52 protein-coding genes, 1 tRNA gene and 1 pseudogene (2 of these 54 running past the window's edge) are annotated in these 55,290 nt (G+C 60.5%); 32 read left to right on the top strand and 22 right to left on the bottom strand.

The window, feature by feature from the left end; translation table 11 throughout:
- A protein-coding gene (locus AAGF34_RS24005) for a PHB depolymerase family esterase (RefSeq protein WP_342618225.1) crosses the window boundary here: on the top strand, window positions 1–435 show its 3' portion. Its footprint begins 408 nt before the window's first position; the window shows 435 of its 843 coding nt (coding positions 409–843); the start codon falls outside the window, past its left edge; it ends in the stop codon at window positions 433–435.
- Window position 436: 1 nt separating this feature from the next.
- On the opposite strand, the gene AAGF34_RS24000 is transcribed toward AAGF34_RS24005, so the two are convergent.
- Window positions 437–1,501, bottom strand: coding sequence for an alkene reductase (locus AAGF34_RS24000; protein ID WP_342618224.1), 1,065 nt, complete (start codon window positions 1,499–1,501; stop codon window positions 437–439).
- Window positions 1,502–1,626: 125 nt separating this feature from the next.
- Window positions 1,627–2,067, bottom strand: a complete 441-nt coding sequence (trxC, locus tag AAGF34_RS23995; protein ID WP_342618223.1) for a thioredoxin TrxC — start codon at window positions 2,065–2,067, stop codon at window positions 1,627–1,629.
- A 102-nt stretch (window positions 2,068–2,169) separates the two neighbouring features.
- Between trxC and AAGF34_RS23990 the strand changes: the two genes are divergently transcribed.
- Complete coding sequence (locus tag AAGF34_RS23990) at window positions 2,170–3,111, top strand: M14 family metallocarboxypeptidase (protein ID WP_342618222.1); 942 nt, start codon at window positions 2,170–2,172, stop codon at window positions 3,109–3,111.
- On the opposite strand, the gene AAGF34_RS23985 is transcribed toward AAGF34_RS23990, so the two are convergent.
- A complete protein-coding gene (locus AAGF34_RS23985; protein WP_342618221.1) occupies window positions 3,079–4,851 on the bottom strand; it encodes a phospholipase D-like domain-containing protein in 1,773 nt (590 codons plus the stop codon). The genes AAGF34_RS23990 and AAGF34_RS23985 overlap by 33 nt on opposite strands.
- 269 nt (window positions 4,852–5,120) lie before the next feature.
- Between AAGF34_RS23985 and AAGF34_RS23980 the strand changes: the two genes are divergently transcribed.
- The gene (locus tag AAGF34_RS23980) at window positions 5,121–5,831 is read left to right on the top strand and encodes a DnaJ domain-containing protein (RefSeq protein ID WP_342618220.1); all 711 of its coding nucleotides are present in this window, start codon (window positions 5,121–5,123) and stop codon (window positions 5,829–5,831) included.
- Between the two features lie 20 nt (window positions 5,832–5,851).
- Here the strand turns inward: AAGF34_RS23980 and udk are convergent, their stop codons facing one another.
- Both udk and AAGF34_RS23970 read right to left on the bottom strand, forming a co-directional pair.
- On the bottom strand, window positions 5,852–6,493 hold the full coding sequence (udk, locus tag AAGF34_RS23975) for a uridine kinase (RefSeq protein ID WP_342618219.1): 642 nt from the start codon (window positions 6,491–6,493) through the stop codon (window positions 5,852–5,854).
- 36 nt (window positions 6,494–6,529) lie between these two features.
- On the bottom strand, window positions 6,530–7,444 hold the full coding sequence (locus AAGF34_RS23970; RefSeq protein WP_342618218.1) for a LysR family transcriptional regulator: 915 nt from the start codon (window positions 7,442–7,444) through the stop codon (window positions 6,530–6,532).
- A gap of 120 nt (window positions 7,445–7,564) precedes the next feature.
- On the opposite strand from AAGF34_RS23970, the gene AAGF34_RS23965 reads away from it, so the two are divergent.
- A complete protein-coding gene (locus tag AAGF34_RS23965; RefSeq protein WP_342618217.1) occupies window positions 7,565–8,980 on the top strand; it encodes an aldehyde dehydrogenase family protein in 1,416 nt (471 codons plus the stop codon).
- Between the two features lie 194 nt (window positions 8,981–9,174).
- On the opposite strand, the gene AAGF34_RS23960 is transcribed toward AAGF34_RS23965, so the two are convergent.
- The 7 genes and pseudogenes from AAGF34_RS23960 to AAGF34_RS23930 form a co-directional block, all read right to left on the bottom strand.
- Complete coding sequence (locus AAGF34_RS23960) at window positions 9,175–9,483, bottom strand: nucleotidyltransferase domain-containing protein (protein WP_342618216.1); 309 nt, start codon at window positions 9,481–9,483, stop codon at window positions 9,175–9,177.
- Window positions 9,484–9,520: 37 nt separating this feature from the next.
- A pseudogene (locus AAGF34_RS23955) lies at window positions 9,521–9,769 on the bottom strand (DUF924 family protein); the annotation flags it as partial.
- A gap of 21 nt (window positions 9,770–9,790) precedes the next feature.
- Entirely contained in the window at window positions 9,791–10,138 is a 348-nt protein-coding gene (locus AAGF34_RS23950) for a DUF86 domain-containing protein (protein ID WP_342618215.1), read from the bottom strand.
- Complete coding sequence (locus AAGF34_RS23945) at window positions 10,135–10,425, bottom strand: nucleotidyltransferase family protein (RefSeq protein WP_342618214.1); 291 nt, start codon at window positions 10,423–10,425, stop codon at window positions 10,135–10,137. The genes AAGF34_RS23950 and AAGF34_RS23945 overlap by 4 nt, the downstream gene beginning before the upstream one ends.
- Window positions 10,426–10,462: 37 nt before the next feature.
- A complete protein-coding gene (locus AAGF34_RS23940) occupies window positions 10,463–11,008 on the bottom strand; it encodes a DUF924 family protein (RefSeq protein WP_342618213.1) in 546 nt (181 codons plus the stop codon).
- Window positions 11,009–11,038: 30 nt separating this feature from the next.
- Entirely contained in the window at window positions 11,039–13,165 is a 2,127-nt protein-coding gene (locus tag AAGF34_RS23935; RefSeq protein ID WP_342618212.1) for a PHD finger domain-containing protein, read from the bottom strand.
- A 36-nt stretch (window positions 13,166–13,201) separates the two neighbouring features.
- Complete coding sequence (locus AAGF34_RS23930) at window positions 13,202–15,055, bottom strand: glutamine--tRNA ligase/YqeY domain fusion protein (protein ID WP_342618211.1); 1,854 nt, start codon at window positions 15,053–15,055, stop codon at window positions 13,202–13,204.
- Between the two features lie 37 nt (window positions 15,056–15,092).
- Between AAGF34_RS23930 and AAGF34_RS23925 the strand changes: the two genes are divergently transcribed.
- Window positions 15,093–16,187: a DUF2157 domain-containing protein gene (locus AAGF34_RS23925; protein WP_342618210.1), complete on the top strand. Its 1,095-nt coding sequence runs from the start codon at window positions 15,093–15,095 to the stop codon at window positions 16,185–16,187.
- 48 nt (window positions 16,188–16,235) lie between these two features.
- Here AAGF34_RS23925 and AAGF34_RS23920 read toward each other — a convergent pair whose 3' ends face one another.
- Window positions 16,236–17,372, bottom strand: coding sequence for a branched-chain amino acid ABC transporter substrate-binding protein (locus AAGF34_RS23920; RefSeq protein WP_342618209.1), 1,137 nt, complete (start codon window positions 17,370–17,372; stop codon window positions 16,236–16,238).
- Between the two features lie 203 nt (window positions 17,373–17,575).
- Entirely contained in the window at window positions 17,576–18,169 is a 594-nt protein-coding gene (locus tag AAGF34_RS23915; protein ID WP_342618208.1) for a hypothetical protein, read from the bottom strand.
- Window positions 18,170–18,255: 86 nt separating this feature from the next.
- On the opposite strand from AAGF34_RS23915, the gene AAGF34_RS23910 reads away from it, so the two are divergent.
- From AAGF34_RS23910 to AAGF34_RS23895, 4 genes are all read left to right on the top strand, one after another.
- A complete protein-coding gene (locus AAGF34_RS23910) occupies window positions 18,256–19,557 on the top strand; it encodes an efflux RND transporter periplasmic adaptor subunit (protein WP_342618207.1) in 1,302 nt (433 codons plus the stop codon).
- 63 nt (window positions 19,558–19,620) lie between these two features.
- Window positions 19,621–20,298, top strand: coding sequence for an ABC transporter ATP-binding protein (locus tag AAGF34_RS23905; protein ID WP_342621172.1), 678 nt, complete (start codon window positions 19,621–19,623; stop codon window positions 20,296–20,298).
- A gap of 5 nt (window positions 20,299–20,303) precedes the next feature.
- A complete protein-coding gene (locus AAGF34_RS23900; protein WP_342621171.1) occupies window positions 20,304–21,530 on the top strand; it encodes an ABC transporter permease in 1,227 nt (408 codons plus the stop codon).
- 16 nt (window positions 21,531–21,546) lie between these two features.
- Entirely contained in the window at window positions 21,547–22,371 is an 825-nt protein-coding gene (locus AAGF34_RS23895) for an undecaprenyl-diphosphate phosphatase (RefSeq protein WP_342618206.1), read from the top strand.
- On the opposite strand, the gene AAGF34_RS23890 is transcribed toward AAGF34_RS23895, so the two are convergent.
- From AAGF34_RS23890 to AAGF34_RS23870, 5 genes are all read right to left on the bottom strand, one after another.
- Complete coding sequence (locus AAGF34_RS23890) at window positions 22,346–23,161, bottom strand: alpha/beta hydrolase (RefSeq protein WP_342618205.1); 816 nt, start codon at window positions 23,159–23,161, stop codon at window positions 22,346–22,348. The genes AAGF34_RS23895 and AAGF34_RS23890 overlap by 26 nt on opposite strands.
- 15 nt (window positions 23,162–23,176) lie before the next feature.
- Window positions 23,177–24,004: a proteasome-type protease gene (locus tag AAGF34_RS23885; protein WP_342618204.1), complete on the bottom strand. Its 828-nt coding sequence runs from the start codon at window positions 24,002–24,004 to the stop codon at window positions 23,177–23,179.
- A 57-nt stretch (window positions 24,005–24,061) separates the two neighbouring features.
- Complete coding sequence (locus tag AAGF34_RS23880; protein WP_342618203.1) at window positions 24,062–25,567, bottom strand: methyl-accepting chemotaxis protein; 1,506 nt, start codon at window positions 25,565–25,567, stop codon at window positions 24,062–24,064.
- Window positions 25,568–25,769: 202 nt separating this feature from the next.
- Window positions 25,770–28,373 (bottom strand): DNA mismatch repair protein MutS, encoded by a 2,604-nt coding sequence (gene mutS, locus AAGF34_RS23875; RefSeq protein ID WP_342618202.1) that lies wholly within the window; start codon window positions 28,371–28,373, stop codon window positions 25,770–25,772.
- 105 nt (window positions 28,374–28,478) lie between these two features.
- On the bottom strand, window positions 28,479–29,669 hold the full coding sequence (locus AAGF34_RS23870; RefSeq protein ID WP_342618201.1) for an MFS transporter: 1,191 nt from the start codon (window positions 29,667–29,669) through the stop codon (window positions 28,479–28,481).
- A 59-nt stretch (window positions 29,670–29,728) separates the two neighbouring features.
- Between AAGF34_RS23870 and AAGF34_RS23865 the strand changes: the two genes are divergently transcribed.
- The 7 genes from AAGF34_RS23865 to AAGF34_RS23835 all read left to right on the top strand — a co-directional run bounded on the left by AAGF34_RS23865 (window position 29,729) and on the right by AAGF34_RS23835 (window position 38,464).
- Complete coding sequence (locus AAGF34_RS23865; RefSeq protein WP_342618200.1) at window positions 29,729–30,745, top strand: helix-turn-helix domain-containing protein; 1,017 nt, start codon at window positions 29,729–29,731, stop codon at window positions 30,743–30,745.
- 79 nt (window positions 30,746–30,824) lie between these two features.
- Window positions 30,825–32,600 carry an alpha/beta fold hydrolase gene (locus AAGF34_RS23860; RefSeq protein WP_342618198.1) on the top strand — a complete coding sequence of 592 codons (1,776 nt, stop codon included), beginning with the start codon at window positions 30,825–30,827 and terminating at the stop codon, window positions 32,598–32,600.
- Window positions 32,601–32,613: 13 nt separating this feature from the next.
- Window positions 32,614–34,050 carry a bifunctional enoyl-CoA hydratase/phosphate acetyltransferase gene (locus tag AAGF34_RS23855; RefSeq protein ID WP_342618197.1) on the top strand — a complete coding sequence of 479 codons (1,437 nt, stop codon included), beginning with the start codon at window positions 32,614–32,616 and terminating at the stop codon, window positions 34,048–34,050.
- Complete coding sequence (locus AAGF34_RS23850) at window positions 34,047–35,270, top strand: acetate/propionate family kinase (RefSeq protein WP_342618196.1); 1,224 nt, start codon at window positions 34,047–34,049, stop codon at window positions 35,268–35,270. The genes AAGF34_RS23855 and AAGF34_RS23850 overlap by 4 nt, the downstream gene beginning before the upstream one ends.
- Before the next feature lie 51 nt (window positions 35,271–35,321).
- On the top strand, window positions 35,322–36,194 hold the full coding sequence (locus tag AAGF34_RS23845; protein ID WP_342618195.1) for an HDOD domain-containing protein: 873 nt from the start codon (window positions 35,322–35,324) through the stop codon (window positions 36,192–36,194).
- Window positions 36,195–36,341: 147 nt separating this feature from the next.
- A complete protein-coding gene (locus AAGF34_RS23840) occupies window positions 36,342–37,184 on the top strand; it encodes a creatininase family protein (RefSeq protein ID WP_342618194.1) in 843 nt (280 codons plus the stop codon).
- 29 nt (window positions 37,185–37,213) lie between these two features.
- A complete protein-coding gene (locus AAGF34_RS23835; RefSeq protein WP_342618193.1) occupies window positions 37,214–38,464 on the top strand; it encodes a YncE family protein in 1,251 nt (416 codons plus the stop codon).
- Here AAGF34_RS23835 and ybiB read toward each other — a convergent pair.
- A complete protein-coding gene (gene ybiB / locus AAGF34_RS23830; protein WP_342618192.1) occupies window positions 38,461–39,375 on the bottom strand; it encodes a DNA-binding protein YbiB in 915 nt (304 codons plus the stop codon). The genes AAGF34_RS23835 and ybiB overlap by 4 nt on opposite strands.
- A 168-nt stretch (window positions 39,376–39,543) precedes the next feature.
- On the opposite strand from ybiB, the gene AAGF34_RS23825 reads away from it, so the two are divergent.
- Window positions 39,544–39,939 carry a hypothetical protein gene (locus AAGF34_RS23825; protein WP_342618191.1) on the top strand — a complete coding sequence of 132 codons (396 nt, stop codon included), beginning with the start codon at window positions 39,544–39,546 and terminating at the stop codon, window positions 39,937–39,939.
- Between the two features lie 2 nt (window positions 39,940–39,941).
- On the opposite strand, the gene AAGF34_RS23820 is transcribed toward AAGF34_RS23825, so the two are convergent.
- Window positions 39,942–40,676 carry a GNAT family N-acetyltransferase gene (locus tag AAGF34_RS23820; RefSeq protein ID WP_342618190.1) on the bottom strand — a complete coding sequence of 245 codons (735 nt, stop codon included), beginning with the start codon at window positions 40,674–40,676 and terminating at the stop codon, window positions 39,942–39,944.
- 37 nt (window positions 40,677–40,713) lie between these two features.
- Between AAGF34_RS23820 and tsaD the strand changes: the two genes are divergently transcribed.
- Complete coding sequence (gene tsaD, locus AAGF34_RS23815) at window positions 40,714–41,781, top strand: tRNA (adenosine(37)-N6)-threonylcarbamoyltransferase complex transferase subunit TsaD (RefSeq protein ID WP_342621170.1); 1,068 nt, start codon at window positions 40,714–40,716, stop codon at window positions 41,779–41,781.
- A gap of 8 nt (window positions 41,782–41,789) precedes the next feature.
- Here tsaD and AAGF34_RS23810 read toward each other — a convergent pair whose 3' ends face one another.
- Window positions 41,790–42,167 (bottom strand): Hsp20/alpha crystallin family protein, encoded by a 378-nt coding sequence (locus AAGF34_RS23810; RefSeq protein ID WP_342618189.1) that lies wholly within the window; start codon window positions 42,165–42,167, stop codon window positions 41,790–41,792.
- Between the two features lie 322 nt (window positions 42,168–42,489).
- Between AAGF34_RS23810 and rpsO the strand changes: the two genes are divergently transcribed.
- From rpsO to nuoH, 14 genes are all read left to right on the top strand, one after another.
- Window positions 42,490–42,756: a 30S ribosomal protein S15 gene (gene rpsO / locus AAGF34_RS23805; RefSeq protein ID WP_342618188.1), complete on the top strand. Its 267-nt coding sequence runs from the start codon at window positions 42,490–42,492 to the stop codon at window positions 42,754–42,756.
- Window positions 42,757–42,972: 216 nt separating this feature from the next.
- Window positions 42,973–45,093 (top strand): polyribonucleotide nucleotidyltransferase, encoded by a 2,121-nt coding sequence (pnp, locus tag AAGF34_RS23800; protein ID WP_342618187.1) that lies wholly within the window; start codon window positions 42,973–42,975, stop codon window positions 45,091–45,093.
- Window positions 45,094–45,153: 60 nt separating this feature from the next.
- Window positions 45,154–46,173 (top strand): NAD(P)H-quinone oxidoreductase, encoded by a 1,020-nt coding sequence (locus tag AAGF34_RS23795; RefSeq protein ID WP_342618186.1) that lies wholly within the window; start codon window positions 45,154–45,156, stop codon window positions 46,171–46,173.
- On the top strand, window positions 46,170–46,913 hold the full coding sequence (gene tpiA / locus AAGF34_RS23790; RefSeq protein WP_342618185.1) for a triose-phosphate isomerase: 744 nt from the start codon (window positions 46,170–46,172) through the stop codon (window positions 46,911–46,913). Before AAGF34_RS23795 ends, tpiA begins: the two co-directional genes overlap by 4 nt.
- A 34-nt stretch (window positions 46,914–46,947) precedes the next feature.
- Window positions 46,948–47,304, top strand: a complete 357-nt coding sequence (gene secG / locus AAGF34_RS23785) for a preprotein translocase subunit SecG (protein WP_342618184.1) — start codon at window positions 46,948–46,950, stop codon at window positions 47,302–47,304.
- A gap of 106 nt (window positions 47,305–47,410) precedes the next feature.
- A tRNA-Leu gene (locus AAGF34_RS23780) sits at window positions 47,411–47,495 on the top strand.
- 63 nt (window positions 47,496–47,558) lie between these two features.
- Window positions 47,559–47,918 (top strand): NADH-quinone oxidoreductase subunit A, encoded by a 360-nt coding sequence (locus AAGF34_RS23775; protein WP_342618183.1) that lies wholly within the window; start codon window positions 47,559–47,561, stop codon window positions 47,916–47,918.
- A 4-nt stretch (window positions 47,919–47,922) separates the two neighbouring features.
- Window positions 47,923–48,402 carry an NADH-quinone oxidoreductase subunit B family protein gene (locus AAGF34_RS23770; RefSeq protein ID WP_342618182.1) on the top strand — a complete coding sequence of 160 codons (480 nt, stop codon included), beginning with the start codon at window positions 47,923–47,925 and terminating at the stop codon, window positions 48,400–48,402.
- Window positions 48,403–48,411: 9 nt separating this feature from the next.
- Window positions 48,412–49,020, top strand: a complete 609-nt coding sequence (locus tag AAGF34_RS23765) for an NADH-quinone oxidoreductase subunit C (protein ID WP_342618181.1) — start codon at window positions 48,412–48,414, stop codon at window positions 49,018–49,020.
- A gap of 12 nt (window positions 49,021–49,032) precedes the next feature.
- Window positions 49,033–50,286, top strand: a complete 1,254-nt coding sequence (locus AAGF34_RS23760) for an NADH-quinone oxidoreductase subunit D (protein WP_342618180.1) — start codon at window positions 49,033–49,035, stop codon at window positions 50,284–50,286.
- On the top strand, window positions 50,283–50,774 hold the full coding sequence (nuoE, locus tag AAGF34_RS23755; RefSeq protein ID WP_342618179.1) for an NADH-quinone oxidoreductase subunit NuoE: 492 nt from the start codon (window positions 50,283–50,285) through the stop codon (window positions 50,772–50,774). Before AAGF34_RS23760 ends, nuoE begins: the two co-directional genes overlap by 4 nt.
- Window positions 50,771–52,123 carry an NADH-quinone oxidoreductase subunit NuoF gene (gene nuoF, locus AAGF34_RS23750; protein ID WP_342618178.1) on the top strand — a complete coding sequence of 451 codons (1,353 nt, stop codon included), beginning with the start codon at window positions 50,771–50,773 and terminating at the stop codon, window positions 52,121–52,123. Before nuoE ends, nuoF begins: the two co-directional genes overlap by 4 nt.
- A gap of 93 nt (window positions 52,124–52,216) precedes the next feature.
- Entirely contained in the window at window positions 52,217–54,361 is a 2,145-nt protein-coding gene (gene nuoG, locus AAGF34_RS23745) for an NADH-quinone oxidoreductase subunit NuoG (RefSeq protein ID WP_342618177.1), read from the top strand.
- On the top strand, window positions 54,358–55,290 hold the 5' portion of the coding sequence (nuoH, locus tag AAGF34_RS23740) for an NADH-quinone oxidoreductase subunit NuoH (RefSeq protein WP_342618175.1). 144 nt of this gene lie beyond the right edge of the window; the window shows 933 of its 1,077 coding nt (coding positions 1–933); the start codon lies at window positions 54,358–54,360; its stop codon lies beyond the right edge, outside the window. The genes nuoG and nuoH overlap by 4 nt, the downstream gene beginning before the upstream one ends.

Here is a 55,290-nt window from a genome sequence, read left to right as displayed (position 1 = left end):
GCCATTGCAGAGCGCTACGGAGTGGACCGCAACCGCATCTATGGCCTGGGTCACTCCAACGGCGCCATGATGACCCAGCGCATGGTGTGCGAAACCACTCTATATGCTTCTGCCGTCTCCATCTCGGGCACTTTGGAAAACGGTGCCAGCACCTGTCCCGCGGCCCGTGGCAAGACGCTTCTGGCCCTGCACGGACGCGAAGACCAGAACGTGCCCATCAACGGTGGCAAGGGCAGCAAGGGCATTTCACGTGTGGCCTATGCCTCGCAGGCTTCCACTGCCCAAGTCTGGAAAAGCAGCGGCGCGGTCTACACCCTGCAAATAATTGAAGGGGCAGACCACGCCGTAGATGCCATCGATGCGCAGATCCGCAAGGCCGAAGGGCAGACCCTCGGTCAGAAGGTCGCCCGTTTTTTCGGTTTGCTTGCGCGCTGACTCAGGCTGCCTTGAGCGCCGGGTAATCGGTATAACCCTTGGCGCCTGGGGTGTAGAAGGTGTTGGAGTCAGGAGCGTTCAGGTCCGCCTTGGCCTTGATGCGCGCTGGCAGGTCGGGGTTGGCCAGGAAGGCCGTGCCAAACGCCACGGCATCGAGCTTGCCCGCGGCGATGGCGGCTTCGGCTTCATCGGCGCTGTAGCCCATATTGCCAACCAGCACGCCCTTGTACTTCTCGCGTGCAACGCTCATCACATCGGCCTTTTGCACACCAAAGAAGTCAGCCCGCATCACATGCAGATAGGCCAGCTTGAAGGCATTGAGCTTGTCCGTCAGGAAACCGATCAAGGCCAACGGGTCGCTGTCCTTCATACTGTTGTAGCTGTTGAGTGGCGACAGGCGCAGGCCCACGCGGTCGGAGCCGATGGCGGCGGTAACGGCAGTCAGCACTTCAAACAGGAAACGTGCGCGGTTTTCCAGGGAGCCACCGTAGGCATCGGTACGCTGGTTGGGTGTATCGCGCAGGAACTGGTCGATCAGGTAGCCATTGGCGCCGTGCACTTCCACACCGTCAAAGCCGGCTGCAATGGCATTGCGCGCACCTTGTGCAAACGCTGCCACGATGGCGGGAATTTCTTCTGCGGTCAGTGCGTGGGGCACGGCGTGCGGCACCATGCCGTTGGGTGTGCGGATATCGCCTTCAATGGCGGTGGCACTGCTGGACACAATCGGGGCGCCATTGGCGGCACCGGGATAGGCTGCGCGGCCCGGGTGCCAGATCTGCATGAAGATGCGTCCGCCCTTGGCGTGCACCGCTTCAGTCACTTGCTTCCACGCAGCAACTTGCGCTTCGTTGTAGATGCCGGGTTCGTTGATGAAGGCCGATGTGCCCGGGGACACCATGGTGCACTCGGTAATCAGCAGGCCGCCGGTGGCACGCTGGCTGTAGTACTCGGCCATCAGGGCATTGGGCATGTGGCCCGCGTCTGCGCGGGTGCGTGTGAGCGGAGCCAGCAGGATGCGGTTGGGAATGGAGAGGGCTCCGACTTGCAGGGGATTGAATAGCATGGTGATTCAGACTCGGGTTGGTGAAAGGGAATGGGGTGGAAGGTACCAGCCGATGAGAATTTGCTCGTCGGCAAGGTTATTCAAATTTGGTTTAGGCGTTTGCTTCGCAGCCTTGCCGTAACCGATCAGCGCGGCAGATGCTGCTGCACCCAGCGCACGATGTCGCTGGTGCCCATGGCACCGGCCTGGCGGACCACTTCGCGCCCGCCCACAAACAGGGCCAGCGTGGGAATGCTGCGGATCTGGTAACGCGCGCCCAGTATCTGGTGCGCCTCGGTATCGACCTTGGCCACGCGGATGCGCGGCTCCAGCTGGGCCGCAGCCTGCACATAGGCCGGCGCCATCTGGCGGCACGGCCCGCACCAGGGCGCCCAGAAGTCCACGAGCAAAGGAATCTGGTTGCGCTGCAGGTGCTTGTCAAAGGACGCTACATCCAGATCCACCGGCTTGCCGGTAAACAGGGGCTTTTTGCATTGCCCGCAATCAGGCGCGCTGCCGAGCTGCTCGGCGCGTACGCGGTTGGTGGTATGGCAATGGGGGCAGACGATGTGCAATGGCTCGGTCATTGCACCCAGGTGGTGGCGGGGCGGGAAATTGCAAGGGCATGCCATTGCCCACAACGATAATGCCCGGTCCTCGGCACACTTTTCTCCTGCACAAGACAACCCATGACTACCTCCCACTTCTACCCCATAGGCGCACCCGGCCAGCCCTGGGGTCCTGATGAGCTGACCCAGTGGCGCGCGCGCCAGGTACGCCAGCGCAGCTATGCGGACGACGTGCTGCAGGCGGTTGAGGCCTTGCGTGGGCGCTTTGATGTGCAGGCCTATGGCGAGGTAGTGTATGGCGAGGAGCGCTTTCCCTTGCAGGCCATTCGCACCCGCAATTGGCAGCCGAACCTGCCCACGGTGCTGGTGACCGGCGGTGTGCATGGCTACGAGACCAGCGGTGTGCATGGCGCGCTGCGTTTTGTGGATGCGCATGCGGCGGACTTCGCCAGCCGTGTGAACCTGCTGGTGGCGCCCTGCGTGAGCCCTTGGGCGTACGAGCGCATCCAGCGCTGGAACTTTGACGCGGTGGACCCCAACCGCTCGTTCCGCGAAGGCAGCCCGGCGCAGGAGTCCGCCGCCTTGATGCGGCTGATCGCGCCATTGCGCGGCCAGTTTGCCGCCCACATCGACCTGCACGAAACCACCGATACCGACGAGTCCGAGTACCGCCCGGCAGTGGCCGCGCGCGACGGCAAGCCCTTCGAGCCCGCCACCATCCCTGATGGCTTCTACTTGGTGGACGACGCACAGAACCCGCAGCCTGCGTTCCAGCAGGCCATCATCGAAGCGGTGGAGCGCGTCACGCACATCGCGCCAGCCGATGCGCAAGGCGGCATCATCGGCACGCCGCTGGAAGCGCATGGCGTCATCCAGTACGAGCTGCAGGCGCTGGGCCTGTGCACCTGCATCACCGGTGCACGCTTCACCACCACCACCGAGGTCTACCCCGACAGCCCGCGCGCCACGCCGGAGCAATGCATTGCCGCGCAAGTGGCTGCGGTGTGTGCGGGGCTGGAGTTTGTGGTGTCAAGCGCCAAGAAAGAAAAAACCGTCACGTGAGGCATCGCTGGCATGGTCAAAATATTTGTCCTGCCAGGTGTCTTTTTCGCTCAGGTCGCCCCAGGCCTGGTCCAGCTTGTTGTCGTGCTGCAGTTGCGACAGTTTGTAGCGCCATGAGAAGTGGTTGGTCACGTCCAGCACGTGGGCTGCATAGGCTTGGGCCAGGCGCTGGTGGCCGCGCACGATGACCAGTTTTTCATCGTTCTGGTAACTCGCCTTGAAGCCCAGGTTGTGGCTGCCGGTGACGACCACGCAGTCGGGGCTGAACGGGTCTATGACGATGATCTTGTCGTGGATCACGGCGTGGCCCAGCTTGTACATCTCCTTTTCCCAGTAGCCGAAGTCGTCCGGTATGCCACCCACGCCCGACACCAGCACGTCAGGTGCTACGGTGGCGCTGCGCTTGGTGATGAAAGTGGCAAACTGCCCCAGCGGCGCTGGGTCGGTCACGGCACCGCGCACATAGAAGGGCTTGCCATCGTTCTCCATCTGCACCGCCTTGTCATGCACCTGCTCAATGAAGCTGGGCGCGCCCGCGTTGAATGCCAGAAACAGAACCCCGTGTTGCGCACCCTGGATCAGCGCAAACACTTCGGCAAGGTCGGGCGGTGTCTGGTTGGCGTTCTTGGTTTTTGCCGCTGTGTTGGGTGAGAACCAGACATGCACTTCACCTTGTGACAGGGATGCATCCACGGAGCCGCCGCCACACCAGGCACGCAAGTCCTTGCCCTGCGCGGGCTGCAGGCTGGCGTCGTACACCAGCCAGTCCCAGTAGTCCTTGTAGCCCTGCGCCACGGCGCTGTTGCGGATGATCAGCGCGTTGTTGGTCTGCGAGCACAGGCCGGTAGGCGTCCAGTTGGTGCTGCCGGTCAGCACCTCTTGCGGCCCCTTGTCACTGGACCACACCACAAACTTGTTGTGGCCAATGGAGCTGGAGGGCACAAAGCGGTCTGTCACGTTCACGCCCGCCTTGTGCAACGCTTTGCGGGTGTCAGCGTTGGTGCCATCCTGCACCTTGCGCGTGTGCTTGACGCCTTGATCGTCCTTGTATTCTTCCGTGGTGTCTGCGTTGGAAAGACACAGGGCCAGGCGATCCTTGGCGGCCAGTGTCTTGATGGCCTTGATCAGTTCACTGTCGGTCAACTCGTAGAGCGCCAGATTGCAAAAGCCGCCCTTGGCCTTTGCCTTGGTCAAGAGCGACAGCAACCCTTTGTTCAGCACATCGCCACTGAGCAATTTGCGAACGGGGCTGTTCTGTTTGGCAATTTCGCCCTTCAGTGCGTCCGTGATATTTCCGTAAGTGCCGTTCGCAACCATCGAATGAATTTGCCGCGTCACTTCCTGGGTGGAGATCAGTCCCACATTGAAATACGCTGCCACATCGCCATAGTCCCCGCCGATGGTCGCCTGGTTGGACTCCAGGGCAATGGTAGGGTGTGCCACCAGCGCATGAACGTCCGGACCCATCATGGGCACCACGCGATAGCTGTAGGTCCCTGGCGCGGCAAACACATCCTTCCACTGGAAGCTCTGCACCGGCCACTCATCGGTTGTCTTGCGCTGGCGTGGCTGGCCGGGGACGCCCGGCTCAAAGCCTACAAAGGCCGGCAACGCGGTGCTGCTGCCATCGGCAGCTATGCGGTGCACCGCAAAGCCTAGGCAGCCGGGAATCTTTTGCTTGAGTTGCCAGAAGATATAGGCAATGTCATTGTTGGCTAATGCCAGGCACGCGTCAGACATGGTTTCCTCCCTTTGTCGTATCCCCTTATTGATAGGCAAAGGTTGGAGAAATTACATAGGTGAAAGCCCCTGCGATTTAGCTGCGGCTTGTCATCACGCTGCCATATCGCCGTGCGAACGGCGGTCCATTAATTACCTAGGTCTGGCTTTGCATATGTTGGATAAGGCCGTGCGAATGACTAACTTCGTTTTGTTTTGTGTGGAATACAATTTCCCACAAACAATGTGCCAGTGCGTTGGAAAAAAATAAATCAGGGAAGTGATCGCCAATGAAATCAGCGTATGTGACACTGGGTGTGCCGGGCAACGCCCGCCTCGAAGATATCCAAGAGGCCTATCAAAAAGCTTTGGGCTATTTCAGCAAGGAAAAACTGGCCGCCGACCCCTCCTTGTTTGCCCGCCTTGACGAAGTCAAGGATGCCTACAAGGTGTTGTCAGATCCCGACTCCCGACAGGCACACGACAGAAAAATAACGGGCTATGTCTCTCCCAAAGTCATTCGCGTTGTAGAGCCCGCAACGGCAGCTTCAACGGGTTCCAACTTTCTTCTCAAGTTCATGGTGCTGATGTGTATTGCCATCCTCATGACCTGGGGATTCGTGTCCCATCAACACGAGGAAGCGCGCAAGACCAGGGAAGCAAAAGAAGCGCAGGAACTTGCCCTGAAGAAGGAAGAGGCTGAGAAGGCAGCCAAGGCCGAACGCGACGCCGCCGATGCACAGGCCAAGAGAGATGCCGCCAACGCGCTGGCTGCCAGAAACGAACAGCAGCTGCGGACCGAGAGTTCCCAGGTCGCCCAGAGGGCTCAGATAGTGGAGGCCGCGCAGCAATATGTCAGGGATTCGCGCGATAGGCAGGATAAGGCCGCTGCTGCAAATGAAAGGCAGCAAGCCGCCAACGCTGCAGCCCAACGTGCCGCTGCAGATCAACGGGCGATCAGAAACCTGTGCATCATCAATACGGGAAGACCCAACTGCTGATCTCGTCCGCAGGCGCGTGATCAGCCGCGGTCCAGATCGCGAATCAGCGACACCACCTTGGTGGTGATGATGTCCACCGCAGGCCCGTTGGCGCCGTGCGGCAGGATCACATCGGCGTGGCGCTTGGTGGGCTCTATGAACTGCTTGTGCATGGGGCGCACGGTTTCCAGGTACTGCGTGATTACGTCCTCGGTGCTGCGGCCGCGCTCGGCAATGTCACGTTGCAGGCGGCGGATGAAGCGCACGTCGGCAGCGGTGTCCACAAAAATCTTGAGCGACATCATTTTGCGCAGATCGGCATTGAACAGCGCAAACAGGCCTTCGATCACGATCACGGGAGCGGGCTTGACTGTAATCGTCTTGACCGAACGGTTGTGCAGCGAGAAGTCGTACTCCGGCATTTCAATCGCTTCGCCGCGACGCAGCGCCTGCACCTGCTGCATCATCAGCGGCCAGTCGAAGGCGTCCGGGTGGTCGTAATTGGTCTTGCGCCGGACTTCCGGCGTCATGTGGGTCTGGTCGAGGTAGTAGTCGTCCTGCATCACCACCGCTGCCATCTCTGACCCGATGGAAGCCAGCACCTCGCGCGTGACCGTCGATTTGCCGCTGCCGCTGCCCCCGGCGACGCCGATCACGAAAGGTTTGGTAGGGGAGTGGGGCATATGGTTCTTGTATGTCGGCTGGCGAAGGCTCCAATTTTACAAGCCGGGGTGTTGGCGCTGAGGTGCTGCCTCATGGATCAGGTCAACAAACGCGCGCAGCGCCGCTGGCATTTGCCGCCTGCTGGGGTAATAGAGGCAAATGCCGGGGTAACTCGGCGTCCACTCATCCAGAAGCGCAACCAGACGACCGCTGGCCAGATCGTCGGCCACATGGAACATGCCCATGTAGGCAATCCCCACGCCTGCGCGCGCGGCCTCCAGCATCAGCAAGGGCTCGTCCAGGGTGATGGGGCCCGGCGGGTCCAGCGTCAAGGTCTCGCCGTGGCGCGCGAATTCCCATCGGTAGATGTTGCCGCTGGAAAAACGCCAGCGCACGCAGCGGTGTGCCATCAAATCGCCAGGCACCTGGGGCGCGGGGTTGGATTTCAGATACTCCGGCGCGGCAACCACCACCATCCGCTGCTCGCCGCCAAAGGGCACGGCCACCATGTCACGCGGCACCATCTCGGCCAGGCGAATGCCAGTGTCAAATCCTTCGGCCACGATGTCCACCAGCCGTCGCTCCGTCACGATGTCGACCTTCACGTCCGGATAGCGCTGCAAGTACTTCAGAACGATGGGCCCAAAAATCAATTGAGCGGCACCCACAGACGTGTTGATTCGCAGGTTTCCGCTGGGCGTGTCCCGCTGCGCGTTGACGGCCTCCATCGCAGCACCTATGTCAGCCACAGCGGGCGCAATGCGTGCGATGAACTGCTCGCCCGCCTCGGTGACAGACACGCTGCGTGTGGTGCGGTTGAACAGCCGCACGCCCAGCCTGGCCTCCAGCCCGGCCACCGTTGCGCTCAAGGCGGAGCGCGACATGCCCATGGTGGCTGCTGCCGCCCTGAAGCCGCCGTGTCTGGCCACCGCCAGCACCGCCTCCAGTTCCACAAGTCCGCTGCTGTTCATGTTCGATTGTCCTGAAATATGCGATGAATCATGATGATTTTGCCTACTTCTCAAGTCAATGGTCGCGTCCTACATTCCAAACCAGCTTGTTTTTACCCAACAACCCACAGGACACCCATCATGCGAAACATCGACATCATTTACATCAACGGCGCTTTCGTGACCCCGCACGGGCACGAAACGGCGGAACTCATCAACCCCGCAACCGAAGCTGTCATCGGCCATGTCCGCCTGGGCGACCGCGAAGACACGCTGCGTGCCATTGCCGCGGCCAAGCAGGCCTGGCCGGCCTACGCACGCACCAGCAAGGCCGAGCGCATTGCGCTGCTCCATCGCCTGCACGACGCGGTGCTGGCCCGCGCAGACGACATCAACGCGGCCACCACGGAGGAATACGGCGGCCCCGTATCCCGCGCTGCCTGGGTGGGCGCCTATGCCGCCAAGTCCTTCCTGCTGGCGGCGCAGACGCTGCAGGACTATTCATTGACCCGCCAAATCGGCAGCGCCCAAGTGGTGATGGAGCCCGTGGGCGTAGCGGGCCTCATCACTCCCTGGAACTCCAATGCGGGCTTCATCTGCAACAAACTGGCCACGGCACTTGCCGCCGGTTGCACCGTGGTCATCAAGCCCAGCGAGATGAGCGCCATCCAGACGCAGGTCGTGACCGAAGCCTTGCACAGCGCCGGCCTGCCACCAGGGTTGTTCAACATCGTCAATGGCCGGGGCGACGTGGTCGGCGCTGAACTCAGCCGCCACCCCGACATCGCCAAAATCTCTTTCACCGGGAGCACGGCCGTGGGCAAAACCATCCAGCGCGCCGGGGCCGATACGCTCAAGCGCGTCACGCTGGAGCTGGGTGGCAAGTCACCCACCGTGATCCTGGACGATGCCGACTTTGCCACCGCCTTGCCGCTGGCCGTCACCGCAGGCTTCCAGAACAGCGGGCAGGCCTGCATTGCCGGCACGCGCATTCTGGTGCCGGAGCATCGGCTGGATGAAGCCATCGCACTCGCCCGTGCGGCGGTGGAGCGCACCCAAGTGGGCGAACCCAAAGATCCCCAGACCCAGATTGGCCCCATGGTCAGCCGCAAACAGTGGGAGCGGGTGCAAAGCTACATCCGGGTCGGAGTTGCCGAAGGTGCTCAGCTGATCACCGGCGGCGAAGGCCTGCCTGCCGGCATCCACGCAGGCTTTTACGTGCGCCCCACGCTATTTGCCCACGTGCGCAACGACATGCGCATCGCACGCGAAGAAATCTTCGGGCCGGTGCTTTGCATCATTACCTACCGTAACGAGGAAGACGCCATCGCCATCGCCAACGACACCGACTACGGCCTTCAGGCCATCGTCCTATCGGGCAGCGACGAACATGCCCGTGCGGTGGGCGCACAACTGCGCGCAGGCCGCGTCCTGATCAACGGGCTGCACCACGAGCCATTGGCACCGTTCGGCGGGTTCAAACAGTCGGGTATTGGGCGCGAGTTCGGAGCGTTCGGCCTGGAGGCTTACCTGGAACCTAAGTCGGTGATCGCCTAGAACGAAGACCCCGGCCCGCTCAGAAACTCCAGCTCCTACGCGAGCTCGTCCAGCAACGACTGGACCGCTTCAAGCAGTGAAGGCAGTGCATTGCGGGCTATGTTCTACACGGTACTTACGTTTACCGTGGCATAGCCATGTATCAGCTGATTGCGAAACGCCACGATTTGGGGCAGGTCTGGAATGCGCGCGGGTCACGCTGCATAGATCGCTTCGCGGCTGCTATTGATACCAGCCAGTACGTAGGGGTTTCGTACGCAATCCGGTTCGACCAAGTCAACGCCACGGCCCAGCAGGGCTTCCAGGTCGGCTTTGGCACCGTAAATGGACTCAAGCCCAGGTTGCGCATCCGGTGCAAAAACCACCAGAAAGTCAGCATCACTGGTTGCAGGGTCAAAGTCATCTGCCCGAGCAGCCGAGCCAAACACCTCCAGGCGCTGGATACCGTAGCGCTGACAGATGGCGGAAATACCGGAGCGGTGTTGGGCGATGGTGGGGTGCATGGGCCGGAGTTTAACGGAGCATGCCCCAGACAGAAACCTAGAACGAAGACCCCGGCCCGCTCAGAAACTCCAGCTCCTCGGGGCCGGAGCTGCGCCCCAGAATGGCGTTGCGGTGCGGGTAGCGGCCAAAGCGCTCGATGATGGACTTGTGCAGCAGCTCAAAGCGCAGGTTGTCTTCCATGCCCGGCTGCGAAAACAACGCAACGGCCTCTGCATGCACAAGCGCGGACTCGCTGTGCATGTAGGGCATGTAGGCAAACACGCGCTGCGCCAGGGGCAAGCTGCGGCCCTGCCGGAAGCTTGGCCATCAAAGCGATGGCAACGCCTCCAGCTGACTTTTCAAAGCAGGCAACGCCGATTGAACCGTATCCCAAACCACCTCAAGGTTGATTTCGAAGTAGCCATGGGCAATGCGGTTGCGCATGCCCCGCATGCTGCGCCAAGGAATGTGCTTGTGCTGCTCGGCAAAAGCTGGGTGCTGATCCATGATCTTGGTTGCAGCCTCTCCAAGAACAATGAGACTCATGACCACGGCTTGCTGGGTACGCTTGTCTTCCAGGAAATCCACTAGAACCATGCCTTCGGTGAAAGACTGCGCATCTGCGATGGCCTGGCGCATGTGATCCAGATAGTCCGCCAACCTGCTCACAGTCATATGGGCTTGGCTTCTTGAAAGACGACGTCGCGGAATCTGACCGGGAGGTCTTTGAGCGTGAGCACGTCGACAGACACCCCCAACAACTCTTGCAGTTCGTCTTGCAAGCCGCCCAAATCCAGCAGTGTGGTGCCGGGCAGCGGGTCAACCAGCAAATCCAGATCACTGCCTTCATGATCATCGCCACGCATGGCAGAGCCAAACACCCGAGGATTTGCCACGCGATAGCGTGCCGCTGCAAGGCAAATTGCATCACGGTGTTGGGTGAGAGCTAGGGAAGGGCGCATGGGCCGGAGTTTAACGGAGCCCACCTCAGGCGGAAACCTAGAACGAAGACCCCGGCCCGCTCAGAAACTCCAGCTCCTCGGGGCTGGAGCTGCGCCCCAGAATGGCGTTGCGGTGCGGGTAGCGGCCAAAGCGCTCGATGATGGACTTGTGCAGCAGCTCGAAGCGCAGGTTGTCTTCCATGCCCGGCTGCGAAAACAGCGCGACGGCTTGCGCATGCACCAGCGCGGACTCGCTGTGCATGTAGGGCATGTAGGCAAACACGCGCTGCGCTTCTGGCAGGCTGCGGTCCTGCCCACTGGCCACCAACTCTTGCGCCAGCACCAGCGCCAGCGCGTCCTGCGCAAAGGCACGCGGTGTGTCGCGGTACACATTGCGCGAGAACTGGTCCAACACAATGATCTCCGCCAGCCGCCCCTCGGGCGTGGCCCGCCAGCCAAACAGCTCACACCGCGCAGCGGACTCCAGCGTGGCGCCGAAGCGGGTGCGGATGGTTTCGTCCAGCGCGGCGTCTTTGGTGAATTGCTGCTTGGGGGTTAGCTCTTCGAACCAAAAGTGGAGGATGGGGTGGGGGGCAAGTGACATCCAATTTTCTTGTGGTTGTGCCACGGACTGTTAAGAGACTGCGTCGGGAAAATATGTGGCCCTAGCTCTTTCAGTCATAGTACTAATTGAATGTCCAGTGACGTCCTTTTTCTTTTCAACCAACCCCTGTTCGTTGAGTTTGCTTGTGCGCCTCCCAACGAGTTGATGGGTTGCATCGATAAGAGGCGCAATTTCCCCAGCGCGCATCGGCCTACTCTCATCTTCCAGACACTCCAGAATTCGGAGTTCTATTGGTTCAAGCATTAACTTTGTATCTAAGGCTGCGACCTCTTTGCGGAAATCATCTGCCAATGAGAAGATCTTGCAAGTTCCCGAACCACGACATTCTGGACAAGACCACTTGAAAGTTTCGAACATCTCTTTCTTGTCCAGCCCGTATGACGAACCGCATTGAGAACATCGAATTGTTTGGCGAGTCGACAAGAACGTAGTCAGTGCCCTGGTAAATTCAAAGCACCGTTGCACAAAGTAATTGCGAAACTCTCGCCCTGGAGGATAGCCCCAAGTAACGCGCTCTGATTCACAGAGACCGTAGAACAGTGCGAAGACGAGCGCTGGCTGCCCATTCTTGTCTCTAATTTTCTTGTATCGGGAGAGAAGAAAATTCGACTCCAAGGACGCTAGTGCTCCCTCTAGTTCGGGATCAACGATGAAGTGACTTGTCGGTGCATTTCTCAATGAAGAGAAATACGTGCCACCAATCGTCCCTTCGTTGATCCCCCGCCGTATCCTCCTGGTCTCCGAAATCAGGAAATCGAGAAGCTTTTTCTGATTGTCACGATCTAGCTTGTTTTCAAAAGGCTCTAATGCAAATCGATTCATCCGATCAAAATATTGAGAAACTGTTTGTTCGTAATATTTTTGAGATGCCAATCGAATTGATTGCGCGGTGATTTTTTGCCCTTTAGAAATGCGGTCCAAGTAACAGTAGTGTAGTAAATGACCAACTATTCGAGGAACATTGAAGGAGCATTGGAATAGCAGCTCCGCATATTGTTCAAAAGCAAAATTACTATCCACTTCAAAATAGTCACTTGCTTCAACTCCAAATGCCTTGAAGCGAGCAGTTAGCAAGCGGTGGGTGTAATCAATTGCCGAACGCTCCATCTCTTGCACTTCGGTAGTTTCATATAAATCAACGAAGTCCAACGTAATGGTGTCAACTTTTCCGGGATCAATCCGCCCGTAGTAGACCCTTCCCGGGTAACCAGCTACTTTGAGTTTTATCGCTTCGTTCGATGCGTTGTTTAACGGAGAAAGAACCACATCCACAAAGAGTTTCTGATCGACTAATTTCAATTCAGAAAAGTCATCAAAAAATATGACAACCCTTTGAAGTTGTGCTTCCTCAAGCAATTCGCGAATATCTCGAATAATTTCGTAAAACGGAAAAGACTTCAAAACAACATCGGAATACTCTTCATAGAGTTCTTGATCTTCCAAGCTTTTTTCGAATGCGGTGGAGGCAACTTCAGCGTTGAAACTTATTGAAGTATCTGAGACTACTCCCCCAACTTTATCGTTGATGCCAGTGCCTCTTTCCTTCGCCGCCTTGCGCTTAATATTTCCATCAATCTTGGCAAGTATCGGAAGCTCATCTGATTTGAGCGGTGTTTTTTTGATTCTATCCGCCAGCGCCTGTAGTGCAAGTTTCAAGTCCTCATACTTTCGTCTTTTTCCGAGCCATCTTTGAACGATTGACATGCGTTCACAAGCAGCTCCGATTTCCTTGAGAAGTTCTGAAATAACATGGCCAAGCGCTTCTTTGCGAAGCAGATGGCTTCGAGTAATTACCGGATCTATACCCTTATCCAAAGAATTGAATGAGGGCTGCTCCGCAGCCGCAACTACTTCATGCAGGGTCTTCACATCTAGGTAGACGGACAATGTCTTGTCACGTTCTCGCAAAATGCTTTGAGCTTTTGCAAACAATGTGCTCTTGCCAGTTCCCTTGCGACCCAAGACGAATGTCGTATTCCCAGATAGTACTGAGTTGAGTACTGAGCTATCCGGCAGGGGATCAACGTAAAGAATATCGACCGGCTTTTCGCCAACATCATCTTCGAAATCAAGAAGTTCTGCTCTTCGATACTGCCGCAGAGACTCTGCAACTTTGGCAAACAATACCTTGTCCATGCATCCCCCAATTTATATTCTTACTTCCCCGACTATCTACTTCCCCCAACTATCCTTCAACCCCACCGCCAAATTAAACACCGGCTTGGTTCCCGTCACATGGTCCACCCGGTCCGCCACAAAATACCCGTGCCGCTCAAACTGGAACTTCTGGTCCGGCGCGGCGTTGGCCAGTGAGGGTTCCACGATGGCGGTGATGACCTTCAGGCTGTTGGGGTTCAGGCTTTCGAGGAAGTCTTTGCCGCCCGCGTCGGGCTGGGCGTCGCTGAACAGGCGGTCGTACATGCGCACTTCGGCGCTTACGCCGTCGGCCACGCCGACCCAGGTGATGGCGGCCTTGGCCTTGACGCTGTCGGCGCCGGGGGTGCCACTCTTGGTGTCGGGGATGACCTTGGCGTGGACTTCGGTGATGGCGCCTGCGGCGTCTTTGGCGCAGCCGGTGCATTCGATCACGTAGCCGCCCTTCAGGCGCACGATCGCACCCGCGGACGTAGTGCCGTCCGCGTTCACTTTCGGCGGGGTCAGCCGCTTGTAGCCCTTGGGTGGCACTTCTTCAAAGTCTTCGCGCTCGATCCACACTTCCTTGCCGATGGTGAAGTGGCGCGTGGGTGCGGTAACTCCCTCGGGCGGGTGGGGCAGGGAAGGCTGGGTGCAGGGCTCCAGGTGGCCGGCGCCCATGACTTCGTCCCAGTTGGTCAGCACCAGTTTGACCGGGTTGAGCACGGCAAAGCCGCGGTAGGCCTTGGTTTCCAGGTCTTCGCGCAGGCAGCCTTCCAGGGTGCTGTAGTCGATCCAGCTGTCGCTCTTGGTCACGCCGATGCGCTCGGCAAAGAGCTGCAGGCTCTCGGGTGTGTAGCCGCGGCGACGCAGGCCGACGATGGTTGGCATGCGCGGGTCGTCCCAGCCGTTGACCTTGTGGTCGTACACCAGGGCGGCGAGTTTGCGCTTGCTGGTGATCACGTAGGTGAGGTTCAGGCGGGCAAACTCGTACTGATGCGGTGGCGGGCTGCTGAGCAGGCCGCCTTCGCACAGGCGCTCCATCAGCCAGTCGTAGAAAGGGCGCTGGTCTTCAAACTCCAGCGTGCAGATGCTGTGGGTGATCTGCTCCAGTGCGTCCTCGATGGGGTGCGCAAAGGTGTACATGGGGTAGATGCACCATTTGTCGCCCGTGTTGTGGTGGGTGGCGCGGCGTATGCGGTAGATGGCCGGGTCGCGCATGTTGATGTTGGGGCTGGCCATGTCGATCTTGGCGCGCAGCACCATGGAGCCGTCTTCATGCTGGCCGTCGCGCATCTCGCGAAAGCGCGCCAGGTTCTCGTCAGGCGTGCGGGCACGGAATGGGCTGTCCACGCCGGGCTTGCTGAAGTCGCCGCGGTTGACGCGCATTTCTTCAGCGGTCTGTTCGTCCACGTAAGCGTGGCCGGCTTCGATCAGGTACTCGGCTGCGCGGTACATGAAGTCGAAGTAGTCGCTGGCCTGGTACGGCGCATCGTTGCCCGGCTGGCTCCAGTCATAGCCCAGCCACTTGACCGAGTCGATGATGCTGTTGACGTACTCGGTGTCTTCCTTCTCGGGGTTGGTGTCGTCAAAGCGCAGGTGGCACACGCCGCCGTAGTCGCGCGCCAGGCCGAAGTTCAGGCAGATGCTCTTGGCGTGGCCGATGTGCAGGTAGCCATTGGGCTCGGGCGGAAAGCGGGTGCGTATCTTGGCGGGGTCGGGCTGGCCCGCGGCCTGGTGGGCTGCATCGCCGGGGCTGCCAGCCCAGCGGCGGGTGGCGTAGGTGCCTTTTTCCAGATCGGACTCGATGATCTGGCGCAGAAAGTTGCTCGGTTTGACGGCTTCAGGTGCCGCAGCGGCGGCTGGCTTGGCGTTGGAGGGGGGAGTGCTCATGCTTCTGATTTTAGACGTGGGCTTATAAGATGGCCTCATGGCACACACATCCCCTTCACGCATAGCCCTAACGCAGCACGACCTGCAGGCCGCAGCCCATGACGGGCTGATCACCAAAGCACAGGCCGACGCACTCTGGCAACGCTGGTCCGCACCCGACGATGCAAACGCCGTGACCACGCCCGCCGCGCTGGGCGGCTACCGCAGCGGCCCCACGTTTGGCTTTACCAATGTGCTGTATTACTTTGGCGGCATGGTGGCCATAGGCGCCATGTCACTGTTCATGACGCTGGGCTTTGAGCAGATGGGCGCGGGTGGTCTGCTGGCCATTGCCTTGGCCTATCTGGTGGCCTGCCTGAAGGTGGCGGACCATTTCAAGGCGCGCAGCCTGCATGTGCCCGCGGGCCTGTTGGCCACGCTGGCCGTGGTGCTGGTGCCGCTGATCGTGTGGTGCGCCCAGAGCCTGGCCGGACTGTGGCCGCCCGGTGGGGACGCGCGCTTCTCGGCCTATCACATGCACGTCAACTGGCGCTGGCTGACGCTGGAGTTCGCCACGCTGGCGGCGGGGGCAGTGATGCTGTGGCGCTACCGGCTGCCGTTCATGGTGATGCCGCTGGCGGTGACGGTCTGGTACATGAGCATGGACGTGGCCAACGGCCTCATGCAAAAGGATGGCTTTGACTGGACGTTCACCCGCGATGTGTCGCTGCTGTTTGGCATTGCCACCTGCGCGCTGGCCATGTGGGTGGACGTGCGCAGCCGCCGCTCGCAGGATGCAGACGCGCGGCAGGACTTTGCCTTCTGGCTCTATCTGTATGGCGCCATCATGTTCTGGGGTGGTCTGAGCCTGCGTGACTCCGATAACGAGTGGGGCAAGCTGGCGTACTGCCTGATCAACCTGGCGCTGATCTTTGGTGGCGCGGTCATTGGCCGGCGGGTGTTTACCGTGCTGGGGGCGTTTGGTGTGGCGGGGTATCTGGGCTACCTCTCTCACCGGGTGTTTCAGGACAGCCTGCTGTTTCCGTTTGCGCTCACGCTCTTGGGGCTGGGCTTTGTGTGGCTGGGCGTGTGGTGGCAGCGGCATGAGGCCGCCATCCACGCACGGCTGCAGCGCTTTTCGCCGGTGCGTTAGGCACAAAAAAAGCGCACCGAAGTGCGCTTTTCTTTGGGGAGCCGCTGATTAGCGGATCACAGCCAGTTCTTCGAGCTTGCCGCCCTTGACAGTCTTCAGGGTCAGAGCTCCGCCCTTGATGTCGCCCTTTTCGTCAAAGGAGATGGGGCCGGTCACGCCTTCGTACTTGGTGGCTGCCAGTGCGGGCAGGTACTTGGCTGGGTCGGAAGAACCGGCCTTGACCATGGCTGCAACCATCAGCTTGGTAGCGTCATACACGTAGGGAGCGTAGATCTGCACGTCAGCGTTGAACTTGGCCTTGAACTTCTTGTCGAAGGCATCCTTGGCGGCTGCGTACTTGCTGCCCTTTTCCACACCGCCGGCTTCGGCGCAATAGACTTGGTTGTCAGCGATGGAGTCGCCAGCCAGCTTGATCAGGTCGGTGGAGCAGATGCCGTCACCACCCATGAACTTGGCAGCAATGCCCAGGGACTTCATCTGGCGCAGCATGGGGCCGGCAACGGCGTCCATACCACCGAAGAACACCACGTCAGGCTTCTTGCCCTTGATGGAGGTCAGGATGGCGTTGAAGTCGGTAGCCTTGTCGGTGGTGTACTCCTTGGCAACCACTTTGCCGCCGGAAGCCACAACTGCCTTGCTGAACTCTTCAGCAACGCCTTGGCCGTAAGCAGTACGGTCGTCGATCACGGCAATGGACTGGCCCTTGAGGGTGTTCACAGCGTAACGGCCCAGAGTGCCACCCAGTTGGGTGTCATCAGCCACAACGCGGAATGTGGTCTTGAAACCTTGGCGTGTGTACTTGGGGTTGGTGGCGGAGGGGGAGATCTGGGGAATGCCTGCATCGCTGTAGATCTTGGATGCGGGGATGGAAGTACCGGAGTTCAGGTGACCGATCACGCCGGAAACCTTGGCATCAGCCAGCTTCTGTGCAACGGCAGTACCTTGCTTGGGGTCTGCAGCATCGTCTTCAGTCAGCAGCTTGATGGTAACTTTTTGACCACCGATGGTGACACCGGCTGCATTGAGTTCTTCAACGGCCATGATGGCGCCGTTTTCGTTGTCCTTACCCAGGTGGGCGATAGCGCCACTGGTGGGACCTACGTGGGCAATGGTCACCACGGATTGTGCGAACGCGACGCCAGCGGTAATGGCGAGCACGGCAACAGCTACGGTTTTCATCTTCATGAGTTTCAAACTCCAGTTTTTAAAGTTAAACAAAAACGTGAATTAAGTTTCCACGGGAGGGGAACTTAACCCACCTTTTTACGGTTGGGTATAGGGCTTTTGCTTAAGCTAAACCCTAGGCGCTCAGTATAAGCAGCAGCTAATCCACTCCGTAAAGTGGGGAGTGTAGGCAATTTGCATGCCACTTGATCAACATCAGTGACTTATTGTTGAATCAGCGACGCAGTGAACGCGTTGATGGCTTCAATCTGCGGTGGCAGCACGGTGTAGGGAATTTTTTCGCGGTCCAGCAACTCGCGCAGACCACGGTCAATGGCACGCGCCTGCTCCTCTTCCTGAAAGCGGCCGGCGCGCATATAGCGCTTGTCGCCGCGCTCCACCAGGACGTTGATGTTGTCGTACATGCCGTACCACTCCAGGATCTGCGCGCGGGTCTTGGCCACGTCGCAGATGTTGGGTTCATAGGTCTCGTTGTAGAACAGGACCTGGGGCAGCGAGCCTTCGGTGATGAGGAACTGCACCTGTCCGTCGATCAGGTTGATCATGTCGAACTGGCGTTGCGCAATGAAGTACTGGTTCTTCAGCACCTCGAAGTTCTGCTGCCAGACCAGACCCTTGGCATGGTCGGGAATGATCTCCACCGTCTTTCCACGCTGATACAGATACAGCACGATGGCTGCGGCAAACATGGACTTGTCACTGCCGGGCCCGCCAATGATGTTGATGACCTTGGTGGGGTACAGACGCAGCTTGGTTTCGGGCAGGATGTTGGTTACGTTGGTGTAGCGGATCGTCATGCGAAAACCTCGAACTGGGAAATGGGGCTGACTGTAAACCCTTTGGATGCGCGTGGCTTACACATGCGCTTCCTACAATAGACCGTATGAACAAACGAGCGTGGGTGGCCGTACTGGTCGCGGCAGTGGGAGTGGCTGGTGGCGCTTTGTGGTGGAGCCAGCGTGCAGCGTCTGACGCGGTGCAATACCGCAGCGCCAAGATCGAGCGCGGCAATCTGCAGGCTACCGTGGCGTCCAGCGGCGCCGTCAATCCCGTGGCGCTGGTGACCGTGGGCACGCAAGTCAGCGGCCAGATCCGCGATCTGTATGTGGACTTCAACTCCGAGGTCAAGTCCGGCCAGCTGCTGGCGCAGATAGACCCCGAAACTTTTGAATACCGGGTGCGTTCGGCGCAGGCCGATGTGGACGCGGCCCACGCCGCAGTGGCCACGGCGCAGGCCAACCTGCTGGCCGCCATGACGCAGGTCTCGCGCGCCCAGGTGGACCTGACCGAAGCGAAGCGCGACATGGACCGCAAGCAGTTCCTGGTGGAGAAGCAGTTCATTGCGCAGAGTGAGGCGGACAAGGAGCGCGCCCTGGTCAACACCAGCCAGGAGGCGCTCAAGGCAGTGCAGGCGCAGGTGGGCGTGGCAGAAGCCGGCGTGCACTCGGCACAGGCCAGCGTGGCGCAGCGCGAAGCGGCACTGGCGCAGGCCCGCATTGACCTCGTGCGCACCCGCATCACGTCGCCGGTGAACGGCATTGTGGTCAAGCGCTCCATCGAGCGCGGGCAGACGGTGGCCGCCAGCCTGCAGGCGCCGGAGCTGTTCATCATTGCCCAGAACTTGCGTGACATGCAGGTGGAAGCTGCCATCGATGAGAGCGACGTAGGGCGCCTGCGCAAGGGCCAGAAGGCCAGCTTCACCGTGGACGCTTTCCCGGGCCAGACCTTCGAAGGCGAGATCCGCCAGGTGCGCAAGGCTGCCACCAACGTGGCCAATGTGGTCACTTATGTGGCGGTGGTGGGCTTCTCCAACGTGGATGGCAAGTTGCTGCCCGGCATGACCGCCAATGTGCGGGTGGTGACCGACGAGCGCGCCAATGTGCTCAAGGTGCCCAACGCCGCTTTGCGCATGCGCGTTGCCAGCGTGGAGCCCACGCCGGGCGCCACGAATGAAGTCGCACGCGGTGCCCCGCGCGGCCGCATCTATGTGCTAGACGCCAACGGCAAGCCGCGCGCGCTGGCTGTGCGCTTGGGCGTCAGCGATGGCAGCATGACCGAACTGTTGGCAGACGGGCAGGGCGCGCAGGATATCAGGGAAGGCGCAGAGGTCATCGTGGGCACCAAATCCATGGCCAGCGGCAGCGGATCGCGCCCGGCTGGCAGTGGTCCACGGCCCCCGTTCTGAAGTAGCATGGCACCGACCGGCAGCGTGCTGATCCAGGCGCGCAAACTCAACAAGACCTACCACATGGGTACGCCTGCACAGCAGCGCGCAGGCGACGGCCAGGCCGTGCACGCCTTGCGCGACGTGTCGCTGGACATTGCCGAGGGTGACTTCGTCGCCATCATGGGCGCTTCGGGTTCGGGCAAGTCCACCTTGATGAACATCCTGGGTTGCCTGGACTTGCCCACCTCCGGCACCTACCACCTGGCGGGCGAAGCGGTGCAGGACATGGGGCAGGACCAGTTGGCCTCCATCCGCAACCGGCGCATCGGTTTTGTGTTCCAGCAGTTCAACCTGCTGCCGCGCACATCGGCTCTGGAAAACGTGGAGCTGCCCATGGTGTACAGCGGCATCAAGGCCGCCGCGCGGCGCGAGCGCGCGCAAGCCGCCTTGCAGCGCGTGGGGCTGGGCGAGCGCATGCACCACACGCCTGCCGAACTGTCGGGCGGGCAGCAGCAGCGTGTGGCCATTGCCCGTGCGCTGGTGAACCAGCCGCAACTGATTCTGGCCGACGAACCCACCGGGGCGCTGGACTCGCAAACCAGCGAAGACATCATGCGGCTGCTGACCGCGCTCAACCAGCAGGGCATGACCGTGGTGCTGGTGACGCACGAGGCCGACATTGCCGCCTGGGCGCGGCGCAAGCTGGTGTTCAAGGATGGGCAGGTGGTGCAGGACGTGGTGCAGGAGGCGGCGGCGTGAACACCATGGCGGCGCTTCGTAGCGCCTTGCGTGCGTTGGGCGCCAATGCCTTGCGCAGCGTGCTCACCATGCTGGGAATCATCATCGGCGTGGCCGCGGTCATCACCATGATTGCGGTGGGGCGGGGCGCCACCGATAGGGTGCAGGAACAGATGAAGGGCCTGGGCTCCAACATCATGCTGGTCATTCCCGGCGGCGTGTCGCAGGCCGGTGTGCGCCTGGGCGCGCAGACCCGCCAACGCCTGACCGAAGAAGACGCCACCGCCATTGCCGTGGAAATTCCCGAGGTGCAAGTGGCCGCGCCCACCTCGCGCACCAGCGGCCAGCTGGTCTATGGCAACACCAACTGGGGCACCAGCATCATTGGCGTGAACAACGACTACCTGGAAGCGCGCGACTGGCCGCTGGCCAGCGGCCGCATGTTCGATGCCGCCGAGCTGGCCGGCTCGGCCAAGGTGGCATGGATCGGAAGTACCGTGGCGCGCGAGCTGTTTGGCGACCAGGACCCGGTGGAGCAGATGATCCGGGTGCGCAACATCCCCATGACGGTGATTGGCGTGCTCTCCACCAAGGGACAGAACTCCATGGGTCAGGACCAGGACGACGCCATCATGGTGCCGCTGTCCACCCTGCGCAACCGCATCTGGGGCGGCGACGCCACCAGCCGCCTCAAGCGCGTGGGCGCCATCTCCGTCAAGGTGCGCGAGGGCGAGGACATGAAGGCGGTGGAGGCCAGCATCACCGACCTGCTGCGCCAGCGCTTCAAGGTGCCCCCCGGTAGCGAAGACCCGTTTGCGGTGAAGAACCTCACCGAAATCCTGCAGGCACAGGAGGAGTCCAGCCGTGTGATGACGCTGCTGCTGGCGGCTGTGGCCGGTATCAGCCTGCTCATAGGCGGTATAGGCATCATGAACATCATGCTGGTGAGCGTGACCGAACGCACCAGAGAGATCGGCCTGCGCATGGCTGTTGGTGCACGCGGGCGCGACATTTTGGTGCAGTTCCTGATTGAAGCAGTGACGCTGAGCCTGATTGGCGGAGCCATCGGCGTGGCGCTGGGAACCGTGGCGACCTGGGGCGTGGGTGCGTTTGCCGGCTGGCAGGTGAGCTTGAGCGCGGGCTCGGTGCTGCTGGCCGTGGGCTTTTCGGCGGGGGTGGGCGTGTTCTTCGGTTTTTACCCGGCGCGCCGTGCATCTAAACTGCTGCCGATTCAAGCCTTGCGTTACGAGTAATTTTTTGGAGAGTATTTTGGATATTGTTTTGCTGATCAAAGCCACCATCATGGGCATCGTGGAGGGTCTGACCGAGTTCCTTCCCATCTCCAGCACGGGGCATCTGATCCTGACCGGCGCCCTGCTGGGCTTTGATGACGACAAGGCCAAGGTCTTTGACATTGCCATCCAGACCGGCGCCATTTTGGCCGTGGTCATCATCTACTGGGAAAAGCTGCGCAGCACCCTGGTGAACCTGGGCAGCAGCCACCGCGCGCAGCGCTTTGCGGCCAATGTGTTCATCGGCTTTCTGCCTGCGGGCATCGTGGGCTTCACGGTCTACAAGATCATCAAGAACTACCTGTTCACGCCCGGCGTGGTGGCGGGCGCCTTCATCGTGGGCGGCTTCATCATCCTGTGGGTGGAGAAGGTGGCCAAGCCGGTGCCGCGCATCCATGACATCGACGACATGTCGGGGCTGGACGCGCTCAAGGTGGGACTGGTGCAGTGCCTGGGCATGATCCCCGGAACCAGCCGCAGCGGCGCCACCATCATTGGCGGCATGTTGCTGGGCCTGTCACGCAAGGTGGCGGCGGAGTTCTCGTTCTTTCTGGCCATCCCGACCCTGGTGGGCGCGGGTGTCTACAGCCTCTATAAGGAGCGCGCCAACCTCAGCATGGCCGACCTGCCGCTGTTTGGCGTGGGTTTTGTGGTGTCGTTCATTGCGGCATGGCTGTGCATACGCTGGCTGCTGAGGTTCATTGCCTCTCACAGCTTCGTGGGCTTCGCCTACTACCGCATCGCCTTTGGTGCAGTGGTGCTGGCTACGGCCTACTTCAACCTGGTGCAGTGGTCGGCGTAGCCATCGCGCGAATGGCTGCCTCGATGGCGGCGGCGGTGGCTACCGGTTGCTCCATGGGGAAGAGGTGGCTGCCTTCGAGCATGGTGATGTGCTCACCCACCACCTTGCGCGTCAAGGCCATACCCACTTGCCGCATTTCCTCGGACTCGGTGCCACCAATGAAGTGTGCCGGGCATTGCAGCGGGTGGCGCTTGAGCTGACGCTCCAGGTTGTGCGGCAGGCCGTTGTAGATGGCGGTTTCCACGTCGCGGTCAAAGGCCAGCACGCGCTTGCCGTGGTGCTCCACTGTGCCGTGGTTCACATAGTCGTGCAGTACCTGCTCATCCCATTTTGCAAAGGGCTTCTTGTGGCGGAAGTGGGCGAAGGCCTCTTCGGTGCTGTCCCATGTGGTGCGCCTGCGCTTGCTCACAGCACCGGGTGAAAACGAGCCCACCAACTGAGTGCGTTTGGCGATGGCCACCGCGTTGGATTTCCAGCCCCCTAGCAGGGGCGAGTCGATCATCACCAAACCCTTCACCCGGGCGGGCACGCGCATGGCGGCCATCAGGCTCAGGTAGCCGCCCAGCGAGTGGCCCACCAGCCAGGCCGGCTGGCCGGCCCTGTCGGTTTCCTGCTCGATGAAGTCACACAACTGCCGCACCAGATACGGCCAGTTGCTGGTGACCGGATAGTGCGGGTCGTGGCCCACCTTCTCAATGGCCTTGACCGTGAAGCCGCGGCCCCGCAGGCTGCGAAACAGCACCCGGTACGTGCTGGCGGGAAAGCTGTTGGCGTGGGAAAAGATGATCACGGCGAAGGTTCCGCCTTAGATCAACTTCTCGTCCGGCGTGGTGATTTTTTTGAGCGGCAGGCTGCGGGTGGGAGCAACCATCAGCGGAACTTCGGTCTTGCCGCCGTCCCAGGTCGGGTCTTCGATGCTGTCAAAGACTTCGCGCAGCTTCTGGCCCCAGCTACCGTGCAGCATCTGGAAGTAGGGGTTGTTCTCGTCGATGCAAACCACCTTGTCGGTGTGGAAGGTGCCAGCTTCGTACACCACCATGTCCAGCGGCAGGCCCACCGAGAGATTGGATTTGAGGGTGGAGTCCATGGACACCAGCGCACACTTGGCGGCTTCGTCCAGCGGCGTGGTGGGCGTGATCACGCGGTCCAGCACCGGCTTGCCGTATTTGGATTCGCCGACCTGGAAGTAGGGCGTCTCGGGTGTGGCTTCGATGAAGTTGCCGGCGGAATACACCTGGAACAGGCGCATGCCTTCACCCTTGATCTGGCCGCCAAAGATCAGCGAGACGTTGAAGTCCACGCCCGCCAGCTTGAGCGAGCCGGCGTCGCGCTCGTGCACCTTGCGGATGGCTGAGCCCAGCACCCGGGCGGCGTCAAACATGCTCTTGGCATTCCAGATGGTGATGCCTTCGTCTTCGTCATGTTCCTTGAGGCGTTCGACCTGCAGAATCTCGCGCACCGACTGGGAGATGCTCAGGTTGCCGGCCGAAAGCAGCACCATGAAGCGGTCGTCTGCCTTCTCATAGACGATCATCTTGCGGAAGGTGCTGATCTGGTCGAGCCCGGCGTTGGTGCGGGAATCGGAGAGGAAAACCAGGCCAGCGTTGAGCTTGATGGCTACGCAATAAGTCATTTTTTGGGGGGAGCGATAAAAGGTAGGAGTGTAAAGGGCCTACCTTTCACCACGGGCTCAGGCTGGCAAGGCCAGATAGGAGCTGTTCCCCACTTTGAATACCGACACGGCTTCCACCAGCTCCGCGGCTTGGTTGCGCAGGGTGTTGGCCGCAGCGGAGATTTCTTCCACCATGGCCGCGTTCTGCAGCGTGGTCTGGTCCATGTTGGAGATGGCACCGCCCACCTGCTGCACGCCGTTGGCCTGTTCGATGCTCGAGTGGCTGATCTCGCCCATGATATGGGCCACCTTCTGGATAGCCTCCACCAGCTCCTTCATGGTCTGGCCTGCCAGGCCGACCTGCGAGCTGCCGTGTTCCACCCGCTCCACGCTGGCGTTGATCAGTTGCTTGATTTCCTTGGCGGCTTCGGCGCTGCGTCCGGCCAGGGAGCGCACTTCGGACGCCACCACGGCAAAGCCGCGGCCCTGTTCACCGGCACGGGCTGCCTCCACTGCCGCGTTGAGCGCCAGGATGTTGGTCTGGAAGGCGATGCCATCGATCACGCTGATGATGTCGGCAATGCGGCGCGAGCTGTCGTTGATGCCCTTCATGGTCTCCACCACTTGGTCCACCACGGCTCCGCCGCGCACGGCCAGGCTGGACGCGTTCTGCGCTAGCTGATTGGCCTGGCGCGAGTTCTCGGCGTTTTCTTCCACGGCACCGCTCAGGCGCGACATATGGGCGTTGGTTTGCTCCAGTGCGGTGGCCTGCTGTTCGGTGCGGTTGGACAGGTCCTGGTTGCCCGAGGCAATCTCTTCGCTGGCCGAGGACACGCTCTCCGAGCCATGGCGCACCTTGCTGACCACTTCGATCAGGCTCTTCTGCATGTTGTGCAGGGCATGCAGCAGCTGGCCGGCTTCGTCCTGGGTGGTGGCGTGAATCTCCGAGGCGAGGTCGCCGGAAGCCACGCGTTCAATGGCGTTCACCGCCTCCGACAGCGGGCGGGTGATGGAGCGGATCAGCACAAAGGCGGCACCGGCTGCCAGCGCCACGCCCACTACTGCAATGACCAGCATGGCAACGCGGGCCGTGGTGTAGGAGGTGACGGTCATCGCACTCTCGTCAGATGCCCCCTTCTGGCTGATGGCCACCAGTTGGTCCAGTGTGGCGGTGGACTTCTCGAACAACTTGGCAGCGGTGGTGTTGAGCAGGCGCTTGCCCTGGTCGGCCTGGAACTGCTTGGCCAGCGTAATCACCTGTTCGTGGATTTGCAGGTAAGCCTTCCAGTCGGCGGAAAAGGAGTCAAACAGCTTGCGCTCGTTGTCGTCGCTGATGCTGTCGGCAAAGGCCTTGCTGTCGGCCTGAAAAGCGGCCTGGATCTTGGCCATCTTCTTTTCGAGGTCGGCCATATCGGAGTCCACCGTGCTCATCACGTGCTGCAGCTCGGCCATGCGAAAGCTCGCAAGCTCCGAGCTCATCTTGTTCACCGCCACCGATTTGGGTAACCAGACGCTGGAAATCTCATCGGCGTTGCGCCACATGAGTCCCATCTGGAATACCGCTGTTACAGCGATTGCCAGCATGGCCAACACCACCATGGCAAAGGTCGACGTCAGGCGCGTCGAAATCTTGAGGTTATTGAGCGTGTTAATGGCAGCCTCTTTCGGTATGGATGTATCTTGGAGCGGCTCCGTTCTGGGTGAAGGAGCCGCAAATCATCATACGGATAGGGGCCACGGTGAAATGGCAAAAAGCGGCGTCTATTCGTCCATTCGCGACAAGATGTCAGCCTCTGTTGGCCAGCGCCTTGAGCTGGTAGAGCGCTTCCATGGCTTCGCGCGGGCTCATGGCGTCCGGGTCGATGGCCGCAACCGCTGCTTCCACTGCACTGGCAGTAGGTTCTTCTCCGTGCGGAGGCGGTGCAAAAAGATCGACCTGGCGTTGCGACGCCGTGGCTTGCGCCTCCAGCGCATCCAGTGTGTGCCGAGCCTGGTTCAGCACCGCTGCGGGCATGCCCGCCAAGCGCGCCACCTGAATCCCATAGCTGCGGCTGGCAGGGCCCGGCTCGATGGCGTGCAGGAACACGATGTCGCGCCCGGCCTCGGCAGCGCTCACATGCACGTTGACGGCGGCATGGTGCGTGGCCGGGAACTCGGTCAGCTCGAAGTAGTGGGTGGCAAACAGGGCAAAGGCCTGCGTCTTGTCGTGCAGGTGCGTGGCGATGGCCGAGGCCAGGGCCAGGCCGTCGAAGGTGGAGGTGCCGCGGCCGATTTCGTCCATCAGCACCAGGCTTTGCGGCGTGGCGGCGTGCAGGATCTGGGCGCCCTCGGTCATTTCCAGCATGAAGGTGGACTGAGCGTTGGCCAGATCGTCCGCCGCACCAATGCGGGTGTGGATGGCATCGATGGGCCCCAGCGTGCAGGCACTGGCTGGCACGTAGCTGCCCATGCTGGCCAGCAGCACGATGAGGGCGACCTGGCGCATGTAGGTGGACTTACCGCCCATGTTCGGGCCGGTGATGACCTGCATGCGTTGCTTCGGCCCCAAGTGGGTGTCGTTGGCGATGAAGTTTCCGCTGGACAACTCGGCCAGCCGTGCCTGCACCACGGGGTGGCGGCCCTGGGTGATGTCGATGCAGGGTTGCTCCACAAAGCGTGGGGCGCACCAGTCCAGCGTCAGCGCACGCTCTGTCAGCGCGCATAGCGCATCCAGCGCGGCCAGCGCCTGTGCGGTGCGGGTCAGCGCCGGGACAAAGGGCTGCAACTGGTCCAGCACCTGTTCGAACAACCACTTCTCGCGGGCCAGGGCGCGCTCCTGCGCGCTCAGGGCCTTGTCTTCAAAGGCCTTGAGTTCGGGGGTGATGAAGCGCTCGGCGTTCTTGAGGGTCTGGCGGCGGCGGTAGTCATCCGGCACCTTGTCGGCCTGGCCGGTGGTCACCTCGATGTAGAAGCCGTGCACCCGGTTGAATTGCACCCGCAGGTTGGCAATGCCGGTGCGGGCTTTCTCGCGCACTTCCAGGTCCAGCAGGAAAGCGTCGCAGTTGGTCTGGATGGCACGCAGCTCATCCAGCTCGGCGTCAAAGCCGCTGGCAATCACGCCGCCGTCGCGCACCAATGCGGCAGGTTCGGGGGCAATACCGGCGGCTATCAGCGCGGCGCACTCGGGTGGCGCCAGCAGGGCGTTGGCAATATCGAGCAGGTAGCCGTTGAGGCCCTGCAGTTGCGCTGCCAGCGCCTGGGTCTTCTGCAGGGTGAGCAGCAGGGCCACCAGCTCACGCGGGCGTACCTGGCGCAGCGCCATGCGGGCGGTGATGCGTTCCACATCGGCACAGCCCTTGAGCTGCGCGCGCAAGCTCTGCCATAGGTTGGCGTGGTTGCCGGTGTGCAGCGTCTCGATGGCGTGCAGCCGCTGCATCGCCTCGCTGCGGTCGCGCTGCGGCTCCAGCAGCCAGCGCTTGAGTGCGCGGCTGCCCATGCCGGTCATGCAACTGTCCAGCAGCGAGAACAGGGTGGGGGAGTCTTCGCCCCGCAGGGTCTGCGTCAGCTCCAGATTGCGGCGGGTGGTGGCGGGCAGGTCGATGAGCGCGTCGTCGCGCTGCACTTGCACGCTGCTGATGTGGGTGAGGCTGCGGCCCTGGGTGTGTTCGGCATAGGCCAGCAGCGCTGCCGCGGCGGCGTGGGCCAGCGGAAGGTCCTGCGCGTTCCAGCTCACCAGGCTGGCGGCCTGCAAGGCATCGAGCAGCTTGCGCTGGCCCAGGGCACTGTCGAACTGCCATTCGGGGCGCGCCGTCAGGAAGACCGCAGTGCCCATACGCATGCGCTTGAGGCGGTCTTCAAAGCTGCCGGTCACGGTGGCGCTGTATGCCAGTTCGCTGGGCGCAATGCGGCTGACCCAGGCGCCCAGCGCATCGGGTGCGCATTCGGCCAGAAACACAATGCCCTGCGTGACCGACAGCCAGGCCAAGCCGCAGCGGTTGCGCGGGCCCTGGTGCACCGCCATCAGCATGGACTCGGTCTTTTCGTTGAGGAGCTCGGAATCGGTCAAGGTGCCGGGCGTAACCACCCGCACCACCTTGCGCTCCACCGGCCCCTTGCCGCCCACTTCACCCACCTGCTCGCAGATGGCGACCGACTCGCCCTGGCGGATCAGCTTGGCCAGATAGCCTTCCATCGCGTGAAAGGGCACACCGGCCATCTGGATCGGCTGCCCGGCGGATTGGCCGCGCGTGGTCAGCGTGATGTCCAGCAGCCGTGCCGCCTTCTCGGCATCGGTGTAGAACATCTCATAGAAGTCCCCCATGCGGTAGAACAGCAGCGTGTCCGGAAAGTCCGCCTTGAGGGCGAGGTACTGCTGCATCATGGGGGTGTGTTGCTTGGTGTCTTCTGTCATCGCAGAGAGTCTAGCAACAACAGGCTGCCTGCAATGGTCGGCACTCCTGCGGGCGGGCAGCTCTGGAGGGGCCGAACCGACTGTTTGGCCCCTCCAGCTCCAGGGTCAGGTCCGCCTGCTTTTCAGAAGTGACCATAGGGTCACGCTGACTATGGCGGCAGACAAGGGGAAGACCAGCCCATTCACAGTGCCCCAGCCGCTGGCGTCGAAAGTGGCGCCGGCCAGCAGGGAGCCGATAGCCACAGCGGCAAAGGTCAGGAATTCGTTTGCTGCCTGGGCCCGTGCACGATCGCCGGCTGACGCGTGGGCAAGCACCTGCGTCAGCAAGTTGGTGCCTCCCACAAACGAGAAGTTCCAGGCCACTCCATACAAAGCCAGCGCACATACAAAGGTGGATAGTGTGGTCCCGGTCAGTGCCACCACACCGCCCAGCACATACAGGGCACCCCCTGCGAGCTGAATGGAGTAGACGCCCCAGCGCTCTATCAGACGCCCGGTAAAAAAACCCGGCGCAAACATGGCAAGCAGGTGCCACTGGATGACCGATGCGGCGTTGCCGACCGTGAGCCCACAGCCCAAGACTGCCAGCGGGGTTGCCGTCATCACGAAGATCATGGTGGCGTAGCCAAGGGTGCTGTTGGTGACAGCAGCGATGAATGAGGGATTGCGCAGGAAGACACGCAACGGCGTAGATGCCGTCTGAGCCGGGCCGGGCGCGTTGCGCGGCAGCTGCAGACGCGACAAGACCAGGGCGGAGGCTGCGGACAGCGCCAGGACCGATAGGTAGGAGCCAGCGAACGTGTGGGGTGCCAGGGCGTCGCGGGCCCATGCGGCCAATGTGGGACCAGCCACCGTAGCCACCACACCACCTGCAATGACCAGACCAATGGCCTTGGGTCTGAAATCCAGGCTGGCCGCTTCGGTGGCCGCAAAACGATAGTACTGGGCGCTGGCCTGAAACACGCCCAGGAACAGATTGGCGATGCAGAACCACAGAAAGCTGGATTGGACGATCGCCATTGCCGCAAGGCATCCGCCCGTGACGCCGGCAAGCGTGCCAAGCAGGAAGAGCGGCTTTCTGCCCCAACGCGCCATGGACAGGGAAACCGGAATGGTGCTCAGCGCCGTGGCCACGGTAACCAGGGCAAAGGGCAATGTGGCCAGGCTGCGGGCAGGGGCCAGCATCGCGCCCACCAGGCCGGTCAAGGTCAGTCCGATGGCGGAGGCACACAGGTACAAGGCTTGGCACACCACCAGGAGCGCCACGCTGCGATTGGGTTTGAGAAATATTTGCATACCCGTAGCCTAGATGTGGGTAGCATGGCGGTTAGGACAACATAACCGCAAATTCAGCCATGACGAAAAAACCTGCACATTCTGAGGAACGAACCCGCGTGGTTGTTCTGGTGGCTTATGACGGTTGCCAGTCACTGGATTTCACCGGGCCCTGGGAGGTGTTTTCCAAAGCTTCGCGATATGCTGCCGACAAGGGGCTCGGACCTGGCTATCGGCTGGTGCTGGCGTCGCCGCATGGCGGCACGGTGGTGACCAACTCCGGGTTGCAACTGGCCCATTCCACGGCCATTGCAGATATCCGTGGTCGCGTAGACACCATCATGGTGGTGGGAGGTGATTCCAAGGCGTTTGAGCCATCCGGTTCGGCCGTCGATGTACTTCCATGGCTCAGGCAGTGGTCGGGTTCCGCCAGGCGCATGTGCAGTGTGTGCACCGGCGCATTTGCCCTGGCCGCCGCCGGTTTGCTGGATGGGCGCAGAGCGACCACGCACTGGAACGCATGTGCGGAGTTGGCCAACACATATCCCAGAGTCAAGGTGGAGCCCGATGCCATCTATGTGGCCGATCCACCGTTCTACTGTTCCGCCGGCATTTCCTCCGCCATCGATTTGTCTTTGGCGCTGGTTGAAGCGGATCTGGGGCAGCCCGTCGCGCTGGCCGTGGCCCGTGAGCTGGTTGTGTATCTGCGCCGCCCGGGCGGCCAGTCACAGTTTTCCGCGGGGCTGCAGGCGCAAATGTCCTGCTCGCATGTTTTGCGCGAGTTGATGATGTGGGTGGTCGAGCACCCAAAGCACGATTTGAGTGTGGCCGCGCTGGCAGACCGCGTGGCGATGAGTGAGCGCCATTTTTCACGCCAGTTCCTGCGTGAAACCGGTCAGACGCCAGCGCGGTTTGTGGAAGCGGTGCGTCTGGATCACGCCAAGAACCTTCTGGAACAGACCTCCTGGCCGCTGGTCCGCGTGGCGCAGCGGTCGGGGTTTGGTTCGGTTGACAGCCTGCAGCGCAGCCTGCGCCGCCACACAGGTATTTCACCGGAGCTGTATCGCCAGCGGTTTGCGCGACTACCCACGCCCTAAAGCGCGCCAACTTGACTCTGGTCAACGTCTTTTGCGGGCTGCAGTTCATAATTTGCCGGAGTGCTTTGAGGGCAATTCCATGAATGTGAGTACCCAACGGCCCGGCTCTTCCCGGGCATCGTCCGGCGCGCCGGCTTCGCAGAAGGCCAATGCCATAGACCAGGCGTTTCACGCCCAGTTGGCCCGTTTCACCCAAGGTATTTCGCCAGCATCCCTGCTCAGTGCCTACCTGGACTGGATGGTGCATCTGGCCGTGTCGCCGGGCAAGCAAAGCGAACTGGTAGCCAAGGCGCTGGATGATGTGCGCCGGCTTGCTGTAGCCGCAGTGCCAACGGCAGGGGAGGCGGGCCAGCCCTGCATTGAGCCGCTGGTGCAGGACAAGCGCTTTGAGGCGCCCGAGTGGCAGACCTGGCCGTTCAACCTGATTTACCAGGCCTTCCTGCTCAACCAGAGCTGGTGGCACACCGCCACAAAAGGGGTGGAGGGCGTCAGCGCCCACCATGAGCAGTTGGCCAACTTCTTCTCGCGCCAGTGGCTGGACATGGTGTCGCCCTCCAACTTTCTGGCCACCAACCCGGAAGTGCTGGCCGAAACCGCAAAGACCGGCGGCATGAACCTGTTGCGCGGTGCGCAGAACCGCTTCAACGACGCGCTACAGAACATCCGGGGCGAACCGGCTCCGGCCATGCGCCTGTTCCGCCCGGGGCACGAGGTGGCCATTACGCCGGGCAAGGTGGTCTACCGCAACCGGCTGATCGAGCTGATCCAGTACGCGCCCGCAACCGACACGGTATTTGCCGAGCCGGTGCTGATCATCCCGTCGTGGATCATGAAGTACTACATCCTGGACCTGTCACCGGAAAACTCGCTGGTCCGCTACCTGGTGGAGCACGGCCACACGGTCTACATCGTTTCCTGGAAGAACCCGGAAGCGTCCGACCGCGATCTGGGCATGGATGACTACTTGAAACTGGGCGTCATGGCCGCGGTTGATGCCATTGCTGCGGCGCTGCCCCGGCGCAAGATCCAGGCGTTGGGCTATTGCCTGGGCGGAACCCTGCTGGCCATCGCCGCCGCCTATATGGCCCGCAACGGTGACAACCGGCTGAAGTCGCTATCACTGTTGGCGTCCGAGCTGGACTTTACCGAGCCCGGTGAGCTGGCGCTGTTCATCGACGAAAGCCAGCTCGCCTATCTGGATGATGTGATGGCCGAGAAGGGCTATCTGGACGGCAAGCAAATGGCAGGCGCCTTTGCGCTGCTCAATTCGCGCGATCTGGTGTGGTCGCGCATGGAGCACGAATACTTGATGGGCCATAGCCTGCCCGTGAGCGACCTGATCGCGTGGAATGCGGATGCCACCCGCATGCCGTACCGCCAGCACCATGAATACCTGCGCAGCCTGTACCTGCGCAACGACTTGGCCGAAGGCCGCTATCTGGTGGATGGCAAGCCGGTGGCGCTGTCGGACATCCGGGTGCCGGTGTTTGCGCTGGGCACGCAGCGCGACACGGTGTCGCCCTGGCGCTCGGTGTACAAGATCCATCTGCTCACGGATACGGACGTGACTTTCTGCCTGTGCACCGGCGGGCACAACGTGGGCGTGGTCAACCCGCCCGGACCCGGAGTGAAACGCAGCTTCCAGCTCGCGCGGCATGCGCATGGGGAGCGCTATGTGGACCCCGATAGCTGGACCGAAAAGGCGGCTGTGACCGAAGGTTCCTGGTGGCCCGCCTGGCAGGAATGGCTCGCGGCGCACAGCGGCCGTCGGGTGGCACCACCGCCCATGGGCATTGGGGCGCACGACGGCGAAGCCCTGGACGACGCACCGGGCCGGTACGTGCTGGCCGCCTGAGAGGAGCGCAATTTTGGACAACACCCCAGTTCGCTACATCGCCGGAGCACCCGATCCGGACTTTCTGGAAAACCGGACCTTCCAGGAAATCCAGGTAGGCGACACCGCCAGCATGGAGCGCAAGGTCACCCAGCGTGACATCCAGCTGTTTGCCGCCGTGTCGGGTGACGTCAATCCGGCCCATGTGGATGCGCTGTATGCCAAGAGCAGTCGGTTTCACGGCATCATCGCCCACGGCATGCTGGGAGCGTCGCTGATTTCCACGTTGCTGGGCACGCGCTTTCCGGGCCCTGGCACGATTTACCTGGGGCAGTCGCTGAAGTTCCTCAAGCCGGTGCACATCGGCGATGTGCTCAGCGTGACGGCCACGGTCAAGTCCATGGACGCGATCAAATACCGGCTGGTGCTGGACACGTACTGTGTCAACCAGGATGGAGAGACGGTGATCGCAGGAGAGGCTGAAGTGATGGCACCCCTGGAGAAGCTGCACATCCATCGCACAAGCCTGCCAGAACCTCTGATGGCCGACAAGAACCTGCGCTACAACGAGCTGCTGCAGGCGGCCAAGCGTTGCAGCAAGATCCGTATGGGAGTCGTACATCCGTGCAGTCAGGACGCGTTGGCAGGTGCGGTGGACGCCGCGGCCCTGGGCCTGATCGACGCGGTGCTGATCGGTCCGGCAGAGCGCATTCGGGCAATCGCCGCAGAGCACCGGATTGACCTGGGTGGAGTCGAGCTGGTGGATGTGCCGCACAGCCATGCCGCAGCCGCCAAGGCTGTTGCCATGGCGCGCAATGGGGAAGTGGATGCCCTGATGAAAGGCAGCCTGCACACCGATGAGCTGCTTGCCGAAGTGGTGAATACCCAGACCGGGCTGCGCACTGCGCGGCGCATCAGCCATGTGTTTGTGCTCGACGTTCCGCGCTACCCCAAGCCCCTGCTGATCACCGATGCGGCCATCAATGTGGCGCCGGATTTCGAATCCAAGGTCGACATTGTTCAGAACGCCATCGACCTGGCGCACGCGCTGGGCATCCCTTGCCCCAAGGTGGCGGTGCTTTCTGCCGTGGAGACGGTCACTCCCAAGATGCGCTCAGCCATGGATGCAGCCGCCCTGGCCAAGATGGCCGACCGCGGCCAGATCACCGGCGGGCTGGTGGATGGCCCGCTGGCGTTTGACAACGCGGTTTCCATGGCCGCAACCCGGACCAAGGGCATCCAATCCGCAGTGGCCGGTGATTCCGATGTTCTGGTGGTGCCGGACCTCGAGTCGGGCAACATGCTGGTCAAGCAGCTCGAATACCTGGGGGATGCGCAAGTGGCGGGCATCGTGCTGGGTGCCACCGTACCTATCGTGTTGACCAGCCGTGCGGACACGGCCCATTCACGCATCGCGTCGTGCGCGATTGCATTGTTGTGGGCCGCCTTCAAGCGCGCCAATCCGGAATGAGCACAGCCTTGGCCCCAGCGGGCGAAACCATTGTTGTGCTCAACGCGGGCTCTTCGAGCATCAAGTTCGCAGCCTTCGCCCGCAGCATGGACGACGCGGTAGACCCGCCACGCATACTGCACGGCGAGATCGATGGCCTGGGCAAGGAAGCCAGACTGCTGGCCTGGCGTGACGATGGGCAGGCTTTGCCATCCGGTGGTCTGTCCGGTACGGCGGAGGCCGGACAGTGGTACGCCAGTGAATTGCGCATGCTGTTCGAGTGGCTGGAGCAGCAATTGCCAGGCCGCAGCCTGTGCGCGGTGGCGCACCGGGTGGTGCATGGTGGTACGCGCTTCACCAAGCCGGTGCGGGTCACAGCGGAAGTGCTGGAGCAGCTCAAGGCGCTCTGCCCGTTGGCGCCACTGCATCAGCCACACAACCTCGCGGCGATCGAAGTGATTGCGGCGCTGGAGCCTGCCTTGCCCCAGTTCGCCTGCTTTGACACGGCATTTCACGCGGACCAGCCATGGGAGGCGCAAACCTACGCCTTGCCGCGGCGCCTGCGTGATGCGGGCGTCAAGCGCTACGGTTTTCACGGGCTGTCGTATGAATACATCGCCAGTGTTCTGCCGGCGCACCTGGGTGCCTTGGCGGACCAACGCGTGGTGGTGGCGCATTTGGGCAACGGAGCCAGCATGTGCGCTCTGCGCAACCGCCGCAGCGTAGCCACCAGCATGGGCTTTACGGCACTGGATGGACTGATGATGGGCACGCGCTGCGGCAGCCTGGATCCCGGCGTGGTGCTCTATCTCGCCATGGAACTCGGCATGGACGCAAAGGCCATCGAGCACATGCTCTACCACGAGTCCGGTCTGCTGGGTGTGTCGGAAATATCGTCCGACATGCGTGTGCTGGAGGCCAGCGACGACCCTAGGGCCAAGGCGGCCATTGATTTATTCGTGCACCGTATCCATCGGGAGTTGGGCAGCCTCGCCGCCGCATTGGGCGGTCTGGACGTGCTGGTGTTCACCGCGGGCATCGGCGAACACAGCAGTCTGGTCCGGGAGCGCGTGTGCCACGCCGCGTCTTGGCTGGGTATTGCGCTCGATGAAGAGGCGAACCGGGCTGGTGCGCGCCGCATCAGTTCGGCAGCCAGCCGCGCGTCCGCCTGGGTGATCCCGACCAACGAGGAATTGATGCTGACGCGCCACGCCCAGGACCTGCTGCTGCAAGTGTGTTGACCCGCGTGCCTCGCGCGAAGATACTCCGCCCCATGCACACTGATTGCCCTCATGGACGAATTGCCTAGTACCCCGGTTGCAGCCGCAGCACCAGCCTATCTGCTGGAGCCCTTCAAGGATCTGGCCGGTTGGACCCGCTTTTTTCTTCAAGCCGAAGTTCCGGTGCTGGAAAAGACCTCGCTTGCACTTGAAGAGTTGCGAGCCCGGGAAGAAGATGTGGATGCCAGCATGTTGGCCGATCTGGTGGACTCCGACCCTCTTTTCACCATCAAGGTGTTGGCCTATGTGTCGGCCAAGCGCCGCAATACCGATTCGACGCAGACCGAAACGGTGATCACGTCCCTGGTGATGATGGGCGTGGCGCCTTTTTTCCGCGAGTTCGGCAAGCAGCCCACGGTGGAAGAACGCCTGTGCACGCAACCGGCAGCGTTGGCGGTCCTGCAGGGCCTGATCCGGCGGGCACGGCGCGCGGCGCACTTTGCCACCGGCTTTGCAGTGCATCGTGGCGATACCGATGTGGCCGTGATCCGTCAGGCGGCCTTTCTGCACGACTTTGCGGAAATGCTGATGTGCTGCTACGCCCCGGCCATGGAGATGGAAATCCGGGCCATGCAACAGGCCAATCCGACCCTGCGCACCATCAGTCTGCAACGGTTTGTCTTCAACATCGACTTGAACGACCTGCGCCAGGCCTTGATGAAGCACTGGGCACTCTCCGAGTTGCTGGTGCGCATCAGCGATGGCAAGCACCCCGAGCACCCGGCCGTGCGCAACGTGTTGCTGGCGGTACGGCTGGCGCGCCATACCGAGAGCGGCTGGGACAATGCGGCTTTGCCGGACGACATCGACGACATCGCCGTTCTGCTCAATTCAACGGCGCGCGTGGCGCGGGCGTTTGTCTACAAGATCGACCAGACGGCGTAGTGCAGCTCCCCTGTGAGGGCAGCTTTGTACAAGTTTCGACAGGGGTTGATGTAAAACAAAGTAATTTCCGGCAGGTGGGCCTGTGGGTACCCAGCCTGCGGGCACCGCGCAACGTAAAATCGCTTCCTGTCCGCAGCAAAGCGCCAAATGGTCTCTCACCGCAATACAACATCCAGCTTATTGGCTGGCTTCTCCCTTTTCCTGTTCCTGACATGCGCCGCGCCGGCCCAAGCCGCAAGCGCTGCCTCGGGGTCGGTGTTTCTGGAGGACCTCACTTCGTTTGAATTGCGCGCCATGGTTGCCAAAGGGGCGACCACGGTGCTGGTGCCCATAGGCGGAACCGAGCAAAACGGTCCGCATATGGCGCTGGGCAAGCACAATGTGCGGGCCAAGGCGCTGGCCGGGCAGATTGCGCAGCGCCTGGGCAACGCGGTGGTGGCGCCGGTGCTGGGTTATGTGCCGGAGGGCTCCATCTTTCCGCCGGTCGCGCATATGCGCTTTAGCGGCACCATCTCCATTTCCGAGGCGACATTCGAGTCCATTCTGGAGTCCACCGCCCGCAGCTTCAAGCAGCACGGTTTTCACCACATCGTGTTTCTAGGTGACCACGGCGGTTACCAGAAGAGCGAGGTGCGGGCCGCTGACAAGATCAACAAGGAATTTGCCAAGGGCGGCGATTTCCACGCCCTGGCTCTGACCGCCTATTACGAGGCCACGCAGGCGCCGTTCATCCGTGATCTGCGCGCCAAGGGCTTCTCGGATGCCGAGATCGGCACCCACGCCGGTCTGGCTGACACCTCGCTCATGCTGGCCATTGACAAATCGCTGGTGCGCATGGACCTGCTGGCAGAGGGCGCCAAGACAGGCCCGTCCGACGGTGTCTACGGCGATCCGCGCAAGTCCACGGCGGAACTGGGGCAGATCGGCGTACGCCACATCGTGGACCAGTCGGTGCAGGCCATCCAGGAAGCCATCAAGCAAGGCAATTGAAGTTCATCTGATACATCGAGTCTTTCCTCATGCACTACAAAAAACTCAGCATCGTTTCTTTCTGCGCAGTGGCCGTAGCCGCGCTGGCGACCTTGGGCAATGCGGCCAGCAATGCGCCGGCCACGACCAAGTCTGCAGTCAATACCGTTCCTGGAATGCCCGTTGTGGCAGACCCGGACAACCTCTACAGTGAAACCCGCGCCGACCAGATGCTGCCCGAGGTCAAGGCCGATCTGGAGCGTGTCTATGTTCCGAACCTGCGCGGCAACAACGTCACCGTCATCGATCCCGCCACCTTGAAGGTGGTGGATACGTTCAAGGTGGGACGTGCACCGCAGCATATTGTTCCTTCCTGGGACATGCGTACCCTGTGGGTTGCCAACAACGCAGAGCGGGGCAGCGATGGCAGCCTGACGCCGGTGGACCCGCGCACAGGCAAGCCCGGCAAGTCCATTCCGGTGGACGACCCCTACAACGTCTACTTCACGCCCGACGGCCAGTCCACCATCATCGTGGCCGAAGCCAAGCACCGTCTGGACTTCCGTGATCCCAAGACCCTGAAGCTCCAATACGCGATCGAGGCGCCCAAGTGCGGTGGCATCAACCACGGCGACTTTTCCATCGACGGTCGCTATGCCATCTTTACCTGTGAATTTGAAGGTAGCGTGGCCAAGATCGACCTGGTCAACAAGTCTCTGGTGGGCTACCTGAAACTGGAATTGCCCAAGACACGTTTCAAGGACAACTCCAAACCGTTCAACCCGCTGGAGACGGAAATCTGCACGGCCAAGAAAGGCATGCCACAGGACATCCGCATCTCGCCCAACGGCAAGACTTTCTATGTGGCAGACATGGAGTCCGACGGCGTGCATCTGATCGACGGGGAATCGTTCAAGGAAGTCGGGTTCATCAGCACTGGCGTGGCAGCGCATGGCCTGTATCCCAGCCGCGACGCCAAGCAGATGTATGTGGCAAATCGTGGCTCCCACGCCATCCACGGCAAGCGCAAGGGCCCGGGCAGCGTGTCGGTGATTGACCTGGCAACCAACAAGGTGCTCACCACTTGGCCCATCCCCGGCGGTGGCAGCCCGGACATGGGCAATGTCAGCAATGACGGCAAGTGGCTGTGGCTGTCTGGACGCTTCGATGATGTGGTCTACCGCATCGAAACCGCCTCGGGCAAAGTGGATCAGATCGCTGTGGGTCAAGAGCCACACGGTCTGGCGGTGTGGCCGCAACCTGGCCGATATTCACTGGGTCATACCGGCAACTTCCGCTAGGGCGTTGCCAAGGCGATGATCCGCTCCACCTGGATGGCAATGGGGGTGGGCACCGGTAGGGCGCCACTCAACACGGACTGAATGTAGGCCGCCGTCGTTGGTGCATCGCAACTGGTGGGCAGGTCGGGCAGGGTGCTCAGAGTCCCGGCCTGCTGCTCCTGCACCGAATCCACCACCCCTTCGCGCATGCACGTCATCTTCGGAAGACGGCGAGGGTCGGCCACGGCCTCGCCCTCGGTACCGCGTATCAGCATGGCGCTGGCTCCCAGCGCTTGCAGTACTGCGGCCATGGAGACGGCGTATTCCGGATGCGTGTAACTGGTCACCAGCACTTGTGGCCCTTCGCACGGCAATAGCAATTTGACCAGGCTGTGCGCCGGGTTGCGCAACTGCACCACGCGGCGAACATCCAGCAATGCCTGCAGTCCGCGGTGCAAGGCCTTGGTTGGGACAAAGGCTACCTCTCCTGGATGCACCGGTGTGCTGGCGTCGCGCGGCAGGATTCCGAGTGCCGCGAGCACATCGGATGTAAACACGCGCTGCCCCTCCGTTGCGGTGCCGTGCAGGGCGACTGCAAACCCTTTGCGCGCCAAAAGCAAGGCCAGTAAAGGCGTGAGCACCGGCAACTTGCGTGCGCCGTTGTAGGTTGGTATGACGATGGCCGGCCGGGATTCCTTGGCGGGCGCAATCCGAATCTTGGCAATGCGCTGCTGTGTCGCATCCCAGAACCCGCACATTTCTTCGGTGGTTTCACCCTTGATGCGCATCGCCAGACAAAACGCCCCGATTTCCAGATCCGAGACCGCTCCGTCCAGTATCTGGCCAAACAAGTCTGCCGATTGCTCTCTGGAAAGCGCGCGTGCGCCGTCTTTTCCGCGTCCGATTTCTTTGATGAAGTGTCCTATTGCCATAGGCCCATTGTCGACGAAGCAGGCCAGTTTGGGTTGAGCGCCCCGGCCACGCCTTCGCGCGGATTCCTTCAGACCATCAAATTTTGATCAAGTAGTTTTTTGAGGCCGTGGGCAAGATGCCGCGACGCTAACCCTGAGGCGGCTGCCGCAAAGGCATCCGAGGTAAACATGAAATGCAATCGAAATTCAAACCAGGCGCTGCAAGTGGTGCTTGGTAGCCAGACTATCAAGGCTTTCGTGGCTTCGCCCAAGGAATTCAAGGTAATCGGGATTGTCCGCATGGGCATGGAATTCGGGCTCCTCGCGACCTCGGCCTCCGGCGCATATGTGAGAGTAAACGGGTCCACGGTACAGCGCCTGAATAGTGCCGCAGTGGAAGAAGCCATCCGGATAGCGCGCATCAGTGGCAGAGGCGAATCGTATGCGGCTTCGCGAGCACATACATCGCCCGTAGCACTACAGGCACCAGCCGTCATCGTGCGCAAGCGCCGCCGCTACATTGAAGTTCCCACGGCTACAGTGGCACCTTCGGCCAACGCCTCGGTGCGGGTAGCAGCTGCCTGAAGTTACTTTCGCCAGTAGTGGTAACGCCAGGTGGTCTGAAAGCCCAGCCGGCTGTACAACGCGATAGCATTTGCGTTGCCTTCTTCAACCTGCAGGAAGCACCTGTCCAGATTTCTCAGGCGAGCCTGGCTGCCAAAAGCCAGGATCAGGGCAAAGGCAGCGCCTTGGCCCCGCACCCTCTTCAAAGTGCGCAAGCCATGCAAACTCATCCAGCCTTGGCTGAAGGACGCCGTACCCGCGGCCACGGCACCGCTCGAATCCTCAATCCATCCATATTGCAGAAAACGGCTGCGGCTTAGCGCTTTCAGCCGGTTGGCACCGTCTATCGGATCAAAGTCGTCTGCAAGATAGACGGATTCCCAACCGGCCGATGGCTTGTCGTCCTGTTGGACCGTCCATGCAGTGGTTGCTTGCGGCCAATCCCGGATATCGCTCACCATGGTCAGTGTGGGTTGGTGCGCGGCGTAGCCTCGCGAGCGCAAGGCGGCATGCAGCTCGCTCAGGCCAGCCACATCGGCCACTCGGAACTGCGCTTTCAGCCCTTTGGAAACGTAGCGGGATTCGATCAAGGCTATGTCGCCGGGGTTCACGCCGTCATGGCGCAACGGTACGGCTGAAATGGCGCGGCCTACCGTGGTGCTGTCAAAGGGCAGTGCCCAGTTGGGGAGAAACTCGGTAGCCTCGGGTGCAACTGCGTCCAATGTGGCTTTTTCCAAGGATTCAATTTCGATGTGCATGGGGCGTACTCTAAACTCTGGCCCCATGTCACAAAAGTTGTTGGTACTGGGGATTGAGTCGTCTTGCGACGAGACGGGCGTCGCCCTGGTGCAATGCCATTCCGCAGAACACAAGGGTGAGGTGCCGGAGCTGTTGGCGCACGCACTATTCAGCCAAATCGAAATGCACAAGGCTTTTGGCGGGGTTGTTCCGGAATTGGCCAGCCGCGACCACATCCGGCGCGTGCTTCCCCTGGCACAGGAAGTGTTGAAAGGTTCAGGGCGCAGCTTGTCGGAAGTGGATGTGGTTGCCTATACCCGCGGCCCCGGTCTGGCAGGTGCCTTGCTGGTGGGGGCTGGTGTGGCTTGCGCACTGGGTGCTGCTTTAGGCAAGCCGGTGCTGGGCGTGCATCATCTGGAAGGGCATTTGTTGTCGCCATTTCTGAGTGCTGACCCACCGGAGTTCCCCTTTGTTGCCCTGCTGGTTTCCGGTGGACACACCCAGCTTATGCGGGTGGATGGCGTGGGAAGCTATGTGCTGTTGGGCGAGTCCATTGACGATGCAGCGGGTGAGGCGTTTGATAAGTCGGCCAAGCTGATGGGGCTGGATTACCCCGGCGGGCCGCTCCTGGCGCGCATGGCGGAGTCCGGCAATCCCAAAGCCTACACCTTGCCCAGGCCCTTGCTGCACAGCGGGAACCTGGACTTTTCATTCGCTGGGTTGAAGACAGCGGTGTTGGTGCAGTCGCAAAAGATGGTTGCCGCTGCGGGCGTTTCCATCTTCAAGGACTTGCCGCAGGATGAGCAGCACGATCTGGCTGCTTCTACCCAGGCCGCCATTGTGGAAGTGCTGGTGAAAAAGGCCATGATGGCCCTGAAGCAAACCGGCCTGAAGCGGCTGGTGGTGGCTGGGGGAGTGGGGGCGAACCGGCAGCTACGTGCGCAACTCAACGAAGCCTGTGGTGTGCGCAAGATCCGGGTGCATTACCCGGAGCTGCATTTGTGCACCGACAATGGCGCCATGATCGCCTTGGCTGCAGCCATGCGGCTGCAAAGTGGCAAACAGCAAGCCAGCGCGAATTACGCTTTTGACGTCAAGCCGCGCTGGCCCCTGGATTCACTGTAGGTCGCCTGTTACTGGATGGTGATTTCGGCAGCATTGCTGACGGGAATCTTCTTGGTCAGCTTCAGGGTCAGCACGCCGTTTTCCAGCTTGGCTTCGCTCAGGGTGGGCTCAATGTCCTGGGGCAATTCGTAGGCCACACGGTACTGGCGCGGTGCACCTTCGCGGCTGGAGATGCGCACTACGGCGCCTTCGATGGAGATGCTCAGTTGGTCACGTGCAATGCCGGGAACGTCCAGGCTGAGGTGAAAAGCGGTCTCATCCTGCTTGTATTGGGGGGCGGGCTGGCGTGACTCTAGAGCGGCATTGCTCAGAAAGCGCTCCAGTGCACGTCCTGCAGGTGCATAGGCATTGCGGCGAAAAGCGGGGTGGGCGGTGGCAAACATCATGGTGAACTCCTGGTTCTTGGCGCGCCGCTCACCGTGAGCGCCGCATGGTCCACAACTGCGTCCTGCCGCTGCGAATTCAAGAGAATTTCAAGGTGTTTATTGTTGCGTCCACGGGCTTGAAAACCGTCGTGATGGCGCTATCTGCTGGCACCTGCCAATTTCGGTCAAAGCGGAGATTTGGTGACTCCCGTGGGCTCGGCTATAATCCTAAGGCTTTGCATACCGCAAGGCGCACGTTTGGAGCAGTTCCAGCACCAGGCGCAAGTTCAACCACCGGGACGTCGCTCGCAGGAGCGGGGTCGTCCAAAACAGGAAGTAAGACATGATCGCATCCAGCATCAAAGCAGCCGTTGTCAAGGACAATGCACGTAGCGCCGGTGATACCGGATCCCCCGAAGTTCAAGTAGCACTGCTGACCGCACGCATCAACGAACTCACCCCCCACTTCAAGACCCACGCCAAGGACCACCATGGTCGTCGTGGTCTGTTGCGTATGGTGAGCCGTCGCCGCAAGCTGCTGGACTACCTGAAGGACAAGGACGCTGACCGTTACACCGCGCTGATCGCCAAGTTGGGTCTGCGCAAGTAAGCGAAAGCCAAAATAAGTGAGGCGCCTGAGTTAGGTCACTAGCTCAGGCGTTTTTTACTTCGGAGACGGCAAAAGCAGAGCGAAGCTGTGTCATTCCAGCGTCATTTGACGCAAGTGCCGCTGGAATGGCATCGTGGACTGCGACGTTGAATCCGGGCTTGGGCGAGGTGGCCTGCACCTCCCAATTCATATCCGTAATCAATGGAGATAAGCAATATGACGATGTTCAAAAAAGTAAGCAAGACGTTCCAGTGGGGCCAACACACAGTCACCATGGAAACCGGCGAAATCGCCCGTCAATCCAGCGGCGCCGTGCTGCTGGACATGGACGGCACCGTGGTGCTGGCCACCGTGGTCGCCAAGACCGAAGGCAAGGCCGGTCAGGACTTTTTCCCCCTGACCGTTGACTACCTCGAAAAGAGCTATGCCGCTGGCAAGATTCCCGGCAGCTTCTTCAAGCGCGAAGGCCGCCCCAGCGAATTCGAGACCCTGACCAGCCGCCTGATCGACCGTCCAATCCGCCCCCTGTTCCCTGAAGGCTTTTTCAACGAAGTGCACGTGGTTGTGCATACCGTGTCGCTGAATCCTGAAGTCGATGCCGACATCGCCTCCATGATCGCCGTGAGCGCCGCACTGTCCGTCAGCGGCGTGCCTTTCAGCGGCCCCATTGGTGCCGCCCGCGTGGGTTACGTCAACGGTGAATACGTGCTCAACCCTGGCCAGACTGCCCGCAAGGATTCCTTGATGGATCTGGTGGTGGCTGGTACTGAAGCCGCAGTGCTGATGGTCGAGTCCGAAGCCCAACAACTGTCCGAAGAAGTCATGCTGGGTGCTGTGGTTTACGGCCACCAGCAAGGCAATATCGCCATCAACGCCATCCATGAACTGGTGCGTGATGCGGGCAAGCCGGTGTGGGACTGGAAGGCTCCTGCCAAGGACGAAGCACTGATCGCCAAGATCGACAGCCTGGCCAAGGACAAGCTGGTTGCCGCATACCAGATCCGCAACAAGCAAGCCCGTACGCAAGCGTGCCGCGCGGCTTACGCTGACGTCATGGCCGCCCTGAAGGCCGATGGCGCTGCGTTTGACAGTGTGGCTGTCGAAGGCCTGCTGTTTGAAATCGAAGCCAAGATCGTGCGCAGCCAGATTTTGGCAGGCGAACCCCGTATCGACGGCCGCGACACCCGTACCGTGCGTCCGATCGAAATCCGTAACAGCGTGCTGCCGCGCACCCATGGCTCTGCCCTGTTTACCCGTGGCGAGACCCAGGCTTTGGTGATCACCACCCTGGGCACCGAGCGTGATGCGCAGCGCATTGACGCACTGTCCGGTGAGTACGAAGACCGCTTCATGCTGCACTACAACATGCCTCCCTTCGCCACCGGTGAAACCGGCCGCGTCGGAACCCCAAAGCGCCGCGAAATCGGCCATGGCCGTCTGGCCAAGCGTGCCCTGGTTGCCGTGCTGCCGAACAAGGAAGACTTTCCCTACACCATGCGTGTGGTGTCTGAAATCACTGAATCCAATGGTTCCTCTTCCATGGCTTCCGTTTGTGGCGGCTGCCTGTCGCTGATGGATGCTGGTGTGCCGATGAAGGCCCATGTGGCTGGTATCGCCATGGGTCTGATCAAGGAAGACAACCGCTTTGCCGTGTTGACCGACATCCTGGGTGACGAAGACCACCTGGGTGACATGGACTTCAAGGTGGCCGGTACCACCAACGGTATTACTGCTCTGCAGATGGACATCAAGATCCAGGGCATCACCAAGGAAATCATGCAGGTTGCTCTGGCCCAGGCCAAGGAAGCCCGTATGCACATCCTGGGCAAGATGCAGGAAGCCATGTCCGAAGCCAAGACCGAAGTGTCCAACTTCGCACCGCGCCTGTTCACCATGAAGATCAACCCCGAGAAGATTCGTGACGTGATCGGCAAGGGCGGCGCAGTCATCCGTGCGTTGACCGAAGAAACTGGCACCCAGATCAACATCGAGGAAGACGGCACCATCACCATCGCTTCCGCCGATCCAGCCAAGGCTGAAGAAGCCAAGCGCCGTATCGAACAGATCACCGCAGAAGTGGAAATCGGCAAGGTCTACGAAGGCCCGGTTACCAAGATTCTGGACTTCGGCGCCCTGGTCAACCTGCTGCCCGGCAAGGATGGCCTGCTGCACATCAGTCAGATCGCCCATGAGCGCGTCGAAAAGGTCACGGACTACCTGTCCGAAGGTCAGATCGTCAAGGTCAAGGTTCTGGAGACCGACGAAAAGGGTCGTATCAAGCTGTCCATGAAGGCGCTACTTGACCGTCCGGCAGCAAACGGCGAACAGCAAGGTTAAGTACGCAAGCAAGCCGGGGTCTCTGAGTCCGTCTCGGACGACCCCTGCGGTACACACTTCATGAAAGTCATCGAAATAGCATCCTTTGGCGCGCCGGACGTTTTACGTCTGGCAGAGCGCCCCATGCCGTCAGCGGCAGTGGGTGAGCTGTGTCTGCGGGTGTCTGCCAGCGGGGTGAACCGTCCCGATGTGCTGCAGCGTGGCGGACACTACCCTGCGCCCGAGGGGGCATCCGACATTCCCGGACTGGAAGTGGCCGGGACGATCGTTGATGGCGATGCGCAGGCGCTGGCGGCCGCAGGTTTGCATGTGGGAGACCGCGTGTGTGCGCTGGTGGCGGGCGGCGGCTATGCTGAATTCTGCGTGGCACCGATTGCGCAATGCCTGCCCGTTCCGCGGGGCTTGAGTGATGTCGAGGCTGCGAGCCTGCCGGAGACTTTCTTTACCGTCTGGAGCAATGTGTTTGACCGCGGCCGCCTGGCCAATGGTGAAACCTTGTTGGTGCAAGGCGGTACCAGCGGCATTGGCGTAACCGCCATTCAGTTGGCCAAGGCTTTGGGGGCCAAGGTGATTGCCACCGCCGGCAGCGATGCCAAGTGCGATGCGATCCTTGCGCTCGGTGCTGACCATGCCATCAACTACAAGACGCAGGATTTTGAAGCCGAAGTCAAACGCCTGACCGATGGCCGCGGCGTGGACGTGATACTGGACATGGTGGCGGGAGCCTATGTGGCGCGTGAAGTCAATTGCCTGGCTGAGGACGGCCGTCTGGTCATCATTGCCGTGCAGGGTGGTGTGAAAAGTGAAATCAATGCAGGTCTGGTGATGCGCAAGCGCCTGACGGTGACCGGTTCCACGCTGCGCGTGCGGCCGGTGGCCTTCAAACAGGCCATCGCACAAGCCTGTCTGCACAAGGTCTGGCCGCTGCTGGAATCCGGACACGTTAAGCCGGTGATCCACAGCGTATTTGCTGCGGTGGATGCCGCAAGCCCGACGGGAAGTGGAGCGGCTGCAGCGCATGCATTGATGGAGTCCAATCGGCATGTGGGGAAAATTGTTTTGAATTGGGGAACAGCATGAAAAAGAAGCTGATCGCTGGCAATTGGAAGATGAACGGCAATGCAGCCTCCAATGCCGCTTTGCTGCAAGCCTTGCTGGCTGGTTCTGCAGATTGGAAGAGCCTGGTGACGGTGTGTGTGCCCGCGGTCTATCTGGCGCAAGTTCAACATTTGGTTGAGGGTACCGCCATTGCCCTGGGCGCACAGGATGTCTCGGCGCAGGAGTCCGGTGCTTATACCGGTGAAATTTCTGCTGCCATGCTCAAGGACTTTGGCACTCGCTACGTGATCGTGGGTCATTCCGAGCGTCGTCATTACCATGGCGAGACAGATAGCACAGTGGCAACCAAGGCCCAGCGTGCCTTGGCGGCAGGCATTACTCCGATCGTGTGTGTGGGTGAGACCTTGGCGGAGCGTGAGGCTGGTCGTACGGAAGAGGTGGTCAAGCGCCAGTTGGCGGCGGTTATTCATGCCAATGGCCATTGCATAAGTGAAATCGTTGTGGCGTACGAGCCTGTCTGGGCCATTGGTACTGGCAAAACTGCGACGCCCGAAATGGCGCAGCAAGTACACGCCGTGCTAAGGGCGCAACTGCATGCCGCCAGTGAGAAGGCTGACCGCGTCCACATTCTGTACGGCGGCAGCATGAATGCAGCCAATGCGGCCCAATTGCTGGCGCAGCCGGATATTGATGGCGGCCTGGTTGGTGGAGCCGCACTCAAGGCGGCAGATTTTCTTTCCATCATTGCCGCAGCCAACTGATGCGCGCGGCAGGTTTACGAATTAGGAGAAGAGTATGAGTATTGTGGTTACGATTATTTTGACGGTTCAAATGTTGTCTGCTTTGGCCATGATCGGCCTGATTTTGGTGCAGCACGGCAAAGGTGCGGACATGGGTGCTGCCTTTGGTAGCGGGAGCTCTGGCAGCTTGTTCGGCGCCAGTGGCAGTGCCAATTTCCTGTCACGAACAACCGCCATCCTGGCCACGGTGTTCTTTGTGTGCACGTTGGCTTTGGCCTATTTCGGCAACCAGCGCCCCAGCAGTTCTGGCAGTGTCTTGGAGTCTGTGGCACCTGCTGCGCCGGCTGCCGCTGTGGCCCCGGCTGCGCCTGCAGCCCCTGCATCGGGCGCCGCACAAATTCCATCGAAGTAATTCCCTTCACCCCAGGGGAACCGGGGTGATTTCAGGGTAAACTCTAAGGTTGCTGGATGAGCAAAAAGCCGTGGGGCTCCTCACGCAAGTCCTGCAACATAAAGCCGCCGTCGTGGTGAAATTGGTAGACACGCTATCTTGAGGGGGTAGTGGCGAAAGCTGTGCGAGTTCGAGTCTCGCCGACGGCACCAAATGTGGTGACTTCACTCCGGAGCTCTCCGGTGTGAAGCAATTTACGGTGATCAGATCCAAAGATGAACCTCGATCAATATCTCCCCGTCCTCTTGTTCATCTTGGTTGGTATCGGCATCGGCGTCGCACCCCAAGTCATTGGTTATGTGCTCGGTCCCAATCGACCGGATGCGGCCAAAAACTCCCCTTACGAATGTGGCTTCGAGGCATTTGAAGATGCCCGCATGAAGTTCGACGTGCGCTACTACCTTGTGGCCATCCTGTTCATCTTGTTTGACCTGGAAACTGCGTTCCTGTTTCCCTGGGCTGTTTCGCTGAGAGAGACGGGCCTGATTGGTTTCCTGGTTGGGCTGGAATTCGTGGCGGTGCTCACGATCGGTTTTGTCTACATGTGGAAAAAAGGCGCCCTCGATTGGGAGTAAACAAATGATTGAAGGTGTACTCAAAGAAGGATTTGTCACCACGAGTTACGACTCGGTGATGAATTGGGCCAAGACCGGCTCCATTTGGCCCATGACTTTTGGTCTGGCGTGCTGTGCGGTGGAGATGATGCACTCTGCGGTTGCGCGCTATGACCTCAGTCGCTTTGGCGCTGAGGTGTTTCGTGCCAGCCCCCGCCAGTCCGATCTGATGATCGTGGCCGGTACGCTGACCAACAAGATGGCACCCGCATTTCGCAAGGTATACGACCAGATGTCTGAGCCGCGCTGGGTGCTCTCCATGGGTTCCTGTGCGAATGGTGGCGGCTACTACCACTACAGCTATTCCGTGGTGCGCGGCTGTGATCGCATTGTTCCCGTGGATGTGTACGTGCCGGGATGCCCGCCTACAGCTGAAGCGCTGATTTACGGCATCCTGCAGTTGCAGCTGAAGATTCGCCGTACAGAGACGATTGCACGGGCGTAAAGGATCAGCATGACAACATTTTCTGTCCGTCCCGAGGCCACACGCGATGCAGTGGTGGCCGCTCTGGGTGACAAGGTTCAAAAGATATCCATTGCGCTGGGTGAGGTGACTGTTGAAGTTGCTGCTTCCGACTATCTTGCTGCCGCACGTGCACTCAAGGATTCTGCAGGCTGCAAATTTGAGCAATTGATCGATCTGTGTGGCGTGGATTACTCCGAGTACAAGAATGGGGAGCATGATGGCCCGCGTTTTTGTGCGGTGTCACACCTGCTTTCCGTGTCTTTGAATCAGCGCTTGCGTCTGAAAGTTTTTGCCACGGATGACGATATGCCGGTGGTGGATTCGTTGAGCAAGGTATGGGCTTCTGCCAACTGGTTTGAACGCGAAGCGTTTGACCTGTTTGGCATCGTGTTTGAAGGCCACGAAGACCTGCGTCGCATTCTGACCGACTACGGCTTCATCGGGCATCCCTTCCGCAAGGACTTCCCTGCCGAAGGTCACGTGGAAATGCGTTACGACGCCGAGCGTGCACGCGTGGTGTACCAGCCGGTCACCATCGAAGCGCGGGAAATCACCCCGCGCGTGATTCGTGAAGACAAATACGGGGGCCTGCAATAAGCAGTAGAGCGCATGGCTGAAATCAAGAACTACACCCTGAACTTTGGACCCCAACACCCGGCAGCACACGGTGTGTTGCGTCTGGTGCTGGAGCTGGATGGCGAAGTCATCCAGCGTGCAGATCCGCATATCGGGTTGCTGCACCGTGCCACCGAAAAGTTGGCAGAGACCAAGACCTACATCCAGACCTTGCCCTATATGGACCGCCTCGATTACGTGTCCATGATGAGCAATGAGCATGCGTATTGCCTGGCGATCGAAAAGCTGCTGGGTATCGAGGTGCCGGTGCGTGCCCAGTACATCCGTGTGATGTTTGCCGAAATCACGCGCCTGCTCAATCACCTGATGTGGTTGGGCTCGGTGGCCAATGACCTGGGTAGCTCCACTATCCTGATGTACACCTTCCGTGAGCGCGAAGACCTGTTCGACATGTATGAAGCAGTCAGCGGTGCACGTATGCACGCGGCCTACTTCCGTCCGGGCGGCGTGTATCGCGATCTGCCAGAGACCATGCCGAAGTTCAAGGCCAGCAAGGTGCGCAATGCCAAGGGCGTGGAAGAGTTGAACCGCAATCGCCAAGGTTCGTTGCTGGATTACATCGAGGATTTCACACGTCGCTTCCCGGTGTGCATGGAGGAATACCACACACTGCTGACCGACAACCGCATCTTCAAACAGCGTACGGTGGATATCGGCATCGTCACGGACGAGCGCGCACTGAATCTGGGCTTCACCGGCCCCATGCTGCGCGGATCTGGCGTGGCTTGGGATTTGCGCAAGCAGCAGCCGTATGAGGTCTATAGCGAGTTGGAGTTTGACATTCCAGTGGGCAAGACGGGTGATGTGTATGACCGTTACCTGGTCCGCATGGAGGAGATGAAGCAGTCCAACGAGCTCATCAAGCAGTGCATAAAGTGGTTGCGCGCCAACCCCGGCCCAGTGATCACGGAGAACCACAAGGTTGCACCGCCTTCGCGTGAATCCATGAAGACCAGCATGGAAGAGCTGATTCACCACTTCAAGCTGTTTTCTGAAGGCTTTCGCGTGCCGGAAGGCGAGGCGTATGCGGCGGTGGAGCATCCCAAGGGCGAGTTTGGCATCTACATCGTGAGTGATGGTGCCAACAAGCCGTACCGCATGAAGATCCGTCCGCCAGGCTTTGTGCACCTCTCAGGCCTCAACGAAATGACCACCGGTCACATGATCGCTGATGCGGTCGCCGTGATCGGCACGATTGATATTGTTTTTGGAGAGATTGATCGATGATCTCTGAAGCTACCAAAGCGCGCTTTGCCAAGGAAGTAGCCAAGTACCCCGCCGACCAGAAGCAGTCAGCCGTGATGGCTTGCCTGTCGATCGTGCAGCAGGAACTGGGCTATGTCAGCGCCGAAAGTGAAAAAGTAGTGGCTGACTACCTCGGCATGGCGCCTATGGCTGTGCATGAAGTGACCACGTTCTACAACATGTACAACCAGCGCCCGGTTGGCAAGTTCAAGCTCAATGTGTGTACCAATCTGCCTTGCCAGTTGCGCGATGGCCAAGTGGCCCTGCACCATCTGGAAAAAAAGCTGGGCATCTCCATGGGCGAAACCACGGCAGATGGCCTGTTCACCTTGCAGCAGAGCGAGTGCCTGGGCGCCTGCGCCGACTCGCCTGTGATGCTGGTGAATGACCGCAAGATGTGCAGCTTCATGAGCAATGAAAAGCTGGACCAGTTGGTAGACGGCATCCGCGCCGCGGAGGGCAAGGCATGAGCGCTCAAGACATCATCAACCAGTTCAGCGCCACGGGCGTTCAGACCTGTTTTCATGATCGCCACATCAATCCGCAAATCTACGCAGGATTGAATGGTTCCAACTGGCGCATCAAGGACTATGAAGCCCGTGGTGGCTATCAAGCGTTGCGCAAGGTGCTTGGCAAGGACGGCGGCGAAGGGCTGAGCCAGGACCAGGTCATTACGACCGTCAAAGAGTCGGCCCTGCGTGGTCGCGGCGGCGCCGGTTTTCCCACCGGCTTGAAGTGGAGCTTCATGCCGCGCAAGTTCCCGGGACAGAAGTACCTGGTGTGCAATTCGGACGAAGGCGAACCCGGTACCTGCAAGGACCGCGACATCCTGCAATTCAATCCGCATATCGTGATTGAAGGCATGATCATTGCGGCCTACGCCATGGGTATCAGCGTGGGTTACAACTACATCCACGGTGAAATCTTCTCGGCCTACGAGCGCTTTGAAGAAGCACTGGAAGAAGCCCGCGCTGCCGGCTATTTGGGTGACAACATTTTGGGTAGCGAGTTCAGCTTCCAGCTGCACGCGGCCCACGGTTTTGGCGCTTATATCTGCGGTGAAGAAACCGCACTGCTGGAGTCGCTGGAAGGCAAGAAGGGGCAGCCCCGGTTCAAGCCGCCTTTCCCGGCCAGCTTTGGCCTGTACGGCAAGCCCACCACAATCAATAACACCGAGACCTTCGCGGCGGTTCCCTGGATCATCCGCAACGGCGCCCAAGCCTACCTCGAATGCGGCAAGCCCAACAACGGCGGCACCAAGATCTATTCTGTCAGTGGTGACGTGGAGCGTCCCGGCAACTACGAAGTTCCCATGGGTACGCCTTTTGCCAAACTGCTGGAGTTGGCTGGCGGTGTACGTGCCGGACGCACGCTCAAGGCCGTCATCCCCGGTGGATCTTCTTCGCCTGTGTTGCCTGCTTCCATCATCATGGAATGCACCATGGACTACGACTCCATCTCCAAGGCGGGTTCCATGCTCGGTTCTGGCGCTGTGATCGTGATGGACGACAGCCGTTGCATGGTCAAGGCGTTGCAACGCCTGAGCTACTTCTATGCCCACGAATCCTGCGGTCAGTGCACACCTTGCCGCGAAGGCACGGGCTGGTTGTCCCGCGTGGTGGATCGCATCGAAGAAGGACAGGGGCGTCCTGCAGATATGGATCTGCTGGACAACGTGGCTGAGAACATCATGGGTAGAACCATCTGCGCTCTGGGTGACGCGGCGGCCATGCCGGTGCGCGCCATGATCAAGCACTTCCGGCACGAATTTGTGCACCACGTTGAGCACAAGACCTGCATGGTCACTGCCAACGTTTGAGCGAATCGAATATGACCCCCAAGCTCACTTATCGTTCGCGGCCCCCCGAGGGGGCGCATGCCTTCCTTGGGACGGCCCTGCGAAAGGCATCTCATGATTGAAATCGAACTCGACGGCAAAAAGGTTGAAATCTCTGAAGGCAGCATGATCATGCATGCTGCGGACCGAGCTGGAACCTACATCCCTCATTTCTGCTACCACAAGAAGCTCAGCATTGCGGCCAATTGCCGCATGTGCTTGGTGGACGTGGAGAAGATGCCCAAGCCCATGCCGGCCTGTGCAACTCCCGTAACGCAGGGCATGATTGTCCGCACCAAGAGCGACAAGGCTATCAAGGCCCAGAAGTCGGTGATGGAGTTCCTGCTGATCAACCATCCGCTGGATTGCCCGATCTGTGATCAGGGCGGCGAATGCCAGTTGCAGGACTTGGCTGTGGGCTATGGCGGCTCCACTTCACGTTACGAAGAAGAAAAGCGCGTGGTCTTCCACAAGGACGTCGGCCCGCTGATTTCCATGGAGGAAATGAGCCGCTGCATTCACTGCACACGTTGCGTTCGCTTCGGTCAGGAAGTGGCTGGCGTGATGGAACTGGGCATGTCCCATCGCGGTGAGCATGCCGAGATCGAAACTTTCGTCGGTCAGTCGGTGGATTCGGAACTGTCTGGCAACATGATTGACATCTGTCCTGTGGGTGCCTTGACCAGCAAACCTTTCCGCTACAGCGCCCGTACCTGGGAGTTGTCACGCCGCAAGTCGGTCAGCCCGCATGACTCCACCGGTTCCAACCTGATTGTCCAGGTCAAGAACAACAAGGTGCTGCGTGTTGTTCCGCTGGAAAACGAAGCGGTCAACGAATGCTGGATTGCCGACCGTGATCGTTTCTCCTATGAAGCCTTGAACGGTGATGACCGTCTGACCGCGCCCATGCTCAAGCAGGGCGGTGAATGGAAGACAGTGGATTGGCAGACCGCACTGGAATACGTGGCGAACGGCCTGAAACAGATCAAGACCAACCATGGTGCGCAATCCATTGGTGCGCTGGTCAGTCCGCACAGCACGCTGGAAGAACTGTATCTGGCAGGTGCCTTGGTGCGCGGCCTGGGTAGCGAGAACATCGACTATCGCCTGCGCAACGCCGAATTTGGAACCTCTGCACAAGCGCGCTATCTGGGCACCTCGATTGCATCGCTGTCGCATCTGGAGCGCGTTCTGGTCGTGGGTTCCAACCTGCGCAAGGACCATCCCCTATTTGCACAACGTATTCGCCAGGCCGCCAAGCTGGGCTGCCAGGTCAATGCACTCAATGCAGTGATGACCGACTGGGCTTTGCCAGTGGCCAACACATTGCTGGCTCCTGCGTCGCAATGGGTACAAGCGCTGGCTGATATTGCCGCTGCAGTTGCGGCAGAGCAGGGCGTCAGTGCACCAGCTGCTGGCAACGTTACTTCTCAGTCGCAAGCGATTGCGAAAAGTCTGTTGGGCGGTGCAAACAAAGCCATCCTGCTGGGCAATGCGGCCGCTCACCATGCCAAGGCGTCCAGCCTGCTGGCACTGGCCAACTGGATCGCTGCGCAAACAGGCGCCACCGTTGGTTATCTGACGGAAGCTGCCAATACGGTTGGTGCGCAAATTGCGGGTGCCCTGCCGGGCACCGGTGGTCTGAACGCAGGGCAGATGCTGGCCGGCGGTCTCAAGGCCGCGATCCTGCTCAATACCGAACCCGTGCAGGACAGCGCAGCTGGGGCCAAGGCTGCCCAGGCGCTGAACCAGGCGGAAATGGTGGTGACGCTCAGCCCATTCAAGGCCAATATGGCCTTCAGCGACGTGCTGTTGCCCATTGCACCCTTCTCGGAAACGGCAGGTACCTTTGTGAATGCCGAAGGTCGCGTGCAGAGTTTCTATGCGGTTGTGCGCCCAGCTGGCGAAACACGTCCTGCGTGGAAGGTCATTCGCGTGCTGGCCAATCTTTTGGGTATTCCGGGCTTCGACTATGAGTCGGCACAGGACGTCCTGCTGGCGATGCACAAAGACGCAGGTGCTGTGCCTGAGTTTGTTCCTGCGGCCCGCTTGGGTAACGCGACCAATGCGGTCATTGATTTGACGCCGACGACTGTCGAGCCTGCGGTAGCGTCGATTTATCAACTGGACGGGTTGGTGCGTAGAGCATCCTCCCTTCAATTGACAGCCGATGCGCGATCCGCAACTGCACAGCAGCCGGCACAGGAGGCACTGGCATGATTGACACAATTTTCAATGCAGGCGCTGGCCTCAGCGGCGATGCATGGTGGACTGGCCTGGCCTGGCCCATTGTTTGGACGCTGATCAAGATCATTGTGGTGGTGCTTCCTTTGATGGGCGCTGTCGCATACACCACCTTGTGGGAACGTAAATTCCTGGGTTGGATGCAGGTCCGTCTCGGACCCAACCGTGTAGGCCCCTGGGGCATTCTTCAGCCTATCGCTGATGCGCTCAAGCTGTTGACCAAGGAAATCCTGGTTCCTACGGCTGCGAACAAAGGCTTGTTCTTTATCGGCCCAGTGCTGACCATCATGCCGTCCATGGCGACTTGGGCTGTGGTTCCCTTTGGCCCGGACATCGCATTGGCCAACGTCAATGCGGGCTTGCTGTACCTGATGGCCATTGCCTCCTTGGAAGTCTATGGCGTGGTGATTGCCGGTTGGGCTTCCAACTCCAAGTATGCGTTCCTCGGTGCCATTCGTGCTTCGGCGCAAATGGTGAGCTATGAAATTGCCATGGGCTTCTGCCTGGTCATTGTGCTCATGGTGAGCGGCAGCATGAATCTGACGCAGATCGTGCTGGGCCAAGGCAAGGGCCAATTCGTGGATATGGGGCTGGGCTTCCTCTCCTGGAACTGGCTGCCTTTGTTGCCGATTTTTGTGGTGTACATCATCTCCGGTCTGGCTGAAACCAATCGCCACCCATTTGACGTTGTGGAGGGTGAAGCGGAAATTGTGGCCGGTCACATGGTGGAGTACTCCGGCATGTCGTACGCCATGTTCTATCTGTCGGAATACGCCAATATGTGGCTGATTTCCGTCATGGCCTCCGTGATGTTCCTGGGCGGGTGGCTATCTCCAGTGGCCGCGCTGGACTGGGTTCCCGGCTGGATCTGGCTCGGTATCAAGTCTTTTGCCATCATCAGTTTC

The sequence above is a fragment of the Rhodoferax sp. GW822-FHT02A01 genome (assembly GCF_038784515.1).
Taxonomy (GTDB): domain Bacteria; phylum Pseudomonadota; class Gammaproteobacteria; order Burkholderiales; family Burkholderiaceae_C; genus Allorhodoferax.
Note: the sequence above shows the minus strand (reverse complement) of the source record. Positions and strands in the feature narration are given on the sequence as shown.

What these genes read in the sequence shown, in the direction of transcription:
- AAGF34_RS23885 (WP_342618204.1), bottom strand. Translation starts at nt 24,004, where the DNA reads ATGACTTATTGCGTAGCCATCAAGCTCAACGCTGGCCTGGTTTTCCTC.
- AAGF34_RS23915 (WP_342618208.1), bottom strand. Translation starts at nt 18,169, where the DNA reads ATGACGATCCGCTACACCAACGTAACCAACATCCTGCCCGAAACCAAG.
- secG (WP_342618184.1), top strand. Translation starts at nt 46,948, where the DNA reads ATGAGTATTGTGGTTACGATTATTTTGACGGTTCAAATGTTGTCTGCT.
- AAGF34_RS23865 (WP_342618200.1), top strand. Translation starts at nt 29,729, where the DNA reads ATGACGAAAAAACCTGCACATTCTGAGGAACGAACCCGCGTGGTTGTT.
- pnp (WP_342618187.1), top strand. Translation starts at nt 42,973, where the DNA reads ATGACGATGTTCAAAAAAGTAAGCAAGACGTTCCAGTGGGGCCAACAC.
- trxC (WP_342618223.1), bottom strand. Translation starts at nt 2,067, where the DNA reads ATGACCGAGCCATTGCACATCGTCTGCCCCCATTGCCATACCACCAAC.
- AAGF34_RS23870 (WP_342618201.1), bottom strand. Translation starts at nt 29,669, where the DNA reads ATGCAAATATTTCTCAAACCCAATCGCAGCGTGGCGCTCCTGGTGGTG.
- nuoF (WP_342618178.1), top strand. Translation starts at nt 50,771, where the DNA reads ATGAGCGCTCAAGACATCATCAACCAGTTCAGCGCCACGGGCGTTCAG.
- ybiB (WP_342618192.1), bottom strand. Translation starts at nt 39,375, where the DNA reads ATGGCAATAGGACACTTCATCAAAGAAATCGGACGCGGAAAAGACGGC.
- AAGF34_RS23840 (WP_342618194.1), top strand. Translation starts at nt 36,342, where the DNA reads ATGGTCTCTCACCGCAATACAACATCCAGCTTATTGGCTGGCTTCTCC.
- AAGF34_RS23985 (WP_342618221.1), bottom strand. Translation starts at nt 4,851, where the DNA reads ATGTCTGACGCGTGCCTGGCATTAGCCAACAATGACATTGCCTATATC.
- AAGF34_RS23880 (WP_342618203.1), bottom strand. Translation starts at nt 25,567, where the DNA reads ATGCTGGCAATCGCTGTAACAGCGGTATTCCAGATGGGACTCATGTGG.
- AAGF34_RS23905 (WP_342621172.1), top strand. Translation starts at nt 19,621, where the DNA reads ATGGGTACGCCTGCACAGCAGCGCGCAGGCGACGGCCAGGCCGTGCAC.
- AAGF34_RS23920 (WP_342618209.1), bottom strand. Translation starts at nt 17,372, where the DNA reads ATGAAGATGAAAACCGTAGCTGTTGCCGTGCTCGCCATTACCGCTGGC.
- AAGF34_RS23820 (WP_342618190.1), bottom strand. Translation starts at nt 40,676, where the DNA reads ATGCACATCGAAATTGAATCCTTGGAAAAAGCCACATTGGACGCAGTT.
- AAGF34_RS23825 (WP_342618191.1), top strand. Translation starts at nt 39,544, where the DNA reads ATGAAATGCAATCGAAATTCAAACCAGGCGCTGCAAGTGGTGCTTGGT.
- AAGF34_RS23965 (WP_342618217.1), top strand. Translation starts at nt 7,565, where the DNA reads ATGCGAAACATCGACATCATTTACATCAACGGCGCTTTCGTGACCCCG.
- AAGF34_RS23925 (WP_342618210.1), top strand. Translation starts at nt 15,093, where the DNA reads ATGGCACACACATCCCCTTCACGCATAGCCCTAACGCAGCACGACCTG.
- AAGF34_RS23990 (WP_342618222.1), top strand. Translation starts at nt 2,170, where the DNA reads ATGACTACCTCCCACTTCTACCCCATAGGCGCACCCGGCCAGCCCTGG.
- AAGF34_RS23845 (WP_342618195.1), top strand. Translation starts at nt 35,322, where the DNA reads ATGGACGAATTGCCTAGTACCCCGGTTGCAGCCGCAGCACCAGCCTAT.
- nuoG (WP_342618177.1), top strand. Translation starts at nt 52,217, where the DNA reads ATGATTGAAATCGAACTCGACGGCAAAAAGGTTGAAATCTCTGAAGGC.
- mutS (WP_342618202.1), bottom strand. Translation starts at nt 28,373, where the DNA reads ATGACAGAAGACACCAAGCAACACACCCCCATGATGCAGCAGTACCTC.
- AAGF34_RS23775 (WP_342618183.1), top strand. Translation starts at nt 47,559, where the DNA reads ATGAACCTCGATCAATATCTCCCCGTCCTCTTGTTCATCTTGGTTGGT.
- AAGF34_RS23850 (WP_342618196.1), top strand. Translation starts at nt 34,047, where the DNA reads ATGAGCACAGCCTTGGCCCCAGCGGGCGAAACCATTGTTGTGCTCAAC.
- AAGF34_RS23765 (WP_342618181.1), top strand. Translation starts at nt 48,412, where the DNA reads ATGACAACATTTTCTGTCCGTCCCGAGGCCACACGCGATGCAGTGGTG.
- AAGF34_RS23810 (WP_342618189.1), bottom strand. Translation starts at nt 42,167, where the DNA reads ATGATGTTTGCCACCGCCCACCCCGCTTTTCGCCGCAATGCCTATGCA.
- AAGF34_RS23970 (WP_342618218.1), bottom strand. Translation starts at nt 7,444, where the DNA reads ATGAACAGCAGCGGACTTGTGGAACTGGAGGCGGTGCTGGCGGTGGCC.
- nuoE (WP_342618179.1), top strand. Translation starts at nt 50,283, where the DNA reads ATGATCTCTGAAGCTACCAAAGCGCGCTTTGCCAAGGAAGTAGCCAAG.
- AAGF34_RS23930 (WP_342618211.1), bottom strand. Translation starts at nt 15,055, where the DNA reads ATGAGCACTCCCCCCTCCAACGCCAAGCCAGCCGCCGCTGCGGCACCT.
- AAGF34_RS24000 (WP_342618224.1), bottom strand. Translation starts at nt 1,501, where the DNA reads ATGCTATTCAATCCCCTGCAAGTCGGAGCCCTCTCCATTCCCAACCGC.
- AAGF34_RS23960 (WP_342618216.1), bottom strand. Translation starts at nt 9,483, where the DNA reads ATGCACCCCACCATCGCCCAACACCGCTCCGGTATTTCCGCCATCTGT.
- udk (WP_342618219.1), bottom strand. Translation starts at nt 6,493, where the DNA reads ATGCCCCACTCCCCTACCAAACCTTTCGTGATCGGCGTCGCCGGGGGC.
- AAGF34_RS23900 (WP_342621171.1), top strand. Translation starts at nt 20,304, where the DNA reads ATGGCGGCGCTTCGTAGCGCCTTGCGTGCGTTGGGCGCCAATGCCTTG.
- AAGF34_RS23945 (WP_342618214.1), bottom strand. Translation starts at nt 10,425, where the DNA reads ATGCGCCCTTCCCTAGCTCTCACCCAACACCGTGATGCAATTTGCCTT.
- AAGF34_RS23860 (WP_342618198.1), top strand. Translation starts at nt 30,825, where the DNA reads ATGAATGTGAGTACCCAACGGCCCGGCTCTTCCCGGGCATCGTCCGGC.
- AAGF34_RS23910 (WP_342618207.1), top strand. Translation starts at nt 18,256, where the DNA reads ATGAACAAACGAGCGTGGGTGGCCGTACTGGTCGCGGCAGTGGGAGTG.
- AAGF34_RS23980 (WP_342618220.1), top strand. Translation starts at nt 5,121, where the DNA reads ATGAAATCAGCGTATGTGACACTGGGTGTGCCGGGCAACGCCCGCCTC.
- AAGF34_RS23770 (WP_342618182.1), top strand. Translation starts at nt 47,923, where the DNA reads ATGATTGAAGGTGTACTCAAAGAAGGATTTGTCACCACGAGTTACGAC.
- AAGF34_RS23835 (WP_342618193.1), top strand. Translation starts at nt 37,214, where the DNA reads ATGCACTACAAAAAACTCAGCATCGTTTCTTTCTGCGCAGTGGCCGTA.
- AAGF34_RS23940 (WP_342618213.1), bottom strand. Translation starts at nt 11,008, where the DNA reads ATGTCACTTGCCCCCCACCCCATCCTCCACTTTTGGTTCGAAGAGCTA.
- AAGF34_RS23935 (WP_342618212.1), bottom strand. Translation starts at nt 13,165, where the DNA reads ATGGACAAGGTATTGTTTGCCAAAGTTGCAGAGTCTCTGCGGCAGTAT.
- rpsO (WP_342618188.1), top strand. Translation starts at nt 42,490, where the DNA reads ATGATCGCATCCAGCATCAAAGCAGCCGTTGTCAAGGACAATGCACGT.
- AAGF34_RS23795 (WP_342618186.1), top strand. Translation starts at nt 45,154, where the DNA reads ATGAAAGTCATCGAAATAGCATCCTTTGGCGCGCCGGACGTTTTACGT.
- tpiA (WP_342618185.1), top strand. Translation starts at nt 46,170, where the DNA reads ATGAAAAAGAAGCTGATCGCTGGCAATTGGAAGATGAACGGCAATGCA.
- AAGF34_RS23950 (WP_342618215.1), bottom strand. Translation starts at nt 10,138, where the DNA reads ATGACTGTGAGCAGGTTGGCGGACTATCTGGATCACATGCGCCAGGCC.
- AAGF34_RS23760 (WP_342618180.1), top strand. Translation starts at nt 49,033, where the DNA reads ATGGCTGAAATCAAGAACTACACCCTGAACTTTGGACCCCAACACCCG.